General features: G+C 42.1%; 51 protein-coding genes and 1 tRNA gene (2 of these 52 only partly in view). 30 read left to right on the top strand and 22 right to left on the bottom strand.

Features of this window, described 5'->3' with window-relative positions:
• On the bottom strand, positions 1-754 hold the 5' portion of the coding sequence (ftsZ, locus tag BM008_RS04790) for a cell division protein FtsZ (RefSeq protein ID WP_091934270.1). Its footprint begins 443 nt before the window's first position; only the first 754 of its 1,197 coding nucleotides appear in the window; its start codon is at positions 752-754; its stop codon lies off the left edge, out of view.
• 514 nt (positions 755-1,268) lie between these two features.
• Between ftsZ and BM008_RS04795 the strand changes: the two genes are divergently transcribed.
• From BM008_RS04795 to BM008_RS04820, 6 genes are all read left to right on the top strand, one after another.
• Entirely contained in the window at positions 1,269-3,008 is a 1,740-nt protein-coding gene (locus tag BM008_RS04795) for a site-2 protease family protein (RefSeq protein WP_245747883.1), read from the top strand.
• A 52-nt stretch (positions 3,009-3,060) separates the two neighbouring features.
• Positions 3,061-4,074 (top strand): potassium channel family protein, encoded by a 1,014-nt coding sequence (locus BM008_RS04800; protein WP_091933829.1) that lies wholly within the window; start codon positions 3,061-3,063, stop codon positions 4,072-4,074.
• A 6-nt stretch (positions 4,075-4,080) separates the two neighbouring features.
• On the top strand, positions 4,081-4,782 hold the full coding sequence (locus BM008_RS04805) for a potassium channel family protein (RefSeq protein ID WP_091933832.1): 702 nt from the start codon (positions 4,081-4,083) through the stop codon (positions 4,780-4,782).
• A 29-nt stretch (positions 4,783-4,811) separates the two neighbouring features.
• The gene (locus BM008_RS04810) at positions 4,812-5,561 is read left to right on the top strand and encodes a sulfite exporter TauE/SafE family protein (protein ID WP_091933835.1); all 750 of its coding nucleotides are present in this window, start codon (positions 4,812-4,814) and stop codon (positions 5,559-5,561) included.
• Between the two features lie 66 nt (positions 5,562-5,627).
• Positions 5,628-5,724: transfer RNA gene (locus BM008_RS04815), tRNA-Arg, on the top strand.
• Positions 5,725-5,974: 250 nt separating this feature from the next.
• Entirely contained in the window at positions 5,975-6,487 is a 513-nt protein-coding gene (locus BM008_RS04820; RefSeq protein WP_143072278.1) for a hypothetical protein, read from the top strand.
• A gap of 127 nt (positions 6,488-6,614) precedes the next feature.
• On the opposite strand, the gene pheT is transcribed toward BM008_RS04820, so the two are convergent.
• Both pheT and BM008_RS04830 read right to left on the bottom strand, forming a co-directional pair.
• The gene (gene pheT / locus BM008_RS04825; RefSeq protein WP_091934276.1) at positions 6,615-8,231 is read right to left on the bottom strand and encodes a phenylalanine--tRNA ligase subunit beta; all 1,617 of its coding nucleotides are present in this window, start codon (positions 8,229-8,231) and stop codon (positions 6,615-6,617) included.
• Positions 8,232-8,357: 126 nt separating this feature from the next.
• Positions 8,358-9,266 (bottom strand): UbiA family prenyltransferase, encoded by a 909-nt coding sequence (locus tag BM008_RS04830; RefSeq protein ID WP_091933841.1) that lies wholly within the window; start codon positions 9,264-9,266, stop codon positions 8,358-8,360.
• Between the two features lie 292 nt (positions 9,267-9,558).
• On the opposite strand from BM008_RS04830, the gene BM008_RS04835 reads away from it, so the two are divergent.
• The 3 genes from BM008_RS04835 (at position 9,559) to rnhB (ending at position 14,686) form a co-directional block, all read left to right on the top strand.
• Positions 9,559-11,754 (top strand): type II/IV secretion system ATPase subunit, encoded by a 2,196-nt coding sequence (locus BM008_RS04835; protein ID WP_245747884.1) that lies wholly within the window; start codon positions 9,559-9,561, stop codon positions 11,752-11,754.
• A 14-nt stretch (positions 11,755-11,768) separates the two neighbouring features.
• Positions 11,769-13,952, top strand: a complete 2,184-nt coding sequence (locus BM008_RS04840; RefSeq protein ID WP_091934282.1) for a type II secretion system F family protein — start codon at positions 11,769-11,771, stop codon at positions 13,950-13,952.
• Positions 13,953-14,023: 71 nt separating this feature from the next.
• A complete protein-coding gene (gene rnhB / locus BM008_RS04845) occupies positions 14,024-14,686 on the top strand; it encodes a ribonuclease HII (protein WP_091933843.1) in 663 nt (220 codons plus the stop codon).
• A gap of 329 nt (positions 14,687-15,015) precedes the next feature.
• Here the strand turns inward: rnhB and purQ are convergent, their stop codons facing one another.
• The 3 genes from purQ to BM008_RS04860 form a co-directional block, all read right to left on the bottom strand.
• Positions 15,016-15,711, bottom strand: a complete 696-nt coding sequence (purQ, locus tag BM008_RS04850; protein ID WP_091933846.1) for a phosphoribosylformylglycinamidine synthase subunit PurQ — start codon at positions 15,709-15,711, stop codon at positions 15,016-15,018.
• Positions 15,708-15,959: a phosphoribosylformylglycinamidine synthase subunit PurS gene (gene purS / locus BM008_RS04855; RefSeq protein WP_091933850.1), complete on the bottom strand. Its 252-nt coding sequence runs from the start codon at positions 15,957-15,959 to the stop codon at positions 15,708-15,710. Before purS ends, purQ begins: the two co-directional genes overlap by 4 nt.
• A 144-nt stretch (positions 15,960-16,103) precedes the next feature.
• Positions 16,104-16,691 (bottom strand): CDP-alcohol phosphatidyltransferase family protein, encoded by a 588-nt coding sequence (locus BM008_RS04860; RefSeq protein WP_091933853.1) that lies wholly within the window; start codon positions 16,689-16,691, stop codon positions 16,104-16,106.
• A 271-nt stretch (positions 16,692-16,962) separates the two neighbouring features.
• Between BM008_RS04860 and BM008_RS04865 the strand changes: the two genes are divergently transcribed.
• On the top strand, positions 16,963-17,349 hold the full coding sequence (locus BM008_RS04865) for a hypothetical protein (protein WP_091933856.1): 387 nt from the start codon (positions 16,963-16,965) through the stop codon (positions 17,347-17,349).
• Positions 17,350-17,510: 161 nt separating this feature from the next.
• A complete protein-coding gene (locus BM008_RS04870) occupies positions 17,511-19,694 on the top strand; it encodes a diphthine--ammonia ligase (RefSeq protein WP_091933858.1) in 2,184 nt (727 codons plus the stop codon).
• An 88-nt stretch (positions 19,695-19,782) separates the two neighbouring features.
• Here the strand turns inward: BM008_RS04870 and BM008_RS04875 are convergent, their stop codons facing one another.
• The 4 genes from BM008_RS04875 to iorA all read right to left on the bottom strand — a co-directional run bounded on the left by BM008_RS04875 (position 19,783) and on the right by iorA (position 24,574).
• On the bottom strand, positions 19,783-20,481 hold the full coding sequence (locus tag BM008_RS04875; protein ID WP_091933861.1) for a hypothetical protein: 699 nt from the start codon (positions 20,479-20,481) through the stop codon (positions 19,783-19,785).
• 247 nt (positions 20,482-20,728) lie between these two features.
• Positions 20,729-22,060, bottom strand: a complete 1,332-nt coding sequence (locus tag BM008_RS04880) for a phenylacetate--CoA ligase family protein (protein ID WP_245747886.1) — start codon at positions 22,058-22,060, stop codon at positions 20,729-20,731.
• A gap of 16 nt (positions 22,061-22,076) precedes the next feature.
• Positions 22,077-22,688: an indolepyruvate oxidoreductase subunit beta gene (locus BM008_RS04885; RefSeq protein WP_091933864.1), complete on the bottom strand. Its 612-nt coding sequence runs from the start codon at positions 22,686-22,688 to the stop codon at positions 22,077-22,079.
• Positions 22,685-24,574, bottom strand: coding sequence for an indolepyruvate ferredoxin oxidoreductase subunit alpha (gene iorA, locus BM008_RS04890; protein WP_245747888.1), 1,890 nt, complete (start codon positions 24,572-24,574; stop codon positions 22,685-22,687). The genes BM008_RS04885 and iorA overlap by 4 nt, the downstream gene beginning before the upstream one ends.
• A 444-nt stretch (positions 24,575-25,018) precedes the next feature.
• Here iorA and BM008_RS04895 point away from each other — a divergent pair, with 444 nt between their 5' ends.
• Positions 25,019-26,431 (top strand): sodium:solute symporter family protein, encoded by a 1,413-nt coding sequence (locus tag BM008_RS04895; RefSeq protein ID WP_091933869.1) that lies wholly within the window; start codon positions 25,019-25,021, stop codon positions 26,429-26,431.
• Positions 26,432-26,566: 135 nt separating this feature from the next.
• The gene (locus BM008_RS04900; protein WP_091933872.1) at positions 26,567-26,923 is read left to right on the top strand and encodes a hypothetical protein; all 357 of its coding nucleotides are present in this window, start codon (positions 26,567-26,569) and stop codon (positions 26,921-26,923) included.
• Between the two features lie 440 nt (positions 26,924-27,363).
• On the opposite strand, the gene BM008_RS04905 is transcribed toward BM008_RS04900, so the two are convergent.
• The 4 genes from BM008_RS04905 to BM008_RS04920 form a co-directional block, all read right to left on the bottom strand.
• Positions 27,364-30,975 (bottom strand): PKD domain-containing protein, encoded by a 3,612-nt coding sequence (locus tag BM008_RS04905; protein WP_091933875.1) that lies wholly within the window; start codon positions 30,973-30,975, stop codon positions 27,364-27,366.
• Between the two features lie 292 nt (positions 30,976-31,267).
• Positions 31,268-32,371, bottom strand: coding sequence for a (Fe-S)-binding protein (locus tag BM008_RS04910; protein WP_091933878.1), 1,104 nt, complete (start codon positions 32,369-32,371; stop codon positions 31,268-31,270).
• 29 nt (positions 32,372-32,400) lie between these two features.
• Positions 32,401-33,369, bottom strand: a complete 969-nt coding sequence (locus BM008_RS04915; RefSeq protein ID WP_091933881.1) for a YbgA family protein — start codon at positions 33,367-33,369, stop codon at positions 32,401-32,403.
• 30 nt (positions 33,370-33,399) lie between these two features.
• Positions 33,400-34,926 carry an aminoacyl-histidine dipeptidase gene (locus BM008_RS04920; RefSeq protein WP_091933885.1) on the bottom strand — a complete coding sequence of 509 codons (1,527 nt, stop codon included), beginning with the start codon at positions 34,924-34,926 and terminating at the stop codon, positions 33,400-33,402.
• A 141-nt stretch (positions 34,927-35,067) separates the two neighbouring features.
• On the opposite strand from BM008_RS04920, the gene BM008_RS04925 reads away from it, so the two are divergent.
• The 7 genes from BM008_RS04925 to BM008_RS04955 all read left to right on the top strand — a co-directional run bounded on the left by BM008_RS04925 (position 35,068) and on the right by BM008_RS04955 (position 42,068).
• The gene (locus BM008_RS04925) at positions 35,068-35,607 is read left to right on the top strand and encodes an O-acetyl-ADP-ribose deacetylase (protein WP_091933888.1); all 540 of its coding nucleotides are present in this window, start codon (positions 35,068-35,070) and stop codon (positions 35,605-35,607) included.
• A gap of 395 nt (positions 35,608-36,002) precedes the next feature.
• Complete coding sequence (locus tag BM008_RS04930; protein WP_091933891.1) at positions 36,003-36,710, top strand: type 1 glutamine amidotransferase; 708 nt, start codon at positions 36,003-36,005, stop codon at positions 36,708-36,710.
• Positions 36,711-36,769: 59 nt separating this feature from the next.
• Complete coding sequence (locus tag BM008_RS04935; RefSeq protein WP_091933894.1) at positions 36,770-37,303, top strand: GNAT family N-acetyltransferase; 534 nt, start codon at positions 36,770-36,772, stop codon at positions 37,301-37,303.
• A gap of 124 nt (positions 37,304-37,427) precedes the next feature.
• Positions 37,428-39,569, top strand: coding sequence for a hypothetical protein (locus BM008_RS04940; protein WP_177187967.1), 2,142 nt, complete (start codon positions 37,428-37,430; stop codon positions 39,567-39,569).
• On the top strand, positions 39,566-40,018 hold the full coding sequence (locus BM008_RS04945; RefSeq protein ID WP_091933900.1) for a hypothetical protein: 453 nt from the start codon (positions 39,566-39,568) through the stop codon (positions 40,016-40,018). Before BM008_RS04940 ends, BM008_RS04945 begins: the two co-directional genes overlap by 4 nt.
• A 253-nt stretch (positions 40,019-40,271) precedes the next feature.
• Positions 40,272-41,498, top strand: coding sequence for a PGF-pre-PGF domain-containing protein (locus tag BM008_RS04950; protein WP_177187968.1), 1,227 nt, complete (start codon positions 40,272-40,274; stop codon positions 41,496-41,498).
• Positions 41,499-41,579: 81 nt separating this feature from the next.
• Positions 41,580-42,068 carry a metallophosphoesterase gene (locus tag BM008_RS04955; protein WP_091933905.1) on the top strand — a complete coding sequence of 163 codons (489 nt, stop codon included), beginning with the start codon at positions 41,580-41,582 and terminating at the stop codon, positions 42,066-42,068.
• Positions 42,069-42,092: 24 nt separating this feature from the next.
• Here BM008_RS04955 and BM008_RS15055 read toward each other — a convergent pair whose 3' ends face one another.
• Positions 42,093-42,203: a putative zinc-binding protein gene (locus tag BM008_RS15055; RefSeq protein ID WP_218146688.1), complete on the bottom strand. Its 111-nt coding sequence runs from the start codon at positions 42,201-42,203 to the stop codon at positions 42,093-42,095.
• A 408-nt stretch (positions 42,204-42,611) separates the two neighbouring features.
• Between BM008_RS15055 and BM008_RS04960 the strand changes: the two genes are divergently transcribed.
• From BM008_RS04960 to BM008_RS04975, 4 genes are all read left to right on the top strand, one after another.
• Positions 42,612-42,818, top strand: a complete 207-nt coding sequence (locus BM008_RS04960; RefSeq protein WP_091933907.1) for a hypothetical protein — start codon at positions 42,612-42,614, stop codon at positions 42,816-42,818.
• A 159-nt stretch (positions 42,819-42,977) separates the two neighbouring features.
• Entirely contained in the window at positions 42,978-44,693 is a 1,716-nt protein-coding gene (locus BM008_RS04965; RefSeq protein WP_091933910.1) for a PEGA domain-containing protein, read from the top strand.
• A gap of 187 nt (positions 44,694-44,880) precedes the next feature.
• Complete coding sequence (locus tag BM008_RS04970; protein ID WP_143072279.1) at positions 44,881-46,056, top strand: Asp23/Gls24 family envelope stress response protein; 1,176 nt, start codon at positions 44,881-44,883, stop codon at positions 46,054-46,056.
• Positions 46,057-46,080: 24 nt separating this feature from the next.
• Positions 46,081-46,578 (top strand): GIY-YIG nuclease family protein, encoded by a 498-nt coding sequence (locus BM008_RS04975; RefSeq protein ID WP_091933916.1) that lies wholly within the window; start codon positions 46,081-46,083, stop codon positions 46,576-46,578.
• Between the two features lie 65 nt (positions 46,579-46,643).
• On the opposite strand, the gene BM008_RS04980 is transcribed toward BM008_RS04975, so the two are convergent.
• The 5 genes from BM008_RS04980 to BM008_RS05000 are packed head-to-tail and all read right to left on the bottom strand — an operon-like array spanning position 46,644 to position 49,270.
• Positions 46,644-47,039, bottom strand: a complete 396-nt coding sequence (locus tag BM008_RS04980) for a putative zinc-binding protein (protein WP_245747890.1) — start codon at positions 47,037-47,039, stop codon at positions 46,644-46,646.
• Positions 47,024-47,257, bottom strand: a complete 234-nt coding sequence (locus tag BM008_RS04985) for a thioredoxin family protein (RefSeq protein ID WP_091933919.1) — start codon at positions 47,255-47,257, stop codon at positions 47,024-47,026. Before BM008_RS04985 ends, BM008_RS04980 begins: the two co-directional genes overlap by 16 nt.
• A gap of 27 nt (positions 47,258-47,284) precedes the next feature.
• Positions 47,285-47,467, bottom strand: coding sequence for a 4Fe-4S binding protein (locus BM008_RS04990; RefSeq protein ID WP_091933922.1), 183 nt, complete (start codon positions 47,465-47,467; stop codon positions 47,285-47,287).
• 43 nt (positions 47,468-47,510) lie between these two features.
• A complete protein-coding gene (locus BM008_RS04995) occupies positions 47,511-48,200 on the bottom strand; it encodes a metallophosphoesterase family protein (protein WP_091933925.1) in 690 nt (229 codons plus the stop codon).
• 32 nt (positions 48,201-48,232) lie between these two features.
• On the bottom strand, positions 48,233-49,270 hold the full coding sequence (locus BM008_RS05000) for a permease (RefSeq protein WP_091933928.1): 1,038 nt from the start codon (positions 49,268-49,270) through the stop codon (positions 48,233-48,235).
• 132 nt (positions 49,271-49,402) lie between these two features.
• On the opposite strand from BM008_RS05000, the gene BM008_RS05005 reads away from it, so the two are divergent.
• From BM008_RS05005 to BM008_RS05015, 5 genes are all read left to right on the top strand, one after another.
• Positions 49,403-50,266 (top strand): class I SAM-dependent methyltransferase, encoded by an 864-nt coding sequence (locus BM008_RS05005; RefSeq protein ID WP_091933931.1) that lies wholly within the window; start codon positions 49,403-49,405, stop codon positions 50,264-50,266.
• A 279-nt stretch (positions 50,267-50,545) separates the two neighbouring features.
• Positions 50,546-50,665 carry a symporter small accessory protein gene (locus tag BM008_RS15270; protein ID WP_342707561.1) on the top strand — a complete coding sequence of 40 codons (120 nt, stop codon included), beginning with the start codon at positions 50,546-50,548 and terminating at the stop codon, positions 50,663-50,665.
• The gene (locus BM008_RS05010) at positions 50,665-52,254 is read left to right on the top strand and encodes a sodium:solute symporter family protein (RefSeq protein WP_091933934.1); all 1,590 of its coding nucleotides are present in this window, start codon (positions 50,665-50,667) and stop codon (positions 52,252-52,254) included. The genes BM008_RS15270 and BM008_RS05010 overlap by 1 nt, the downstream gene beginning before the upstream one ends.
• Before the next feature lie 226 nt (positions 52,255-52,480).
• The gene (locus BM008_RS15275; RefSeq protein ID WP_342707562.1) at positions 52,481-52,606 is read left to right on the top strand and encodes a symporter small accessory protein; all 126 of its coding nucleotides are present in this window, start codon (positions 52,481-52,483) and stop codon (positions 52,604-52,606) included.
• Complete coding sequence (locus tag BM008_RS05015) at positions 52,606-54,192, top strand: sodium:solute symporter family protein (protein WP_091933937.1); 1,587 nt, start codon at positions 52,606-52,608, stop codon at positions 54,190-54,192. The genes BM008_RS15275 and BM008_RS05015 overlap by 1 nt, the downstream gene beginning before the upstream one ends.
• Positions 54,193-54,257: 65 nt before the next feature.
• Here the strand turns inward: BM008_RS05015 and BM008_RS05020 are convergent, their stop codons facing one another.
• Positions 54,258-55,556 carry an ATP-binding protein gene (locus BM008_RS05020; protein ID WP_177187969.1) on the bottom strand — a complete coding sequence of 433 codons (1,299 nt, stop codon included), beginning with the start codon at positions 55,554-55,556 and terminating at the stop codon, positions 54,258-54,260.
• 400 nt (positions 55,557-55,956) lie between these two features.
• Positions 55,957-56,652 (bottom strand): metal-dependent hydrolase, encoded by a 696-nt coding sequence (locus BM008_RS05025; protein WP_091933942.1) that lies wholly within the window; start codon positions 56,650-56,652, stop codon positions 55,957-55,959.
• A gap of 72 nt (positions 56,653-56,724) precedes the next feature.
• On the opposite strand from BM008_RS05025, the gene BM008_RS05030 reads away from it, so the two are divergent.
• On the top strand, positions 56,725-57,671 hold the 5' portion of the coding sequence (locus BM008_RS05030) for a DUF2117 family protein (protein WP_091933945.1). 208 nt of this gene lie beyond the right edge of the window; the window shows 947 of its 1,155 coding nt (coding positions 1-947); its start codon is at positions 56,725-56,727; its stop codon lies beyond the right edge, outside the window.

A 57,671-nucleotide genomic window follows, 5' to 3' on the forward strand; every position in this document is an offset into this window, starting at 1 on the left:
TGCTCTCACCTACAAGCATTACTGCAACGCCGCCACAGCCCATGATAGCTCTGATATCGGCATAGTCGATATTGATGAGTGATGGCTGTGTGATGGTCTCTGTGATGCCCTTTACGGTCTCAGAGATGATCTGGTCCATTACTGAGAATGCCTGGTCGATAGGAAGGTTAGGTACGTACTCAAGGAGTCTGTTGTTGTCAAGTACGATAACGGTATCTGCGGCACGGCGGAACTCTTCAAGTCCCTCTTCTGCCTTAACTGCCCTTGCTCTTTCAACTCTGAAAGGACTGGATACCATACCTACAACGATAGCTCCCTGTTCCTTTGCTACCTCAGCGACAACAGGTGCGACACCGGTACCGGTTCCTCCACCCATTCCAGCTGTAACGAAAACAAGGTCTGCATCCTTGAAGATCTCCTCAAGAGTGCCACGTGCAAGTTCTGCTGCCTTGGCACCTACCTCAGGATAACCACCTGCGCCAAGACCACGTGTAAGTGTCTTGCCCACAAGTATCTTCTTGTCTGCACGGATAAGGTCAAGGTGCTGCTTGTCAGTGTTTATTGCCACTGTCTCTGCGCCCTCGATACCCATGTTGTAAAGTCTGTTAATAGTATTGTTACCTGCTCCACCACATCCGACGATCATGATCCGGGGTTGCCCAAGGATATCGAATTCGTCATTAACTGCGATCGAACGGCGGTACTCTTTCTCTTTCTCTGTGTGTTTTAATGCTTCCTGAACTATTGACTGCACTTTCATCCCCTCACGGATTTGTGTCATTTCGGTATAGTGTTCTGGTTTTTCAGTTGCTGCTCAATTTTACTGTAACCATTTATCAACGTTTATTAACGTTCTGGAATTCTGTAATTGCTATATTTCCTTTATTCTTTTTATACTTATCCTTTTATGCAAGTTATAATTGGCATCAGACCAGACCATGAAAATCACAGAACAACTTGCTTAATGAAGTTGATCCTGATCCACATGGGACAGATCCTGCCACATTAACATGCATTCGGTCCAAATAAAGGACCAGGGCGTATAACGGACCTTTGCCAGATATTACATTTAAATAAGTAACTATATAAATTTAACCTGACAAATTATTATATTAGTCCTTTGTATATAAACATGCGCCCCCAGTATTTACCCATATAGTCCCGCATGAAAATATATATGGCATTTAATACATTACTGTAACAAACATATATACCCGATTAAAAGAATTAGAACCTTATTCGATCAACACTAACGCCGGAGAGTTTTTTTGGACGGAACAAATATTGCATTAACACTCTTTTTCCTTTACTGGCTGGCTGTAATAATGCTGGAAAGAAAGGGAATATTGAAAAAGTATAATATAAGCACATACGGGCCTGTCCTTATGATAAGGACAACACATGGCCTGAAACTTCTGGATAAGCTCGCCATCCCAAAGAAAGCCTGGCGTGTCTACGCGGACATAGGTATCAGACTGATGTTCATAGGAATGATAGCAATGTTCCTGGTCATCATCTTATCAGATCTTGCCATGCTGGCATCGATCGGTGATAATTCGATGCCTGAACCCGGGAAGTTCAATGAAGCAAGGAACATCTTCCTGATACCTGGTGTCAACGAGTTCATACCATTGACATGGGGTATTATCGCACTTGTTGTCACTCTTGTAGTACATGAGTTCTCACATGCCATATTATGCCGTGTAGAGAACATCAGGGTGAAGTCCATGGGAATATTGCTTGCAGTGGTCCCTATTGGAGGATTTGCAGAACCTGATGAAGAGGAACTTTTTGGAAAGAAGGAAGAAGAGATAACTTATGAGAACGACCCCTACGGCGACCGACGTCTTGGAATAACGATCAATGATGATGAACCTGAAAAGAAGGTCGTAAAGACAGATGAGAAGATAGCCACCCGCACACAGAGAGCCAGGATCCTGGCCGCAGGAGTAATGGCTAACTTCGTGGTCGCACTTATCGCATTCACTTTACTCTTCGGCCCTGTCCTGGGTGCAATGTCACCCCTCGGAGACACAATGATCGTAGATGTTGCTGAGGACAGTCCGGCCTATGCAGCAGGTATTCGCGAGAATATGGTCATCACGCAGATAGATGATACACAAATAGGCAATGTCAATGATATGCTAGAATACCTTGAAGGACTGGACACAGGAACCATGGTCACGCTCCATGCGGCATCTGACCGGATAATATCTACATATGATGTCGAGGTCATAGACCCGGATATAGAACCATCAGGAATATCGATCCAAAGTATAGTTGAAGATTCACCGGCATCTGCTGCCGGACTTGAAGCTGGCACCAGTATCATGTACATAGATGGCAGTCCCATACGCTCTTACACAGATTTCCAGTCCATAATGAACACCAGCGTACCTGGCCAGGAAGTCACTGTTGAGATAGGTAGAGAGGACACAGAAGGTACCACCAGCTACAATGTCACTCTGGCACAACATCCGGATGTTGAGACAAAGGGATTCCTCGGTGTTGTCACAAGTTATGACGGACAGGTAGCTACATCCCTTGGAATATCAGTTGGAGAATTCCCTGCAACAGCATATCTTGAGCTCTTCAAGAGCATACCACAGATGCTAAAGGGACTTGCAGGATGGATCATCCTTCTCGGATTACCGATCATTGGCTTTGCAGGAGAAGGATTCCCAGGATTCAGCGGCACCCTGGCACAGTTCTATGAACCTGTAGGATGGGCAGAACCTTTCGGAATAGGCGTATTCTGGCTTGCTAACGCACTCTTGTGGATCGGATGGCTCAACTTCTATGTAGGGCTTTTCAACTGTCTGCCTGCAGTGCCACTTGACGGAGGACACGTATTCAGAGATTACATGAACGCATTCCTATTCAGGGTCACAGGAAATGAGGAAAAAGCAGAACATCTTTCAGCACTTGTGGCAGCGACCTTTGCAATGCTGATACTAATGTCATTCCTGTTCATGATATTCGGACCGTACATCGTGCACGGGTTCTAATGAGCAGCACACAATAGAATTAAGAACAGGCTACAATGTGAAGGTGAGCTGAATGAGAGTAAAGCACCTATGGCATATGACAGTACTGAAATCAGTAGCTGGAGCTCTTGCTCTCATATTGTTCTATATGCTGCTGTTCATAAAGATAATGACCTACGAAGGTCAGACCGAGTATGCAAACCTTTATGATGCATTCTACTGGGTGATCACCACCCTTACAACTGTAGGCTATGGCGATATCATAGTTACCTCTCATATAGGGAAAATATATTCGGTCTTTGTTCAGCTATCCGGGATACCACTGGTATTTGGAGTTCTCTTCACCCTGGTCATAATACCGTGGATGGAGAAGATGATCCATTCCAACATACCCACCAAAGCTTCAAAGAAACTAAAGGACCATATCATCATATGCGGATATAACAAACTCATAGAGACACTTATCGAGGAGCTAAAAGAGAATGATGTACCTTACATCCTTATAGAAGAGGATACCGGACTTGTAAAGGACCTGCTTAAAAGGAACATCCAGACCATATTTGGTGCAGTGTATGAAGAAGAGACCCTCAAAAATGCAAACATCAGAGATGCACGTTTCCTGATCGCTAACCGTTCTGACGAGATGAATGCGAATATAGTACTGACAGCACGTAACATCAGTGAACTTAACATAATAGCCATTGTCGAGGACAGGTCCAATAAGAAATACCTGAAATATGCCGGTGCAACAAGCGTTGTATCACCAAAGGAGATGTTTGGCAGGTTCATTGGAAGAAAAGCCGCAGATCCTTTTGTTAACAGGCTTACAGGAGCCACCGAGTTCTTTGAAGGTGTCAGTATTGTGGAATTACCGATCTACCCGAAAAGTCCCCTTATAGGAAAGACCATGAAAAATGCAGCTATCCGGGAAAAGACAGGTGCTAATATAGTAGGTATGTGGAAAGGAGGAAGCCTGACCTTTATCATCAGATCTGATGAAGTGATCAAAGACAACTCAGTGCTACTTGCAATAGGTTCTACTGAGCAACTGTCCCGTCTGAAGAAACTGACACAACATATGGAGTGAAACTCAATGGAAGATACGACCAAAAGAGATGAACTGGTAGTGCTCGGATGCGGTGATGTTGGCAGACGTGTGGTGGAAACTCTCAAATATGCAGATATAAAGTTCACAGTTGTAGATTCCAATGAACAGAACTTCGAGAATGCAGATTATAATTATGTTGTTGGGAATGCAACAGAGGAAGATGTGCTCATACAGGCAGAAGTTCCAACTGCTTCCACTGTTATCGTATCCCTCAATGATGATACAGATGTCATGTTCGCTACACTCATTACAAGAGGATTGAATCCAAGTTCAACCATAATAGCACGGGCAAACTCATACAGATCGATCGATAAGATATACAAGGCCGGTGCTGACTACGTTGCGGCATTGCCCATAGTTGCCGGCCAGATGCTTGCAAAAATGACATCATCCTGTCTTGCTGTCTCATGCAATAAAATGGATGAGGATATCATGCTCTATGAAGGCATAGATATTGAAAAGCACACCGTTATAGGTGACAGAGGTCTTGCTAACAAAACCGTATTGGACATCGATCTGCGAAACAGATTCGGATGTACCATAATAGGCATAGAAAGGAATGGAACAGTTATCACTGATATCCTCCCTTCAACAGTGATCAGGGAAGGAGATATTGTGGCTGTGGTTGGTGGCAAGGAAGAAATAGCGAAATTCAAGGAAAAGTATGTAAAGGTCAAGTTATACTAAGGGAAGACCACCTTTACGGATCGTGACAAATGGAAATAATAATTCTCGCTCTTATTGTATTCTGTACATCTACGCTTTTCTCAATGATCGGACTGGGAGGAGCCATATTCTATGTGCCCTTCTTCTACTGGCTCACGGGAGATTTCATCTCATCGGTTACGATCGCACTTCTTTTGAACACGGTGACATCAGGCTCTGCAGCCATCACTTACATAAGAAAGGGCATGGTCGATTTCAAGGTAGCCATCCCTTTTATCATTGCATCCATGACAGGTGCCCAGATAGGAGCATATTTCACACAGGTGATACCAGTTAGCTTGCTTCTTTTTGCACTGACCATCCTGATGATATTTGTCGGAGAGGAAATGATATTCTCAAAGGCACAGTTACTGTACAAGGGTAAGCATTTCAGTGACCATAGAAGATATCCGGCCATAATTGTTGCAGGTTTTGTGATAGGGACCATAGCAGGAATGATCGGAGTGGGCGGAGGAACCTTTGTAGTACCATTGCTATTAGTATTGGGATTCACGATCAAGCGGGCTGCAGCAAGTTCAGGCTTCATTGTGCTCTTCACATCCCTCTCAGCCTTTGTCGCACATGCAAGCTCATGGGATCCTGAGATCCATATGCTGGCAGCTGTGGCGATCGCCTCGTTCTTTGGTGCACAGCTGGGTTCACATATAATGCACAGCAGGATCAGACCGGAGACACTGCAAAAGATGTTTGGGGTCATACTCTGGATAATGGCACTCAAAATGCTGTCAGGAATGATATGAGAAGCATTTTTATCGCAAATGATAGAAACCTTTAATACAAGATGCAGCAATCAGTAGTTGCTTTGCGGGCCTGTAGGGTAGCCAGGATATCCTGATGGGCTTCGATGTGACCATAATGGTCCGGAGATACCCATCGACTCGTGTTCGAATCGCGGCGGGCCCGTTCTTTTGTTATATTTGTTTTCAAATTCTTTTTAAAGTTATATTTATCACTGGAGTTGATACTATCGCTCCTTTAGCATCCAGCAAACGTAAAAAATTAAAGTGCTGCTTTTTAACACTGATACCAACATCTTAATTAAATTTCAGTAAATAGTGATATTTGAGAGGTATTACTAAAAATGATCCGAATATCAAACACTTTGAAATGGCAGATACTGTTGATCTTATTGTTTGTATTATTATCCAGTTTGGTGGTAGCGAGTGAAAATAATGAGGAGAATTTTTCATATATAAATGACAGTATTTTTTCTGACTATGGAACTGTTATTTTTGAAGATCTAGAAAATGATCCTGATATGATTGCTATCCGAGGAACGATACCTGAAATAAAGAATTCAGAAGAACTAAAAGAATGGGATGCGGAGCTTCGTGGTCATAGAGAAAATATAGGGTCTTTGATCGAACCATATATGACCTCAAATGATGGTCCGGTAGTGGCACTTGCATATAATAGTGATGGATACATGCGTGTATACCTGGATAAATATCTAGAAACGGAAATTAATGATACAACAATTGACATGCTTTATCAAATAATTGAAGAAGAGTATGAGCAAGAAGGAATTGATAATGTCCCTGTAGCTTTTATTTTTAGATATAGAGCCATTGAAACAATCGAAAAAGAAACATATTTATCTGGATTTAGTTCACTTTTATGTTTATTAGTTATTATGTGTTTGATAGCATTAAAAAAGTATAATTAGTTGTTATTCAGTTAGAACGAGTTATTTTATGAGTTCCTAACATGAACTTGCAAAGTTATGGCTCTCTACAGAGCCATTTTAAGCCTATAATTTAAAAAAGTATTATTAAAAAAGTAATTATGACCGATCAGAGAAGATCGATCTCAAATCCTACAACAGGTTGTCCAAGTCCGAAATTAACTATGACCTGTGGGAACAGTTCTCCCATGACACCTATCTTTTTACCGTCAACGATAATGTCAGCTCTCCTGCCTTCCATGAAAGCCGGATCCTCTGACTCAACGATCTCGTACTCGATAAGTCTTTCACGCATAAGAGCTTCCACGAGCTCCCTTACTTCAGTAAAGTTAGCCTGAGCATTGATGGAAACACCTGCAAGGTGAAGGCCGTTCTTGCCACTAATGACAACATCCCCGGCTTCGAATATACGCTGTGGGAGTTCCCTGTGCTGGTTCATGGAAAGGATCTCCATGAGATTTGGCAATATGGTTGTCCTGACCATTGTCTGGTCCTCACTGATAGGATGCATGACATAGGTCACATCATCGGTCTTTTCCCTGCACATCCAGTCAAAGTGAACCCTTTCGCTTGTAAGAGTGAATGGCATGACCTGTGAATAACCAAGACCTGTCATTATCTCACGCATATCTGAACTGATGTCGGAGAGCATGTGGGACTTACCTACAGTAGCATTCATAGGGAATACCGCAGGGATCTTATCAAAACCGTATCCTACTGCAATGTCCTCAATGATATCCGAGTTGTCAAGAATATCCGCTCTGTAGCGTGGGATCTGTACCTCGATACGTCCGTCATCGAGTTCCTTTGCACCAAAGCCCATCCTGTTGAGCTGCTTAACGATCTCATCCACAGGAAGGTCCATGCCAATAAGACCATCTATCTCAGCTCTTTCGAGGATCTTTGTCCTTGCGCTGAGGTCAAGAGGAATATTCTCCGTGCCATCCGCACCAATGACCTTCACATACTCGATCTGTCCACCACGTTCTGCAAGAGCAGTTGTGACGATGTTAAGAGCTGTGTACACCTCATTGCTAAGTCCGGTAACATCCACCAGAAGGTCAGTGGTATCCTCAGTTACCATTGTAAGAGTACCGTTGATTATTGGCGGGAATGAAAGCACATTGTCATTTGCATCAAGAATAAGCGGATACTTGTCGAACCCATCAAGGATATGAGCAAAGCGTGTTCCCTTAGGATGTTTCTCAAGGATCTCCTTCATGGTCATAGGTTCTGTGAAGTCAAGAGGAACAAAGCTGAAATCAGGGTCTGCTGCGATATAGCGGAAAGGAGCCTGTACCTTTGACAGGTCGTGCACACCTATTGATACCTTCTTACGGTCACGTCCAAGTCCCCAGTGAAGGGATTCCTGAAGGTCCATAAGTGTCTTGATGGCACTGGAACTAAATTTGACACCACGGACGACCGCACATCCGAAAACAGGACGTACAGAATCAATGGAATCATCCTTTGTGATCTCTATTGTGTAAGGTTTTACCTCATATTCGCAGAAACCTGGCTCTATGTCAAGGAAACCACGAATTGCACGTGCAACACCCTCCACACTGTAAAGGTCCGGACGGTCCGGGAAGAATTCGATATCTATGGATTCCTCTTCAATACGCTCTATATCTGCCCCGATCATGGGTATGCGTTCTATAATAGTATCTTTATCTGTTCCGGTTAATTGTTCAAGGTCATCGTATGGTAGGGTAATGATCGGCATCGGTATCTCCTCTTTCCTTCCCTGTTCTCTTCTAGCAAGATCAACCAGAACATATCTAACTTTCCATTTAATGTTTTTGTTCAGATACCGAGCTCTGATAAATGAAAATAGGAAGGTTGACAGCACTCACATTACATTAAGAGCAGTAATGTAGCGTCCTGCGAAGATGAGCATCATCCACATAATAGGTTCGCATGCTGCATATACATAGGATGTATAGTTCTTCTTTGAGGTCAGTACTTTGTTGATATAATTTACCCCATAATAGAATACCGGAATTATCGCCATGGCAATAACAGGAAGAAAACCCTGAATAACACATGCAGCAACGAACAGGATAGATACGAGATTGATCAGTTTCAGGATGAACGGATACTTCTTCTCACCGAATATTGCAGGTATGGTCAAGAGTCCGTCTGCCCTGTCACCTTCTACATCCCTTACATCAAAGAGTATCTGGATGTTCATCATCCTTATAAAAATGAAAAGAGCAAGCATCAAAGCTCCATAAGTGATCGGAAGTGAATAATAGACGAATACGAAAAGAGCCATGAAGGACCAGACGATCGAAACAAAGATGTTCTTGAAAGCAGGTATCTTCTTTGTGAGTTTCTTGAAATGGCTTCCGTACAGAAGTCCCAGTATCAAAATTCCGATCGAAACAATAGTTGTAAGGACCGTTGTAAATGTAAAAAGAGAGATGATCAGAAGTGCTGAAGCTGCAATAACTATACACGTGCTCTTATTCTTACACTGAAGATATTTAGCTCGCGTTCCATTGGTCAGCTCATCTGATGATGCACCTTTCGAGTAATCATAAAGATAGATCGCATAGAACATCATATAGGATGTAAAAAGAATATCCCAACTCAGAGGGACCATGAACAATGTGGCACATGCTACTACTACAGCCATTGAACCAGTAGCAAAGAGGTGGCCACCAAATATGACCTCTTTCCATAGATGCTCAACAAGCTTTACAATATCATTTTTAAATCCAAACCCTGAACCGACTGCATGTACATTGGAATCCATAAAAATAGGTACTTTTGAACATGCATGTTAAAATAATGAATATATATGTAGTTTTATAATAAGTTTTATGTACATTGCGTATATACCATTGAACATACACTATGCAGCAAGACATCTAAAATAGAAAACGGTGAGCGATGATCATATGCATTTTATGGTAAAAACGCACATCCGGACAATAACTTTAATAACCATTATAATTATAATATGTTCATGATATTTATATCGGGTCTTAAGTTCCCATGAACCCTCAGACCCATATATCGGACCTATTGTGTCAGACGGTGAAACAATGGACGATACTCAATCAAGCACTCCAGGAAAAGAGCATTCCAAAAATAGAGTTCAAGGCGATGATCCGGAGTTATCAGATCACAAATTATCAAAGGGTGAGGACCCATCGTTAGAAGTAAACGGGGAAAAGGATGATGGTATGCAGGGTGATGAATTAGTAGACAATGAAACATCTGAGGATGAAACTTCAAGTATTCTGGAAGAGATCTCTAAAATAAAGGAAGAAGAGGAGAAATTCGAAAAGGATTTCGCACATATTCTGGAAAAGGCTGAAAAAGGACCTGCAGATGACGAAACCTCTGAAGAGAACGAAGACGATAGCTCAGAGAGTGATACCGAGGAAGAGGATACAGAAGAAGAGGAAGAGATCGGTATACTGCTTCCAAGGTCGCCTAACTTCGGCCCACCCAAAAAACCACTTATCGATATTGAAGATAAAGAGGAAGAGGTCACCCCTGAAGAAGAAATAGAGAAGACCATCTTACCTGATGAAGAAAAAGAAGGACCGATCCTCACTGAAGAAGAAGTACCAGTAACAGATGAAGAGGAAAAAGAACTTCTTTCTGATACTATCGAAGAAGCTGAGGCTGAGAAGGTAGAACTAGAAGAGAAAGAAGAGAAATTAGGTCCTATTGAAAAGATCAAACAGCTCTTCAAACATAAAGAGATGGTGATCGAGCCTTATGACCCTGAAGAACATGGACCTATAACAGAGTTCAATGGCCTTGAAGGATATGAAGAGATCGAGCGTTATTGGGTCAATGAACCATATGCATTCATTGTCATTTTGTACAATGAGGACAAGAACAATCATCTTTACTATATAGTCGAACCGGAACTCACTGATTTTGAGAATACCTTCCTCCATGAAATAAAGGACAGGCTCAGGGATGTACTTCTTGTGGAAGAGATCGATGAGGAAGAGGACGATAAAGAAGCAGTCCTTGAATCAAAGATCCGGTCGATCATTCAGGATTATACTATTGAGATCACACCACCAATGCTTGAGAAGATCTCATATTATATCAAAAGGGATTTTGTCAGGTTCGGAAAGATAGATGCGCTTATGATGGACGATTCCATTGAAGATGTATCAGGCAATGGTCATGATGTAGCGATATTCCTGTATCACAGGGTACATCAGAACATTGCGACAAACGTTATCTACCATGAGGATGAGCTCAACTCGTTCATTATCCAGATGGCACAGAGAAGTGGAAAACACATCTCAGTAGCAGAACCAATGGTAGATGCTACCATGCCTGACGGTTCAAGGATACAGATGACACTTGGTACAAGTGTGACCGCACACGGAAGTACCTTCACCATCCGTAAGTTCAGTGACACACCTATTACACCGGTGGACCTGATCAGATGGGGAACTTTCTCGTCAGAATCCATGGCATATCTCTGGTTATGTATCGAGAACAACAAGAGTCTTATCTATGCAGGAGGTACCGCTTCCGGTAAGACATCCTCACTTAACGCTGTATCTTTGTTCATTCCTGAAAAAGCAAAGGTCATCTCCCTTGAAGATACAAGGGAACTCAAGCTGCCTCATCCTAACTGGATCCCAAGTATCACCAGGGATTCATTCACAGCAGATGAGAGAGGTGCAGTCGATATGTATGACCTCCTGAAGGCAGCGCTCAGACAAAGACCAGAGTTCCTGCTTGTGGGTGAGGTAAGAGGTAAAGAAGCACTCACACTCTTCCAGGCAATGTCCACAGGTCACACCACATTCTCAACCATGCACGCTGATTCAGTAGCATCTGCAATTCACAGACTTGAGAACCCACCTATCAGCGTACCACGTACTATGATCCAGGCACTTGATATCATGAGCATCCAGTCCCAGACATACACCAAGGGTAAACGTGTCAGAAGGAACATCAAGCTGGTAGAGATCATCGATATCGACCCTAACACAAGAAACATCAGGACTAATGATATCTTCGTGTGGGATTCGGAATCAGATATGTTCATCCGTACAGGAGAATCAAAGGCATTGTTCGACATCAAGATGAGACGTGGATGGGGACAGGGCAGGGTGGATCAGGAACTGTACTATCGCCAGAAGATACTGGAACACATGGTGAACAACAATATCAACGATTTCCAGGAGATATCGGATATTATCAACGCTTACCAGTCTACACCTGAGAAGGTCCTGAGGAAACTTAAACTGGAATGATACCTGGTGATGATATGACCGAGATCGAAGAAACTCCGGAGGAACTGGTAATGAATGACCAGGAAGATGATGTTTCAGTTGAGACTCCGGACATCCAGGAGACCATGACCGAAGATGTTGGAAATGGCAAGAAGAAAAAGTCAAAGAGACCTAAGAAGAAGTTCGACGTTGATGATTATACTAAAAAAGCACTTATTTACATCAATATTCTGAAGAGGATCCCATTCGTCCTTATAGGCGACAGGATAAAAGCTAAAAAAGAAAGCTATGAGAATCTTCAGAAACAACTGAACCAGGCAAGGATACCGATCTCACACGAGATGTATATCTCAAATGCGATATTCTATTCACTGGTATCCGGCATTGTAGGAGCACTCATCGGACTTTTCCTTACATATACAGTGATCGTTCTGATAGGATTACCTGAGCAGATAACCAACCTGACATTCGGACCGAGGCTGGCACCACTTCTTGCATTCAAGGAAATATTCCTTGGGTTCTTCATGACCATTGTATTCACAATAGGAATGGGCGGTGTGGTATATGCTCTCTTCATGCTATTCCCGGGATTCCAGGCAAGTGAGAGGAAAGCCAAGATAGATATGCAGCTTCCATATGCTGTCACTTTCATGTACGCTTTGAGCAAGGGTGGTATGAATATCATCGATGTGTTCAGGGCTATTGCAGATTCTGAGGACACCTATGGAGAGGTTTCCAAAGAGATAGATTCTATTGTCAGGGACATGGACTATTTTGGACATGACCTGAGAAATGCACTTACCAATGCGTCTGAGATCACACCATCCGACAGGTTCCAGGACCTTATGTACAACCTTCTGACCGTCATTGACAGCGGAGGTAATATCCCAAATTATTTCCGTGACAAGTCAGAACAATATCTTATCAAATCAGAAGTAGACCAGAAAGGATTCCTGGAGACACTGGGACTTCTTGCAGAATCATATGTGACTGCTTTTGTTGCAGGTCCTTTGTTCATTATCATCATGGGTGTCATGATGGCCGTAATGGGATCTGGAACCTCTACAATGGTATATGCCATTATCTACGCGGTCCTTCCTGTAGGCTCGATCATGTTCGTTGTCATGATCAGTATCATAACACCTACTGAAATGGGCGAGCCAAGATTACTTCCAACCACCGAAACACTTGATCATGGGATACCAGATGTACCGAAGTACCTCGAACCGGTCTACGATGAAGATGGAGAGCTCATAGACGAGACTGAGGACAAAGTACGTAACAGAGGTTACTTTGAAGATTTTATCAAGTCAAAGAAGTCACTTGCACTCAAGAACATAATCAAGAACCCTCTTGCACCGATGTTCAAGAACCCACTTGCAACTCTTGTGATAACAGTACCTCTTGCAATACTGGTAATAATGATCCCATTGCTCATGAACATTGACAGACTTCGCAATCCTGTATTACTTGTGGATTTTGTTGATGATCTGATCGTTTTCGCATTGTTCATAGTAATCATCCCACTTTCTATATTCCACGAGATAAAGGCAAGGAAGAAGAGAAAGCTGGAAAATAACTTCCCTGATTTCCTCAAGAAGCTTGCCAGTACCAATGAGACCGGTATGACATTAAGGGATGCCATCAGGCTTATGGCAAAGTCAAAGACAGACAGCCTGAGCAGTGAGATCAGAAAGATATGGCATGATATCTACTGGGGACTTGAGATCAATGACGGACTGATAAGATTTGCGAACCGCCTGAGGACCCAGGTCGTTACAAGGTCACTTTCACTGATAACCAAAGCTAACGAATCCAGTGGTGACATTGGAGAAGTGCTTATGGTAGCTGCAAGGGATGCAGCCTCCGAACAGGGAATGAAAAGAGAACGTGCCATGAGCATGATGATCTACATTGTCATTATCTACATATCTTTCATGGTATTCGTTGGTGTTATCTTTGTTATATCAACAACTTTCCTTTCCGAGATGGCAGAAGCAGGTCAGCAGATGGCGGCTTCAGGTTCATCAGCAGGAGGATTCCTTGGTAACTTCGACCTTGAGGCATACACACGTCTCTTCAAACATGCAGCCATCATCCAGGGACTCAGTTCAGGGCTTATGGCAGGTGCAATGGGTGAAGGCAGTGTTATGTCAGGACTCAAACATTCAACAATAATGATAGCCATTGGTTATACGATATTCACATTGTTCATCTAAAACCTCTGGCAATTACTTTTTTTAGGATCAACTGCATCTGATAATGATAGTTGATACCAGGGAACGATAAGATGAAGATAGCCGGAATAGATGAAGCAGGGAAAGGACCGGTAATAGGGCCTATGTGTGTTGGAGGCGTGCTGCTGGATAATACGAGGAACAGTACACTGAAGAACCTTGGTGTGGCAGACTCGAAGAAGATCAGCCCCAAGAAAAGAACACACCTTGCAAGCCAGATAGAGAAATACTCTGAAAAGGTCTTCGTTCTGGAAATATCGGCCGGTCAGGTAGATGAACTGAGAAAGCTCATGAGCATGAACGACATCATGGTAGTCGCTTTTTCAAAGGTGCTTGCTGAGCTTCATCCTGAGACCGCTTATGTTGACGCTGCTGATGTGAACGAGGAAAGGTTCGGTATGCGACTTCTGGATGAATACAGAAAGACATATCCCAAACAGGCCGATGAACTGACAATTGTTTCAAAACACCGTGCTGATGCCACGTATCCTGTCGTCTCTGCTGCTTCTATAGTAGCCAAGGTAAAAAGGGACCAGTTGATAGAGGAACTAAAAGTAGAACATGGTGTTGACTTTGGAAGTGGTTATCCTTCCGACCCAAAAACAAAGCAGTTCCTTGCAGACTGGTACAGGGAACATGGTGACCTGCCTGATTTTGTGAGACATTCCTGGAAAACTGCGGAGAATGTTGTGAAAAATTATGAAGCTGAGGATTAGCAGGAATGATAAGTTCTCAGCAGAAATAAAAACTACAAGAACGAAATGACCATCCGCCGAAGGCGGCACATTCCGATGCAGCTATACAGAAGAAATTACTGACTATTTTTAGATTTTTCCCTGATAAATAATATCAGTTTGCGAAGAAAATCTTTTATGATATTCCATAAAGTCTTATATTTGATCTTGTAGAAAAGCGCCGGCTTCGCCGGACCCTTCGGGATAAAATAAGTTAATCACAAGCCTACTATAAAGAACCAGAACCTTAAGAAAGAACAACTAAAAATTGAGTTGAATTAAATTAAAAATTAAATTAAAAAAGAAAAGGATCATTTGTTGGAGATGAACTCCACCATTGATTCGAATATCCTGAGACCGTCCTTTGAACCAAGGATCTCCTCGGATGCTCTTTCAGGATGAGGCATCATACCAAGTACATTCTTTTTTGCACTTACAATACCTGCGATATTCTCCTGTGAGCCGTTAGGATTTGCCTCATCTGTTGCTTTTCCATCTTTGTCAACGTATCTGAAAGCTACCTGTCCGTTGTCCTCAAGGCTTGAAAGTGTGGATTCGTCCGCATAGAAGTTACCTTCCATGTGAGCTATAGGAATGCTGACAACTTCTCCCTTTTTGAATTTAGAAGTGAAAGGTGTGTCTGTGGTCTCTACCCTCAGATATTTTGGTTCACATCTGAATTTAGGGTATTCATTGGTTGTCAATGCACCTTCAAGGAGACCTGATTCTGTGAGAACCTGGAAACCATTACAGATACCTACAACAGGTTTACCTTCTTCAGCAAGCTTCTTGACAGATGTCATGATAGGCGTACGTGCTGCGATGGCACCTGCTCTGAGGTAGTCACCGTATGAGAATCCTCCGGGGATGACGATACCTTCGAAGCGTTCCAGACTTTCTTCCTTGTACCATACAAGTTCAGCGTCAACTCCGAGAACGTCCTTCAGGACATGTAACACGTCGAGGTCACAATTGCTGCCACCGAATTGTACAATACCTATACTCATTGTAATTCCCTCAGGGATATGGAATAATTGTGAATGATCGGGTTAGCGATAAGTTTCTGGCACATCTCTTCTACTGTTTCTCTTGCAGCATGGATGTTCTCTGCCTGAAGATCGATCGTGTATTTCTTTGCTGTCTTGACACTGTTGGTCTCGTATCCCAGGTGTTCAAGTGCCCTTTCGATGGTGGTACCTTCAGGGTCAAGCATACCGGTCTTAAGTTCAATGGTTACATCTGCTTGATATTGCATTTGGAATCCTCATCTCTCATTTGATGATGTTTATATGATGTCTATAATTATAAGATATTATAAGATAAACTAAGCCATAGATAATAACGCCTGATATTATAACCTTTGCATTGAAAACATTATCCTCTCATCTTTTCATACATCTCATGCAAGTGCCTTCTTTGCATGGAGCACACGTTGTACTATCGTAATGTGTGTAAGGACCACTATAATGACCACGGACTCACCAAGATAGCCTGTAAGTGCACCTGCTACAAGAAGGATCATCCTCTCAGGTCTTTCAGCAATACCTATATTCATGGAACTGACACCTGCAGCCTCTGCCCTTGACCGTATGTAGCTCACAAGGTAAGAGCCGATCATGGCGAATATTACCCAGACCCACAGATCAACTTCCATAAGTGTTGTCTGCATGATGGAACCTGTGATGGACCCGTAGATGATACCAATGAAGATGATAGCATCTGCATATCGGTCACATACGGAATCAAGTACTGCACCAAAAGGTGTCATACAGTCCTTTGCTCTGGCAACTGCACCATCGATCATATCGAAGAACCCGCTGAAGAGTATCAAAAGAGCGCCACCGAAAAGATCACCTTTAGCAAATTGATATGCGGCCCAGATACTTACCAACAGACCAATGATCGTCAATGAATTCGGAGATAATGGTATCCAGCTTACAAGTGGTAATATCGATGCCCTTATGTTATTCTTAAGATCATTGAACATATATTCCCGGTCCTTCTTATTCTACAGGCTTTTAGAAGTTCTTTCTATTTCAGATATTGCCCCTGAATTTAAAAGCATTCACATTGCAAACATGATATATCATTATAATGATACTCATTGGATAGTAAAGTGAAGATAACTTTATATAGTAGATTGAGAAAACCATCAATTGTAGATACAAACACGATAGATCGTAACTAAACTACGATCCATGATTTGCATAATTTATCTGTGTATTTGGTTTCTGCAAAAAACATACAGAGGCAATCAAATGAAGACTGAGCGCAAGATACTGGTTTGTGAGAACGGAAAACTGGTACTTAAGAAGATATCAATGGCATACAAGGGTTCAAATGGAGAGACTGCCTACCTGTTCGAGCCTGAAAAGAAGGTAGAAAGTAAAATAGATAATGTTTATCAGCAAATTGAGAACAATTTCCTGCTAATAGGCCTTCTTAAAAAAGCAGATATGTCATCACTCACCAATGAAGAGGTTGAGGCTCTGATGCTCAGAAAGCACGAAAAGGAAGAGCGTTTCCTTAAGGCCGGAAGGGCAAAAGGATACAAGCTCGATGTAGATATCAACCCGGATGACATCCTTAAATTCTACATATCCCTCAATCCGGAAGAACGTGTTGCTCTTGAATGTAAGCCCTGAGCATATCCTTCTTCCTTTTTAGTTCTCCTATTTTTATTGATGTTCAGTATATGCAGGTTATTTAAATTCCTGTCACTCAGCTATTTATTATATATGTATTCAAAGCCTTTATCAGGCTGGAATACCCTTCTGAACTAAAAATACATCCATTAGCTGAAAATATGTGCTCTATTACAGGTTTTTTTGATAACGATAATGCAATTGGATATACCCTTGATGCCCTCGAGATAACAAAGAACAGAGGACTGGACGGTATAGGTATACGAACCAGAAATGATATCTGCCTTGGGAAGAACGTCGAGTCTCTGAATATTGAAAGTGATGTTCAGGAAATGAATGTCCTTGGACATCGGCTGCATTCCATGGTTAACTTCGTACTCCAGCCAATTGCCTATAAAGGAACGATCGTGGCCAACTGCGAGATATATAACTGGAAGGAACTTGGGATCAAATATGGTATCGAGGCACAGAACGATACCGATCTCCTGATACAACTTATTGAGAAACAACTCGCTGACAAGGTAACCGATACAGTTTCCATTAATGATACGCTCCGAACAATTGATGAAGTTCTGCTCGAGGTCATCGGGGTCTATGCTTTTGCTTACTGGCTCGATGATACGGTCTATATAGCAAGGGATATCGTTGGTATCAAGCCGCTGTGGTATAGCAGTTCAACAGGCTTTGCATTCGCATCCGAGAAAAAAGCACTTGCAAAGAACGGCTATACAGACATCAAGGAACTAAACCCCAGAGAGATCCTTGCATATAGAATAGGGGATGGCAGCATTGAGAAATTCAACCGCGAGTTCTTCTCGATCACACCGGAACATGAAGGCAGCATAAGTGAAGTTGAGGCTAAAATGCATGAACTTCTGGAAGATGCAGTGTCCATACGAATGCCTGAAGAGAAGTTCGGGATCCTGTTCTCCGGTGGTCTTGACTCAACTATAATCGCACACATGTGCAAACTCATGGGAAAAAGACCAGGAATTGATTTTACATGTTATACAGCAGGTCTGTCTGAAGTACAACTGCCACCTGATGTCGAATACGCTAAGAGGATGGCAGAAGAGCTTGGACTTGACCTGAAGATTAAAAGTATCGGCCTGGAAGAGGTTGAAACATACCTGAAGGACGTGGTCCCTCTTGTTGAGGACAGCAATGTGCCAAAGGTCGGGGTTGCACTTACAATGTATGCAGCCTGTGTAGCTGCAAAGGAAGATGGTATCAGGGTCATGTTCTCTGGTTCCGGTGCTGACGAGATATTCGCAGGTTATGACCGTCATAAACGTTCCACTGATATCAGTCGTGACTGCTATGCCGATGTATTGAAGATCTACGAGAAAAATACCTATCGTGACGATGTTGTTTCAATGAACAATAACATCGAACTACGTGTTCCATATCTTGACAAGAGGTTCGTGGACTTTTGTCTGAAGATCCCGCCTGAATACAAGATCAGCGAAGAGCAGAACAAGCTCATACTCCGCATGCTCGGTGAAAAGATAGGGATCCCGGAAGAGGTCAGCCAGCGTAGAAAACAGGCAGCACAATATGGAAGCAGATTCGATAAGGCCATCGGTAAACTTGCAAAGAAGGCAGGGTGCAAGACAAAAACAGAATACCTGAAGCAGTTCTACGACCAGCCAAATCTGAAACTGGGCGTGCTTTTCAGCTCAGGAAAGGACAGTAACTATGCTATGCACGTGATGCAACAGCAGAACTATTCCATTGAATGTCTTATCACGATCAAGAGCCAGAACCTTGACTCATATATGTTCCATACTCCTAACATCGACCTTGCACGCTTACAGGCAGAAGCGATGGAACTGCCGCTCATTGAAGAACTGACCAAGGGAGAGAAAGAGAAGGAACTTGATGACATGAAGAATGCCATCATCCGTGCTAAGGATGAGTTCGGCATTGAAGGTGTCATCACTGGTGCCCTTTACTCTAACTACCAGCGTGAGAGGATCGAGAGAGTATGTGATGAACTGGGACTAAAAGCATTCTCACCCCTCTGGCACATCGACCAGGAAAAAGAGATGTACCAGCTCCTTGACCTTGGATTCGAGTTCATTTTCAGCAGTGTTGCTGCATATGGCCTTAACAAGGATTGGGTCGGACGGATAATCAGTGAAAAGGACATTGAGAAACTTGTCAAGCTTAACGAGAAGATAGGCCTTAATGTAGCAGGCGAGGGTGGCGAGTTCGAAAGCTTTGTAACTGACGGACCGATGTATCACAAAAAGATAGAGATCAGGGAAATGGAAGTCATCGAGAGGGATGAATACACTGCTAAGGTAGTTATCACCAATGCTGTGCTTGTGGATAAAGAGTGATGTGATCACTCTATTGTTTTATTTTTTTTGTTTCTCACCAATTATATCCATCAGCTAACCCGGATCATTCAGTCAACCTTATGAATTGTTATTGTGATCGGGATAATATTGCAAAGCACAATATTAACGCTAATGATGTGAATCCAGGTGTTGTTTTTGAAGAAATATCATCGATTTCTGTTTCATTTGTTGTATTCTCATCTCCACCTAACAAATTAGTATTGTTAGTTTGATTGATCTCTTCTTCTACCATCATTCCAGAATCAGCAGGGTTTAATTCAATACTATCATCTATTGCATCATCATTTTTTGTAATACTCCACCTAAAAACAACAGGAACATTAGATACACTTTGATTTATCCAATTAGTATTAACCATCATATACAAATCATTGATAACATCATCATCAACTCTTTCTTTTTGATCACTATCTATATCTATGACAATATATCCATAGATATGATATCCATAACCAAGAAGTAGACCACCATTTTCTTTCATTTGAAGATGGAGTTTATTTGATGACTGATTTATACATCTATCAAGTTGCTGTAACCATTCTTCTTTTTTCTCATCTTGTTTAATCTCAGGAATTTCTCCCATTACAGCAATAACAGAGGAATCATTCTCCAGATCATTCAAAATATATTGACCATAATCAGGAATTTGAAGTTGTTCAGGAGGATTATCTGAAGTAGAATTCATAGTATATCCACTGCTAAAACCAGATAGCTGTACTAATAAAAATAGAATCATGGCCAAAATAATAGTTATTCTTTTTTTCATATTACATACTCCATATTTTCTAATTCTTAATCATTTTTTTATTAATTAATTTGAAATTGTAGTATATAAATTTAAGTTACTAATTAATTATTCAAGACTGTGTATAAAACCGAACCCAAGGAATTTATTGAAAGATATTAAAAATAGAAGAAAGTGGAATAACTACTAAACCTTTCTTTTTTTAGTGAATAACTGAGAATCAATTACTGATAAGATTTAAGATGTGTGGATAAAGAGTGATGTATCCTCACATCTCTCTGTTATCTATAACTCTCTTACTCTTCTTTTCACTGCGTGGCAATGCCCCTACAGGAACACATTCCACATCAACACTGACACCAATGAAATCATGGAATGCCTTGTTCATCTGTCTTGATCTCAGCTTATTGTTTTCAGGATCATCGGCATTCTCGATCTCGACCCTGAAGAGCATGCTGTCCCTTCCGGATTCCCTTTCAAGGATGATCTGATATTCACTGCTGACACCTTCAACCCTCAGGATGACATCTTCGATCTGTCCCGGATAGACATTCACACCTTTTATCTTGATACGGTCATCTGTACGACCAAGAAGACGGTCTATTCTTGGGAAAGGACATCCACACTTACATGGTTCTGGAAATATACGTGTCAGATCCCTTGTCCTGTAACGTATGAGAGGAGCACCTTCCTTTGTAAGCGTGGTTATGACCAGCTCCCCGAGAGTTCCGTCAGGTAATATCTCACCGGTCACCGGGTCTATGATCTCAAATAACAGGTGATCAGACCAGTAATGAAGACCGTCATGAAGTGAACAGTCAAGGGCAATTCCCGGTCCGTATATCTCTGTCAGGCCGAAGATATCATAGGTATCTATTCCCAGCTCATTCTCGATGCGTGCCCGCATCTTCGGGCTCCAGCGCTCGGAACCGATTATACCGACCTTCAGGTGTATCTTATCCTTCAATTCCCTTTTTGTAATTTCCTCTGCGAGCAACAGGGCATAGGATGACGTACTTGCAAGTGCCGTGGACTTGAGATCGAGCATCATCTGAAGCTGTTTCTCAGTATTTCCAGGTCCCATTGGAACAGCCATTGCACCCAGAAGTTCTGTACCCGCCTGGAATCCTATTCCTGCAGTCCAGAGACCATAACCCGGAGTGATCTGTATCCTGTCAGTGTTGGTGAGCCCTGCCATCTTATAGCAGCGCATCATCATATCAGCCCAGACCTCCACATCTCCCTTTGTATATGGTATGATCACCGGACTTCCGGTGGTCCCTGAAGAAGAATGTATCCTCACTACCTCTTCATCCGGTACAGCCTGAAGACCCAGAGGATAGGCATCCCTGAGTTCCTCTTTATTGGTGAAGGGAAGCTTGCAGATATCATCAAGTGTCCTTATCTCACTTATATCAACACCAGCTTCAGCGAACTTCTTCTGGTAGAACGGACTCCCTTCTGTCACCCTTTTCAGGAGGTCCATGAAACTGGCTGTTCTCGATTCCACAGATATATCATAATCACAGAGCTGAGTTCCTGATGCATCGTTTCCTTTTCCTGCAAGCTTCTGGTCGTTGTTATCATGACAGTTACACATTCATCTCACCCTGTGATCATTCATCCTTATTTGACTCAGTGACGGATATGCCTGAAACGCTTTCTATAGCTCTGTCAAAGACCCTGCGGTTGACTTCCCTGTACTTCTCCGGGATCATCTTCTCAAGCACACCCCACAGGTATTCGTCTGAGAATGGCAAAAGACCGGCACCTGCAGATGCTGCTATCATGGCAACGTTAGCTGCCTTGTATGTTCCTGCATCCCTCGCCAGTCCGGTGAAATCGGCTGTAATGGTCTGCGGACAACTCTCTTTAAGGAATGACAGTATCTTCTCCGGGTCGTATTCATCAGAACCCTGTGTTGAAGGCATAATCGCATGCTCATTTACAACCATATTGCCATCTTTGCTTAGGAAAAGTATGTTCCTTGCAGCTTCTGCTGGTTCAAGACCGATAAGCAGATCAGCTTTTCCCTGTGGTATCAGTGAACCGCATACATCATCGCCGATCCTCACATGACTGGTAACCGAGCCTTCCCTCTGGGCCATTCCTATTGTCTCGGCTGTAGCCACATGGAAACCTGCATCCATAGCAGCAGTAGCAAGTAATCTGGAAGCCAGTACCACGCCCTGACCACCTACACCTGCAATGAGAATATCGAACTTCATTGTGCGACCTCCTTCAGAACAATAGCATTAGCAGGACATATCTGAGCACACAGACCACAGCCACTGCATGTATCCTGAATTACCGGAGTGCCTGAAGATATTGAGAATATTGCAGGGCATCCAAGTTGCTTGATGCATAACTTGCAGTTAGTACATTTGTCCTCGTCCACAACATACTGACCTGTTCCCTTGCATATTGCAACACACTTTCCTTTGAAAACTACAGCGGACGGACCCTCAAATTCCATTGCCTCGGTAGCTATATCCATGCACTTGTCAAGTTCATCAGCTTCAATGGTCTTTACCATCCCTACTCCACAGCTTTTAAGGACCTCTGCAATATCGATGATCTTTGCAGGAGAGCCCATAGCCGTTAATCCTATACCAGGGTGAGGCTGATGTCCTGTCATAGCAGTTGTGCGGTTATCAAGAACAGCTATCGTTATGTCAGCATTATTGTAGACGGCACTCACAACAGCAGCGATACCCGAATGGAAGAATGTGGAATCACCTATGAACGCCACTTGTTTTGCCTTCTTACCCTGCATGTATTCAGGAGTACGGGAAAGACCTGCTGCCACGCTTATACCTGCACCCATACAAAGACAGGTGTCCACCATATTAAGCGGGCGGGCATTTCCAAGAGTATAACATCCGATATCACCGGAGAACACCGGATCGGTCCCTGTCTTCTTTTTCATTTTAGCAGCAGCTTTCTTGAAAGCATAGAACACTGTTCTGTGCATACAACCTGCACACAATGTAGGAGCACGAACAGGCAGAGGAGGAATATCCTCTGGACCTACGGCTCCAATTGAATGAGAAAGCCGAATGTTCTCAGTGATTATATTGTCAAGGGCACGGTTGATGCCATCTATAACAACATCAACATCATATTCGCCACTTACAGGGAAAGATCCATTCTTCTTACCGTGGATATTAATATCAAGATGATATTTGCCTGCTATTTGCAGGAACTGTTCTTCCATGTAAGGATCAAGTTCCTCCACAACGATCAGGTCAGTTAACCCCTTCATGAAGTCAAGGGCTGCTTTTTCAGGGAAAGGATAAGCTGTGCCAGCTTTGAAAAATGAGAAAACATCTGAACTATCCTTTATTGCTTCTTTTACATAAAGAGCGGAAACACTGGAAGCTGCAATACCTATTTTGCTACTTCCTTTTGTAATATAATTAAAAGAACTATCTTTGAAGTACTCTGAAAAACGGTCAGACATTCTGACCTGAAGCTCTTCAAGAAGAGGATGACGCTGGGCTGTCAATTTAGGGAATATTGCCCATCTGGCGTCCTTTACAAACCCTTCGATATCTCTGGAAACCGGTCCTATATCCTCGATAAGAACATCCTCACAGCCGTGAGAAACACGTGTGGTCGTTCTCAGTATGACCGGAGTTTCAAGCTCATGTGAAAGCTCAAATGCCAGTTTTGTCATATCATAAGCTTCCTGAGGAGTTGCAGGATCGAGAACAGGGATGTTAGAAAAATTACCGAATGCCCTGGTATCCTGCTCGGTCTGGGATGAATGAGGTCCGGGGTCGTCAGAGACCAGAATTACAAGTGAACCCTTGATACCCATGTAAGAAAGACTCATAAGAGGATCTGAAGCTACATTCAGACCGACCTGTTTCATTGTTACAATAGTGTTCGCACCGGAATAAGCAGCACCAACTGCAGTTTCAAGTGCTACTTTCTCATTGGTTGCCCATTCGGCATAGATACCATATTTCTCTGCGTGTGAGATGATAGTTTCCATGACCTCACTGGATGGTGTGCCAGGATAGCCACTTGCGATCTGGAGACCAGCCTTCATGGCTCCAAAGGCAATGGCTTCGTTGCCCATTAGTATACGTTTACCGGTCAATGTCATTCCTCTCGGATGAATATAATTGGAAGATAGGAAAATAGATCTACGAATGCCCATATCAGGAACAAAGAGCATTGCATATATCGATACATAAATGATGACCTATGCACTTGTTTGATGAAATATAAATGTTTTGACAATTGTTTCTGATTCATATAACATACGTATCCAGACCTGGCTACAAAGAGTCAATTCCATTGAATGCTTTTTGAAAGCAAGATAAACAAAACATTTTTAAGTGTACATGATCACTCTGGACGCCAGAGTACATAATAGTTCATTGAAGGAGGAGAATTACCCGTGAAAATACACAACATCCCCATGATAATCATTGTTCCATCAGCAGATGAAAGGAGGAATAACTGATGCCATTACCATATCTATATCTGATCGCTGCTGTTCTTGTAATGCTTGGAACCACTTTCTATTTCATACTGAGGCGTGATAATGCTTAATCAAATACTTCTGGTACTATATGTTATCGGGATCCTGCTGTTGTCATTGAAACTCAAGCAGGGAACGTTCTCAGGGTTCGTTATCTCTGACCGTAATATCACACACCCTGCTGTGATCGGTATAGCATACATGGCAGCATATTTCAGTGCAGCCTCATTCCTTGGTGGCGGAGGATATGGTTTACTTGCCGGACTTCCATGGGTCATCTGGGCAGTGTTCTTCCACGTTGCTTTTGCATGTATTGCTTTTCTCGTTGCACCAAGGATATGGGCAAGTGCACAGAAATACGATGCAAAAACAGTACCACAACTTCTGGAACGTCGCTATGATTCACAGAAAGGAAAGGTACTTCTTGCAGCTATAATGCTCCTGATGTACACAGTATATCTGGTTGCGATCTTTAAAGGATGTGCAAATCTATTCCAGGGACTTCTCGGAGTGACATATGTCCAGGGTCTTATGATAGCTGTCATTATTGTAGCTCTTTATTATGTAATAGGCGGACTGCCAGCCATTCTCTGGATCAGTTTTCTCCAGGGGCTCATCATGATAGTTGGTGCTGTATTCCTGTACGGAGGACTTATTTCAAGTGGTAACGGAATGACTGCTATATGGGACGCGATCCCGGCCAACATGCTGAGCATGAGCGGAGCTATGGTCCCGTGGCAGAAGACTTTTGGAACTGCCTTTGCCATAAGTCTCGGACTACTGGCATTACCTGACCTGCTTATCATGCTTTTCTCAGCAAAGGACAAGAGAGTTGTTCGCTTTGCAGGTATATACGGCCCTATTTCCATCACCATTTATGCTCTGTGTATCTTCTCACTCGGAGTACTGGCATATGGTGCATTCAGTCAGGAACAGCTTGCACCCTATATCGCAAACCCTGACGGACTGGTGCCATTCCTTGCAACATCATTGCTTCCAACAGGATTTGACAGCATCGTGCTGCTTGCAGCCATTTCAGCTGCAATGTCCACAATGAGTGCTATTGTACTCGTTACCACGACATCCCTTACTTCAGATATTCTGAAGTACTTCAAACCTGAAACAACAGACGATAAGATACTCAAGATAACAAGGATAGTCGGAGTTGTGATCATCATTGTCTCTGCTTTCTTTGCAATCGATGTACCACAACTTATCGTGCCGTTGGTTTCTGTTAGTATGGGAGTTATCGCATGCTGTGTTTTCGTACCACTTTTCTTCGGACTTTACTGGAAACGCGGTACATCAACAGGATTTATCGCCAGCCTTGTTGCAAGCTTTGGATCCATTGTCCTGTGGCAGCTCTTCGGCAACCCACTTATCCACCCGGTCTTCATCGGACTTTTATGCGGAACCGTGGCTTATCTGGGCGGTAGTCTTGCAAGCTCTTCACCTGCAACCGGAACAGATAATTAATAGAAAAATTCATTTGAAACACTGCGGAGAATTACTCCGCAACGTCCTTTTTTATACATTATTGTAGCTACATGGAATGGTATCATAAAAACTGTTTTAACTCTTTAGATCTATGAAAATATCAGGTGTTCTGATTTGAAGAATGTAATAAGCAAAAGTTTCGAGATCAAAGACTATATGCTTGATGATACAGTGATGAATGGTTTCTGGATGAATCTCATCGATAGGGAAAAACTGACAACGGAAGTTGTTTATTCTCCTGCTGAATCTGCATCTTTTAATTCAGATGAAACTAAAAGGCTTGTCACTGAGATCACAGGAAAATGCAATTATTTCAAAACTCAGCTTCCTGAGAATGTAAAATGTGAAGTTGTCTTCAAGGACTTTGAAGATATGAAGTATTCAGCAAATGATAACGAGATTCAGTTCGATGCAAAAGAACTGGACGAGATCAGGGTTGTTTATCGTTTCTGTGTCGGATACCATATTTGATATTTGAAGCTATTCTCGGCTCTGTAGAGATCATGTTTATGTGATCGATACAGCCTTTACACTATTTTTTCACAAAAACAATTGGCAATCTAAAACCAAAGCAACCATCCGCCGAAGGCGGCACATTCCGATGATCCTATGCAGAATATTTTTCAAAACTGTATTGCAGCCATACTGATGATCCTATGAATGTACTGCACGAAATATTCAATGGTATCACGCAAAACATTATATTTTGTCATTTGGCAAAACGCCGGCTTCGCCGGACCCTTCGGGACAATTTCAGTTATTCATGAACGATGATAGACCATACCGACCTGACAAAAAAGACATGCTTACCTTAAAGTTTGCATAGCAGGATCCTACAGAAAATAAAATGTAAATTGAAGTCAAATAAAACGAAAAAGAAAAGAGAGCTTCTGCCCTCTTTCAACCTCATCTTATTTTCTTCTTACAAGAACTGCAAGTGAGACAAACACGATTCCTGCAATAACAGTGAAGCCAGGAGTGTCAGGTGTTTCCTCTTCTACTGGTCCTACTTCCTCTTCATCTAGAGATGATGGGACAGGAACCTGTTCTGTTGCTTCAGATATCTCATCCCCTACGATCTCAAAAATGGAGAATCCTGGAGTTTCAGCGTAGAAGTAGATGTACCCATTCTCTTCCCTTTCCTGATAGGTTGGCAGATCGTTCCACTGTTCACCATGATACCTTGTCATACGGATAGTTGATACATCGATGTTGTTCTCTTCTATCCATTCACGACTTACCTTGAACCTGATCCTGAGATTGTCGGCATTGTCCTCTGAGATAGTACCAACTGCTCCAACGTCTATGCTCATTAGTGAATATGAGCTACCCTGAGGAACAGGTACATCAGATGGCCTTTCCTTGAGCACCTGGACCTTTGTGACAACAAGACCTTCATTGTCCTTTGAATCAAAACTAATAGCTATGACAGGACCGTTACCATCAGACAGATCGAACTCGACTGCTGTGCCTCCCATTACATATTTTACGGATGTATCGGAACTGCTGACAGTATCAGGTTCCATGCTTGGACCTACAGATGTACGGTGGCTTGACCCATCGTCACTGCCTGAACTGGAACTTGCAGCGCTTACATTTATATAGGCTGTTCGTGTGCTGGCATTGCTGCCTGCTGCATTTGTAGCATTCAATGTAACATTATAGCTTCCTGCAACGGTATAGCTGTGTGTCGGATTCTGTGAAGTGGAGTTGCTACCGTCACCAAATTCCCAGAGCCAGGATGTTGGTGTATTAGATGAAAGGTCAGTGAAAGTCACTGATAACGGAGCAGTTCCTGAAGTTACAGATGCACTGAAGTTTGCAACGGGAGTAATGTAAACACTGATGTAAGCTATTTGGATCGTAACATCACTACCGGCAATGTTGGTTGCATTCAGGCTGACATTATAGGTTCCTGCTGTTACGTATGTATGTATCGGATCCTGTGAAGTTGAATTGTTACCGTCACCGAAGTCCCAGTACCAGGATGTTGGTGTATTGGTTGAGAGGTCAGTGAAACCCACGGTCAATGGAACTGCACCTTCGGTCACATTAGCACTGAAATTGGAACCAGGAACTGAGTAGGCAGTGATGTAAGAGAGCTGAGTGCTGACATTGCTGCCTGCAAGATTTGATGCATTCAGACTGACATTATAGGTTCCGCCTGTTGTATAGATATGTGTTGGGTTCTGGTCGGTTGATGTATTGCCGTCACCAAAGTCCCATAACCATCCGGTCGAATGATTCGATGACAGATCGGTGAAGTTCACAGTTATAGGAACAATACCTGAAGTCACATCAGCCGTAAAGTTTGTAACCGGGACAAAGGATGTGAGATCAAATGTCACATTGTTCTCTGAAGAATTGTCAACAGAATCATTGGCATACACTTTGAACATGGCTCCACTGACATCATCAATAGGTATAGTGAAGTTAAAACTTGCTACATTCAACATATCTGCGATCTGTGTCCATGTTCCATTGAAATACCAGAGATCATACACAAGAGAATCGTTCTCTACATCTGTGGACTCTCCCCAGCTTACATTTATCGTGCTTCCCCTTTCAACGGAGTCACCTTCAAGAGGACTTGTGAAATTGCCTGGCATGCTGGGTGCATCATTAATTGAATTTATACTCACGGTGATAGTAGCGGTGAGCTGCGGAGCGGTCTCGTTTGGCATTCCTCCATATTCTACAAGATAATAGGAGACACCACCCACATCAGGAAGATCGTTCCACATCTTATTACCAGCTCCCAGGATCTGAGCATACTCTTCTGTCCCTCCTGAGTCATTAGGTTCTCCGGTGTTCCAATTTGTATAGAATCCAGGCAAAGTGGTACTATTACCCTGATAATAGAACAAGGTTCCTTCCCCTGTTACGTTTTCAGGACCAGTGACCCACCTCCATTCTCCTTCTACTGCAGCATCGTTTGCACCTATCCATGCATTGTCCGGGGCCTTTGATTCAAGGAATGCACTTTCATCTTCTGTAAGGATAGTTGCAAGATATCCCTGCATACCGGAAAGACTTCTGGCTTCGGCTGCATCTTTTGCATCGGTCCAGGAAATAGATGAAACATTATAAACGCTTTCATAATAGTGTCCGGTAGACTCAAGGTATAACGTATTCGATCCCATCACAAAAGTGATATTCCTATCAGATGTGTCAGGAGTGTCGTTGATGTTCTCGTACCTGACATTCCTGAAAGCTTCCTGATAATCTGCTGCATTTCCACTACCTGAAAGGGAAAGGATACCGGTTAGCGAGCTAAAGCTTCCATTGATGCTGCTTGTATTAGTGAAACGAAGGAAGTCTTCATTCTCCACATAACCGTCACCGATGTAGACTCTGGCTGATGTAAAGGTCGAGCTGCCGTTAACCACAATTCCCTGGTCAATGGTCATATTATCGTTTTCATCATAAGTTACTGATGTGTAGGAAGCATTTACAGAAGTAGCTAGAAAATAAGCAACTGCAACTTTGAGATCCTGATTAGTACCACTATCATAGTAACTTATAACAGGATAATCAGAAGAATTCAAGGCAAGAGAACCATACATACCAACTGATCCTATGCTATCCACAATTTCTATAATCCATCCACTACCATCATAATAGGCACATTTGAGATCATTGTTAGGACTACCATCTTGATAGCTTATAACAGGATAATCTGAGGAATCAAAATCAATAGAAGTGTGCAAGCCAACCTGTCCTGTGCTGTCAACTGTTTCTATTTCCCAGCCACTACCATTATAGGATGCATATTTGAGATCTCCAGCGTTATTATAATAATAGCTTATTGAAGGATAATCAGAAGAATTCAAAGCGAGAGAATTATATTCACCAACCTGTCCTGTACTATCGACCGTTTCAATTTCCCAGCCACTGCCATTATATGATGCATATTTGAGATCACCATTAGTCCAATCATAATAACTTATGGCAGGATGATCAGAGGAATTCATGACAAGAGAAAGGAAATAACCAACATTACCTGTGCTGTCAACCGTCTCGATCTCCCAGCCACTTCCATTATAAAAAGCATATTTGACATCAGTATTATTAACATCGTAATAACTTATGGCGGGATGATCAGAGGAATTAAAAACAAGAGAGGTAGCATACTGACCAACATTACCTGCGCTGTCAACCGTTTCAATATTCCAGCTAGCACCATTATAAATAGCATATTTGAGATCACCATTTGACTGATCATAATAACTGATACCAGGATGATCTGATGAATTAAAGGCAAGAGAGGTATATTGACCAACAACTCCATCGCTGTCTACAGTTTCAATTTCCCAGCTAACGCCATTATAAGCGGCGTATTTAAGATCAAAAGCCGGACTGGTCTGATAGCTTATTGCAGGATAGTCTGAAGAATTAAAGGCAACAGAAGTATACAATCCGGCTTGGTTTGTGCTTTCAACTGTTTCAATATCCCATAAGAATGCACTTGCAGGTGTTGCAAATATCGCAAGCAGAATGATCGCAAGAATTGCGTGCCTCATGTTAGACCACCCCTACAGATCGTATTTGTTGATGTGGTCGATGGCTGCAGTGTGATACAAAAATGGAAAATGTTATGATTTGCTGGACTGTAGAACAAATGTTCACGATAATTCTCTCCTCAGGTATGAATCGTAATAAGATTAATGAGTGGATATAATATTACTCATATATAATTGATGTATTATAAACATAGCAGCTGATATTATTTTATTTAAAAAAAGTGAATAAGAGCAAAAAATAGTAAGGAATAAAAAAGCATCTGTAAGAAGAGTACCCTGTCCAGATACTCCATCAGACAAAACTATCGCCAAGCACACTCTCAGCCAGTAAAACCGAAACATCCTTGATATTCATTTCCTCGCCCTTTGATTCGCAGGCTCCTGACATATGATGAACACAGAAAGGACAGTATGAAGCAAGCATGTCAGCCTTATCCTTGTAACTCTGCACCGTCAGCATGGCGATGTCATTTGCAATATCCGGGAAGTTAGGTTTAAGACCGGCAGGTCCTCCGCAGCATACCTGTTTACCATCAAAGAGTTCCTTAATTTCCACACCCATACTTGTAAGGATACTTCGTGGAACATCCTTTGTTCCTCTCAGTGGACATGCATCCCTGACAGCGACCGTAAGGTCAAGCTTCTCTGGTTTTAGGATGCCTTTATCGATCATATCCTTAAAGATATTCAGGGAATGCTCTACCTCAAAGTTCAGTTCACGATAAAGCTCAGGATAATCATGACTGAGAACAAGATAACAACCCGGACATGAGGCTATGACCTTCTTCACTCCCAGTGACTCAATATAATCCACGAACTTCTTTGCATGCTCAGCAGCCTGCTCAAAATGACCACTATCAATAAGGAAAAGTCCGCAGCATTTCTCTTCTTTAAGTATCATGGGTCTTATTCCTGCATGATTGAGCAGGCGGATCGTGGCTCTGGCAACATCCTGCTGGCTATATGATACCCAGCAGCCTGCCATGTAAGCGACCTCTGAACTTTCGGCAAGGTCAAGATCATCAGTGATCCAGTCAAACCTCTTTGAAGGGTCTTTAGCACCAGGACTGTTGTGCTCAACGATATTATTTGAGATCACTGTGGTCTTTGCAGGCTCTCTGCCCTGTTTTGCCAGCAGTTCCCGTTCGTACTGGATGATACCTGTTATGGAAATATTAACAGGGCACACATCATCACATGCACCACATCGTGAGGAAAGGTAGATATTATCCATCTCATCCTGTGTAAGCTCCTCACCTGCGATCACCTTACTAAGGCTCTCTATCTTTCCCTGCGGAGTGAAACGGTTACCCTCCGTGACCATATTCACCGGACAGACATCCCAGCATTTCTTGCAGTCGATACAATAACTTGCCTCAAGTTCGAACTGGTTCATATTATCACCATATTAACAGAATTGAATGTTCACTTATCCCAATATTCCTTATCCCTTATCTCATCGACCTTTCCCCTGAGTTGTTCAGGATATGGATACAGGAATGAATTATAATACGAGCCCTCACCCTGAGAACGGAATGCCAGCATCCTCAATACCTCGAACACTGCATCCTCACTTATGATATTATTAACATAACGTCCGACCATATCCTCAAAAAAGGAACTCTCTTCCTGAGTGATGTCTGCAAGCATTGAGAACATATCTCTTGCAGCATTCACTTTCTGATCGACCGACCCTGGTCTTCTCATCAATGAACTTAACAAAGAACCATATTCATCAAGTATCAAGGATATATCCTTACCAGAACCCGGTAATAAGGACATTTCTGTGGCTATGACGGGATCATAGGATATGAAAAGAAAACGATTGTTCCTGTGGAACTCCACTAGAGCTTCCATAGAACCTTCGGCCTTTACCTGTCTGAAGGCTGTGAATGTGTATAATTGTGTCAGAAAGTGATGACGTATACGACTGTTGCGTAACCTGTCATTCTCTTCTATCGGATAGCCGGGGTATCTGTCAATTACCTGGCCTGCAAAGAGCCCGGACATCCTTTTGACCACTGGAGACATGCTTTCCTTTGCATAGACCTTTGCATCATCAATCCCCATACTGGGAGAATGACCCTTAAAAATGCAACCATCGATGTCCCCGAGACCATCAAGGAAATCAGTTGTAAAATCAAGCATCCTGTCAGTAAGGTCCTCTCCGGTAGAGGGCATAATGAGCCTGTCCTCACCATCGACCCTTACAAGCCTTAAAGGGTCACGTGGAACACCCAGACCTATTTCAATCTCCGGACATACCGGTATAATATCCGCTAACGGCATCATGTCCCTAACTATATCGGACCGGACACCATGCCCATCATGACGGACATTACCGAATTCCAGACATCTGCTTACAAGAACTGTTGGCCTTGGGAACTGTCTCATGGAAGTAATATTGAACCTGATAGATTATAATCATGCCTTCCTGCTTTTTCTACCCTTTTTTCCAGAGACATTGGTTCTATCCTTTTCATCCATTCCATCGAACTTCCTCTTATTATCATAAGAAGCAAGTAAAGCCACCATAAAGTCCCAGACCTTCTTCACAGATGGTATGTGCAATCTCTCATCAGGAGAATGAGGGTTCTTTATTGTCGGACCGAAGGATATCATATCCATATCATCATACTTCGAGCCGATAACTGCACATTCCAGACCTGCATGGATGACCTCTATCTTAGCATATTCCGCGAACACACTGGAATATACATCATTGCACTGTTGCAGTAGGGAAGAGGCCATATCAGGTTGCCATGGAGGGTAGCCTGAACCATGAGAGCAGGTAGCACCATACTGCACGGAAACTGAAACTATCTTTGCAGTGAGGTCATCCAGACCCTTCTCAAAAGAACTGCGCTGACTTGATACTATCACCAGCTCGCGATTCTCGATCTTCACTGTAGCAAGGTTGTTCGAGGTCTCAACAAGTCCAGGAGTTGCAGGTGACATTGAAGATACGCCATGTGGTAATGCCTGTAAAAGACCAATGACCTTGAGCAGAGATGCAGTGTCGATAGCCTCAGTATCTGAACTAGATTCGACCTCATCCATCCTGACAGAAACGGAACTTTCATGTTCAGAATACCCTTCCCTCATAAGTTCCTCAAATTCGGATACAAGTGAAACAGCTTTCTCCTTGTTCCCTGAAGGGATCGCTATGGAAGCTTCCGCATGTCTTGGAATTGCATTATGTGCAGAACCTCCTTTGATATCCAGAAGCATGACATCCAGCTCGTCTGTCAGAGCTTTAAGGGCACCTGCAAGTAGCTTATTGGCATTTGCCCTGTTCTCATGGATATCTACACCGGAATGTCCACCTGAAAGACCATCTACAACTATTTTGAAGAACTGATGATCAGCGGGTATTGATGATCTTTCCACTGGTAGCTTTATTGTCGTGTTCAGACCACCTGCACATCCAACAGTGAAGATACCCTCATCCTCAGAATCCACGTTCAGGAGTATCTTGCCTGTTATAAAATCAGGCATCAGAGCATTGGCACCCGTAAGCCCGGTCTCTTCATCAACGGTAAAAAGAAGCTCTAGTGGCGGATGTGCCAGTTCTTTGTCCTCAGCAATGGCAAGAGCAAAAGCAATGGCTATGCCGTTATCTGCACCAAGTGTCGTCCCCTGTGCCTTAAGCCACTCACCTTCGATAACAGGTATTATAGGATCCGTACTGAAATCGTGTTCACAATCCCGGTCCTTCTCACCCACCATATCCATATGCCCCTGAATAACGATCGCAGGCAGTTTCTTGTATCCTCTGGAACCGGGTACCCCTATCACAATGTTGTTAACATTATCGAACTTTACACTGAACCCATGTGACAAAGCCCACTGTTTAAGCCACATGGCTATCTTTTCCTCATTGCCGGAGCATCTGGGTACGCTGCTTATCTCCCTGAAAAGGGTAAGGATCTTCTCTGTGGTCTCGTCCATGGTATGCCTGCCAATATCTGCTGTTATCAGTAAATTTCAGTATATGTATTGTTACTGTTTCTCTATAAATTATCTCACACAACAAAGATAAGAATGATCCAGATAATCATAATTTAAAGGCAATTGACCGGAGGGGACCATATGGATATCTCAGACATACTCAGCGTGACCATGGGAGACATCGTGGAACAGGAAGTAGATGCAATAGTTAATGCAGCAAATAACTCACTCCTTGGAGGTGGAGGTGTTGACGGAGCTATCCACTACGCAGCAGGTCCGCAGCTTCTGGAGGAATGTCGCACACTTGGCGGATGTCCCACCGGAGAGGCAAGGATTACAAAAGGTTACCTGCTTCCGGCAACGTGGGTGATCCATACTGTAGGTCCAATTTGGAAAGGCGGGAACTTCATGGAAGAGAAGCTCCTGACAGATGCCTATAGGAACTCCCTCTACCTGGCAGAGGAACATGGGATAAGAAGCATTGCATTCCCCGGGATAAGTATTGGAGCCTATGGTTTTCCAGTTGACAGAGCCTCGGGACTTGCGGTGGGAACTGTGATCGAACACCTTCGGTCAGGGAGCGAACTTGAGGATGTCCGGCTTATATGCTTCAATGAGAACGCATATGATTCCTATTCAAAGGCATTGTATGAGATCCTCGAACATATCCCTGACATGTAAGTACTATAACCAGCCTGTGAACCCTTATTTTAACTACTCATTATTATGAGAATTAGCATACTGATATATTAGAAATACATATATACAATAAGTGAGTGGAAGTAATTGGCAAATAGAACCATGCACAGAGAATATCAAGACATGTTCTTATATTCAATTCTGTGACACACGGTGGTGTGGTTGTTGATACGGTAAATGGTTGGTGGTACCGTAATTGCCCGAAAAGAGCCTATTGGCAGGGATTCCCATTCATCTCTAGAGCGGGAGAAAGTATGTTCCTCATAAAACGTATAAGGGAATCCTGCCCTTTGGGACAATTCTTTTGTTGAGAATTATCGCTGTACCAGTGTATCTGCTCGCAGATCATTTATTCTGTAGATAAGATATAAGCAGCTATGACCTTGCTTATCGTTAAGAACATATCAAGGGAAGGACCTGGAATACTTCAAAAAATACTTGATGAAAATAGGATCCCTCACGATATAGTTGACCTTGATGCCGGTGATGAACTTCCTGAACCGGAAAACCATTCTGCACTTATTGTCTTTGGTGGACCGGACAGTGCCAACGATACTACAGAGAAGATGACAAAAGAACTTGAGATGATAGGCAGAGCTCTGGATTCAGGGATCCCATATCTTGGTATATGTCTTGGAATGCAGGCACTTGTCAAAGCATGTGGCGGTTCCGTACATGCCAACGATGTGAAAGAGATAGGATTCAGAGGAGAGGACGGAGAACCTTATTCCATAGATATTGATAAAGGGTACATTGATGACCCTCTGTTCAATGGTCTTGAAAGTCCTTTGAAGATATTCCATCTTCACGGTGAGACCGTGGCGATCACCGAAGAGATGCAACTACTGGCCACTGGAAAATACTGCAGGCACCAGATAGTGAAGATCGGAGACAGGGCCTATGGGATACAGGGACATTTCGAACTGACACCGGAGATGTTCACTACCTGGCTGGATAACGACCCTGAGCTCATGGAAATGATCAGGGAAGAACTGTTAAAGGACTTCAAGCTTCTTGAAGATGAATACACAGGAACCGGCAGAAAGTTGTTCACAAATTTCCTGAAAATAAGCGGATCCCTCTGACATCATAAACATTGTGAAAATTCAATACTTTTTTGTATAAGTCTGATAGATACAATTCCATGAGAATTCCTCAGGCACTGGAAACGGAAAGGCTTAGCATCAGAAGGTATACTGTAGATGATCTGCAGGACCTTTATCTTTTCTTCAATAATGAGGAGGTGACAAGCTCCACAGACATGCCGCTGCACAGAACTTTTGAGGAGACAGAGGAATTCCTTGAGATGATTGTCAGGTCTTATGACGGCGAAGAACCACTGTTTGCAATGGCGATCAGCAGGAAAGATACAGGGAAAGTGATAGGTTCATGTGGTTTCTCGAAACTGGAGTTCTCTCCTGATACGCAAATATATTATGCACTTGAACCCGAGTATCAGGGTAACGGATACGCGACCGAAGCTGTCATGAAGATGCTTGAATACATGATACTGGTGCTTGATATCGAGAGGATATCCATTTATTGTTCACAGGAAAATACCGCCTCCATTAACCTGGCAAAACGGGTCGGTATGGAACATCATGGTACTTTTGAGATGAATGGCAAGGATGCTGAATATTTCCTGTTGACACGGGAAATGTATCTTCATGGAAATTAATAGAATACCCTTTTTCACCCGATCAACATCCAGAATAACACTCCAGCTGATGTGCATATTTGCACAGGAAGTGCCGCAGCATATCAAAAACATATTTATGTTATAAAATATACTCTCATAATATATGAGGATGGATATATTATTATTAGGTATACTAAGTGTTGTCCTGATGTCTGCGCCCATAGCAGCAGCAGAGTACAACCATGATGAAGTAAAAAACATAATTTATGAAGCCGGGAAAGAGAGAGATCCCGGTTTTACTGAAGATCTTACGTGGTATGTTGGAGATGAGGATCACTCGGGAGTAGTGGGCTTCTGGGAAAATGGTCATCTGACACCTGAAATGAAGATCATTGATCACTGGGATGTTGATGATCCGATGATCATGATGACCGGGGAAATGACTGATCAGTTTGGTATCACGACAGGTTATGCTTCATTCACAGCACCAACTCCAGGAGGGGAACAGGTCTATGTGGACATTCAAGGCTATGATCTTCCTTTGTCTGAGATCGAACCAGTAGCTGATAACATCTTTATCAGACTTGTAGAAAGATCAGCAGCAAGTGGTGCTATATCAGGATCGATGAACACGATATATACTGGATCAGATATCTATAATGAAGTTGTTGAAGCTATAAGAGATATCAGGCCCGGCTTCACCGATGACGGATACTGGTATGTTGGTGACGATGAACATGCAGGTCTTGTAGACTATTCCGAACTAGCCCTGAAACCTGAAATGAAAGATCCGGGTTACTGGGATATCAATGAACGAATGATCATGTCTGAAGATCCGGACATGATAATCTCCAGTGATATTGTTTTTGATGCCCCGACACCCTATGGGACCAGAGTCTATGTCACTGTCGATGGCTACAATGTCCCTCTCTCAGAGATACAGCCAGTAGCAGTGGTCATTTATAATACACTTGTAGAGCGATCCTTTGAAAGTGGTGCCATTGGTGAAGACGTAACAGAGGATGCAGTCACACAGGATGATCCTACAGGAACTTCATTAGGAGATATCGAAAGCGATTCCCAGCAAGACACTGTTTCTGATGACATTCCTACAGTTACGGATGATGAAACAGAATCTACCGGATTGGATGATGATTCTACTGACAATGATCTTGAAGATGAACTTGCTGAGATCGATGAACTCTTCGCAAAGTATGATCTACTCTTTGAAGAAGGTCTTATAGAATATGAAGGAGAACTCGATGTAGAGGACATCGACAAACAGGATATTGAAGATATCCAGAACATACAGATGAACTATATCCTTCCCGAGGATTTCGTAGAATCGATGGAACAGGAAGCTGTGATCCTAGATATGTTAAGAGATGAAAGCTCCGAAGACATAGACAAACTTGATGAAATAGATACAAGCGAAGAGCAGGACGTCGAAGCTAATAAAGCTATTATCAAAGAGGTCTTCAGAGATGGTTTTAACTTTGAGGACGGCGGTGCAGTAACCGTAGGTGGCGGACCTGATTATGAAGGTAAGGAAAAGGTCGCTGAAAAACTCAGTGAAACACCATATCTCGATGCATTTGACAAGACCAGAAAAGAAACCATGGAGAAATATAAAACAGGACACGAAGCAGCTTCTTTCTTTTCAGACACTTATGGGGACTCAAAGATATCAAAGTACTTTGAGAAAGCAGACAAGGTCAACAGTATAAAAGAAGAAGTGGACAAGTACGTTGGTGCCTACAAAGATACAAAGAAGCTCAGTGAAATGAAAGGGTCATCGGGTACTGCTGCAAAAGCTTTGTATGGAACTGTAAAGGTTGGTCAGGAAGTTGCAGACAAAATACCTGTGGTTGGCAGCCTTATAAAAACCGGATTGGAAGTAGCTGAAAAGACAGTTATGATCATGCCGGAACTTGATGATGCTATAAAGAACAGCGATGCAAGACAGGGAGTTATAACGAACGGTCCGATCGGAACTTCCACACCTAACGCATTCCTGGATTCTTATGGAAAAATGACACAAACCCAGGATGGACCATCTTATTCTTTGCCTTATACCGATGAGAACGGAGAAGAACATGAGATCAGCCCGGACCAGTGGGTGAAGGTCACAACAAAGACCGGAACTTATTATGTACCCACAGATGAATGGGAGAATCCGATCGGTGATATTGCCCTGAAAGACTCCGGAAGCAGCTGGAAACCATGGAAATGGGATAACTGCCAGGTGGTCAAGCGCAGCAATCCTAAAATAGCCTACAATAACGGGGAGGAATACGACCTATGAAGAAAAGAACAATCGCAATAATAGGAATAGTATTGTTGTTCCTCCTGTTCTCAGGCGGGGACGATGACAGCTCATCTACTGATGAATGGGATTCAATGGTATCAGATAGTTATGATGTTGACAGAGCTGCAAGTATGTCCATTTACGAATCCCTTGCATTCCAGGGAATAGATGATGCTTTTGTGGAAGTAACTGAAGAACATGTGCTTGTCAAATATGACCAGCCACCAGTGAGATCAGATACCGATGCACTCTTTATATGGTTCTACATCATGGGAGTTGCAGCCGAGACAGCACCTGATACTGATGAGGTTATCATCGAGATGTACGATGGAACCGAAGAGCTGTATGAGCTTACTGTGCAGACATCTGACATTCAGGACTATCTGGATGAAACTACCACTCTTGATGAGTTCAAAGCAAAAGTAGAAGTCAGAGCTGTAATGTAAGTTCGGGAAATACCTGAACATCAGGGTATTAGGAACAGAGGACCAGAGCATAGTGCTTGTATCTGAAACAGCATTGGTCTTAGTTCCTTATCTCCTGTTTTGCTTTTTATATTCTATTTTATACGAATTCTGCATTCCACACTCAAAAACCTCGATTAAAATAACAAAATTTAAATATATATTCTAGTATACTAATTTTGAGTATTTATAGGGTGTGTGGATGAACAGAGTGAGATGTTCTTTAGAGAGATACATGGAATATATGGTACTTTTAATGCTTTTCATAGTGACCTGTTCCTGTATCCCGGTAGTCACGGCAGATTCGGTCGTAAGCATATTACCATCAAGTCAGGAGGTATACCCGGGAGACGGTTTTGATGTATATGTATACATAGAACCGGAAACTCCTGTTGCTGGTGCTCAACTTGATATCTCGTATGATAATACAATGCTCCGGGCTGACAGCGTTGATGGGAGCGATTTCTTCGAACAGGATGGCACCACTTCGATATTCATCGGAGGAACAGTTGATAATTCACAGGGAAGCATCAACGGTCTTTTTGCCGTCACACTTGGAAAAGCTGAGATAAGCACTGCAGAGAACTTCGCACAGATAACATTTACAGCTCTTGAAAGGACAGGGGATTGCAGCATCACCCTTTCTAATGTGATACTGAGCGATCCTTCAGGAAATCAACTTCCTGTTACGCTCAGAGATTCACATGTCACAATTCCCGGATCAGCTTCCACCTTTACTGAGGAAACAACTACAAGCACAGGTGGCGGTGGTGGAGGGGGCGGCGGTGATACCGGTGAGAAAGCCGAGAACATAGACCGCAAAGAAGTGTCAAAACTATACGTTACCGCAGATACCATGACAGTGTATCGTTTTACCGATAGCTCTAACCCCATTACATCCATCAGCTACATGTCACTGAAGAATTCCGGCTTTATATCCAGCACCATAGAGGTGCTAAAGGATGTATCCACCACGGTTCCGGAAAAACCTGACGGACTCATCTATCGCAACATCAATATCTGGGTCGGTAAAGCAGGATATGCCACCGAGAGCAATATCAAGGACACACAGATATCGTTCAAAGTGCTCAAACAATGGATGCAGGTCAACAATATAGGAACAGGAAGCATCCACCTCAAAAGATACAATGATGGACAATGGACCGATCTTGAGACCGAACTTACCGGACAGGACGAGGACTTCTTCATATTCGAGGCAAAAACCCCGGGCTTCTCACCTTTTGCTATAACAGCAGATGCACAAGCTATTGAAGAAATGGAATTAGCTCCTGTTACCAATGAAGGTGCAATTTTGGAAGAAGAGATATATGCAGATGAAGTGGGAGAAACAGAAATAACTTCAACTAAAATAGCAGATCCGGGCCTTGGACAGAATAGTTCACTACTTCTTCTTGCTTCTATGTCCGTTGTTCTACTTTGCAGACGAAAGAACATAGTCTGATAATTATTATCACGTTGGACAGGACCTTCTGAAAAAGAATAAATCCTGTCCCCTCCTTCTTTAAACAGGAGAGATGGAACAATGATAGGAATTATGTCAGATTCACACGATAATATGGAAGCAATAAAGGCTGCTGTCGAGCTTTTCAATAAGAAGAAGGTCAAAACTGTCCTTCATGCAGGCGATATAATTTCCCCTTTTACTGCAACAGCTTTCAGCAAACTTGAGGCTGACATGTATTTTGTGTTCGGGAACAATGACGGGGACAGACTGCTATTGAAACAGAAATTCGATGAGATAAATGCTGAATGTTGTGGTGACTTCGGCGACCTGGAAATTGACGGAAAAAGAATTGCACTTATTCACGGAATCTATGAGCCACCTGTTATCGCCATGGCAGAATCAGGAGACTTTGACATAGTTGTCAGAGGACATACGCATCATGCCGGCGTCACAAAGATCAATGATACTCTGTTAATAAATCCGGGCGAGACTGCAGGAGTACTCACGGGCAAACGCACGGTTGCACTCCTTGATCTCGAACTTGGTGTAGAGATAATAGAAATATAAATAACATCAAAAATGATAGCTGCTTTAGAGCAGCTCCGTTACCTTAGAAAGGACTTCCTTAACCTGTGCAGGGTCAAGGTCAAGGTCCTTGTTCTTTTTGATGTCCATATCAGTTAGAAGTATGTGTTTTTGCAATATTCATACCAAATATTCTATCTTAGTATTCTTATCCTGAGAAATCAACAGCAATTCAGTAATGTATATATCTATTCAATTGTGACCTTAGAATAAAACTAAAAAATTGAATTCATAGTTAACAAAGAAGTGATATTTACAGCAAGCAGTGGCAATGAGGTTACAAAAGTGACCTGTTCAGATGATAGCATACACTATACTTCAACGTCACTTGGTGTACTAGGATGTTCTGTAGGCACTATCTTTATGAAACAATAGATGGAGATGTCACGGACGAGAATAATCTGATTATTGACACAAACGATGAACGTTTCTATTGTTGGATGGGCAATTTAGCACTGGAAAAAGAAATTAAACCTTGATGATTCAAAGATTGGTATTTTTGCAAGGAATATTTCTTCAACATTATTGAAAGAAGGTCTCTACAGGAAGGCTACACCAGATGAAATCAAAGAAGCAGGATTTTACTTGGAGAAGAAGTGTGAAGTCAGGATAATTTCAAAGAAATATTCAATCAACAAAATTGTGCTCAAACAATCTGAGATTCCAAATAATTCAGCATCTTCCAAGAATATGCCACAGGTCAAAATTAAAAACGATAACAATCGTCGATGATACAACAATTCTCTACAAATCTATCCATATATGCAATCCTGATAAGTCACATACCTGAATATCTTTCAATCGTTGATTTGTATTACCGGACTACAAAAATATATTTATACATTCAAACTAATCATAGTTCTAATAAATAATCTATCAAAGTGGTTGGATATGTATAAAAAAACTCAACAATTAGCTTTATTTTTACTACTTTTTGCAATGATGACTTCTATCACTATGGTGCAAGCAGAAGAAGAAAGTACTTACTTTGCAACCTTTGATGTAAAATCCGACCCCTCTGGTGCAGAGGTCTGGATTGATGGGGCATTAAGAGGAAGAACTCCTGTTGAAATCACTGTTATTGAAGGATTGCATGTTGTTGAAATAAAAATGGATGGGTATACAACGGTATCTAAAGAATTAACGTTCAAAGCTGATTCTACAAACCACCAAACATTCACTTTATCTGAAGCAAAAAAGACAACTGAAGTAAAATACGGTAATTTAGCAGTAATATCTAAACCAAATGGGGCTGAAGTTTATATTGCTGGTACGTATAAAGGTGTTACGCCATTGACCTTGAATGATATACCAGTAGGTCGTTATCGTGTAACCTTGAAGAAAGAAGGTTATGAAACTGATTCAGAATCCATTTTAGTTTATACTGGTACTACAGAAACTCTCTCAATGAATTTGTCAAGAGACGGTTTTACTCCGTTTGTACTAGTTGTACCCTGTTTTTTTTTATTTTTAGGAATAGTAGTAAAAAGAAAGTCTTTGAGGAAAAAAGCAAAAGCAAAAAAGCAAAATACCGAAAAAGCTCCTAGTGTGAAAGAAAAACAATTAGGTACTACATTATCAAAACCTGTTCATAAAATAGAAGCTATTGAGTCAAAACAATCAGCAATCAAAAAACAGGCACCTAAATCATTAACTAAATCAATCTCTAAAACTACAGGTGAGTCCAATATTTTAAAAAAGGAAAAAACTTTTTCACCACATATAGAAGATAGTGGTATTTATGTAAAAAGTGCCTTCGCATACAAAGGTGCTATTATTCACTATAAAGTCAAACTGGAAAACCCAACATCTGAGCCAATTGCTGATGTAAAAGTAAACTTATACGTTCCTGATGTATTTGTATTATCTGAATCTACAAAATCTATTCCTATTATAAAGCCTTCAGAAAGTAAGACTGTAACCTTTGACATCAGACCAACAGGCGAATGTGGTGACTGTGAGGTATCAGGTAAGGTAGTCTACTATGACTATAAGACCAAGGGAACAACTGAAACTTCAATCCCTGCAAAGAATATCAGCATTGTATGTCCTATGCTAAAATCAAAGGAAATTACTGAAAGTGGTTGGCGAAATACTCTTTCGGGTTTAACTAAAGCAGAAGAAACAACGAAGGAAATTGATATACCTGCATCTACTCTCTTTGAAATAACAACTGATGTTCTACAAGACATGAATCTATTCATGCTTGATCCTAAGGTTAATGATTCTGGTAATCTGTATCGTGCAGTATCCAAGTTCTATGGAGAAGGAGTTAAATCCTTGGAGTATGCTGCACAGATTGAAGTTGTCGGTGGTTCTTCAAAAGCAAAACTCATACTCAAAGCATGGGCTGAATCTGAAGATGCACTGACTGGTTTCTATCATGGTATTCTGGATGAAATAGAGAAGCGTGTTCATGTAAAAGACCTAATCGATAACAATGTCGTTAATAACTATCACTACGGAGACAACATAGGCACTCAGATTACCGATTCTGTTATCCAGAGGTCAAACATTGGCACAAGCAATGACAAGTGTACAGGATGTGGGAAGGACATTGTGAAGGATGAAAAGTTCTGTATGTCCTGTGGAACTGCTGTTGTCTGAGATATGAAGGCGACATTGGAGTGAATCATTCACCAATTGGATTCACTCATATTTTTCCTTTTTTGAGATTTATTAATCATTTACACAATCCTCATATAATATTCAGGGGTCATAGTACTATAAAAATTCCATATTATCTCAGTTATTTCATAGTTCTTAGTTTGATAGAAACAAAATCGGTGTTGATGTGAATAAGAAAAACTTGTTTATTTTATTTATTTTGCTATTTTCCACAGTAGTACTTCCAATTGCCATCTCACAAGCAGCTTCTGACCCATACGGAACTAGGACGGATAAAGGCATTGATTTTTCAAATACTAATGTTGATGAAAACATTATAGAAGTATTGTCGAGCATCAAAAACTCATTTTTGCCAATAGTATTTTTTTTAATCTTACTCGTTGGAATAGTGATAGCTAAAAGAAAACGTAATCAAGGAGTAAAAGAACAGGTTGAGCATGTTGAAACAGCATCTACTTCTAGTGATGCTACTCCAAGGACATCTGTTGTCAATAACTATTACTACGGAGATAATATCAACACACATGTCGCTGATTCTGTAATACAGCATTCATTTAATCAGAACCATGAAAGTCAAAGTGAATCTGCTCAGTTAAGTAATTCGTCTGTTAAGGCAGATGAACAAATTGAAACCAACAATAGAACAAAAACCGATGATAAATTAGATTATTCTAAAGTTTATCGCTATCTTGTTGATATCGCATCACATGCATGCACTAACAAATGGATTGAGTTCGAAAATATTGATTACAAAAATTATAGAAAACAACTTTGTGAAAAGAAAATCATTGTCACATATGGAGATGTACTGGAGAGATTTGGAAAGCCTAGAAATGATATCAAGAACCTTCAGGAATTATCAGAGATATTAGATGAGATAAATAACAACACACATCCCTTATTATTATCAGCACTTGTCGTCAATGGCAATGATTTCATTCCAAGCAAACCATTTTTCGAAAAATGGATGGGCCTTTTTGACTCCACAATGGAAGAGTGTGTGGAGGCATTCAAGAAAGAATTGCAGAGTATTTGGAACCATTATTGTACTGAAGAACATGATAACATCAATGACAAGGTGGAATCGCCTAATTCCAATGATTTTGCAAGTGAATTACATTCAGAATTGGAAAGTGCTGAAAGTGAGGGCAAAGCATACCTTGATGTAAAGTCAGGTGACTTGCATAGGACAGTTGGCAGTTATCCAAGTCCACATCACAGGATGCATACATGTTGCAATGTCATGCGGCAAATGATGAACGAAGATGATGAAATACTAGAGCAGCCTCCAAAAGGCAATGGTGCAAATTTAGTAATCAGGTATCATCTTCCAAGAAAATAGAGAGTATTTTGGCAGGGTGGTATTATGATAAATGAATGGAGTGACTGGTTTGATGTTGATTTAACTGATAAAGCAAGTTATAATGAATCAACAAAAGATTTTCCAAGAAAACCAGCAACTTATGTGTTTAGGATAGTAGACAATGATGGTAAACCACTTCCTATTCAAACAGCTAACGGTCTTGATGAACAAGGCATTGTCTATGTAGGACAAGCATCTGACCTGCGAAAGAGGTATTATAACAAGTATCTTGCTTATGACACAGGAGAAAGAAAGTGTTCAAGCTTAAAAGCCATGGCTCGCAAGGTTAAGAGTAATGATGCTTTCAAAAGTAAATATCCAGATGCCAAATTCCAGATAGCGTATACTATAGTAGCTAATGAAAAAGCATCAAAAGACCTTGAACGGAATATACTACATTGCTATGTGCAAAAATATATCCATGGTCCTTTGCTAAATTCAAAACTTCCATATGAAAATGGAGATTATGTCAAGGGTTTATTGGATGAGTTAAATCGATAGTCATACATTTGTTCTTTGATTCATCCATCATCATTTATAACTATACATCAAAAATGATAGCTGCTTTAGAGCAGCTCCGTAACCTTAGACAGGACTTCCTTAACCTGTGCTGGGTCAAGGTCAAGGTCCTTGTTCTTTTTGATATCCATATCAGTGAGCAGTATATGCTTACCTATTGGGATACCTGCTTCTTCCATTGTTGCCTGTGCACAATTAAGAGGACAACCATCGATAACAATGATAGAGCCACAGCCTTCTGCGGACTTGAGAAGACCATTGATTTTACCACCGATACCAACGGTACACATCATGTTGCCAACGCCCTGCTTGTGCAACTCGACTGCAACGGCATTGCTCAGCTGGCCGACATTAGATGCACCTGCACATGGAAATATTCCGACAACGGAAGCTCCACATGAGCATTTTGCACCCTCGGACATTGGTATTACTGTGTTATCCATTCGATAACCTCATCGACCTTAGGTACTCTTCCCACTATCTTTACATCGCCGTCTACGACAACAGCCGGAGTGATAAGAACACCATATGCAAGTATACCGTCCATATCCTCGACCTTAACGATCTCAGCATCGACACCTGTTTGCTCAACTGCCTGTTCAACGAATTTCTTTGTCTTGTTGCACTTTGCACAACCGGAACCTAATATTTCTATTTTCATAATATTCATCTCTTTAACTCAATAAATTCAAGGGAATACCTTTATAGCGCCGTAGTCACAGGCTTTAACGCAGGTCAGACAATACTGGCATGCGTCCATCTTTTCAGGGAAGCATACTCCATCTTTAAGCTCAAGTATATCATTCGGGCATGCCTCTACACATGAACCGCAACCAGTACAATTATTTTCATAGACTGCAACAAATACCATTTTATAAAACTCCTTATTTTAGAACCTATAACAGAGAATGATATCAATACCCTCTCTTTAATATTGCTGTCAGTTCATCGGCATTTGGCATCCTGTCCTCTATCTTCCTGCAGGTGCTGTCCATATCATAATCAAGACGTATGAGCTCTGTTTCCCTGGAAGATGTATCGAACACGGCACAGCTTGCATGCCAGTCCTCATCCCTGGGCTGACCCGTAGAACCGGGATTCACTATGAGCATATCCCCGTGTGTCCTTACAAAAGGAACATGTGAATGACCTATGAACACTACATCCGCATCGATACCGGACAACATTTCTTCAAGTTCTTCTTCCGGCGTCTCAGGTCTTATGTACTCATAATTGGAACGCGGACTTCCGTGAGTGAAGTATAACTTCAGACCATCTGCCTCCTTTTCGATACTGAAAGGAAGCTGGCGGAGGAAAGCCATCTGCTCTTCTGTTGTATTCTTCCACGTGTAGTCCCTGGTAGCTTCTGACAGATGTTTATACTTGTAACCACATCCACAATCAATACCAGAACCTACTGCAGCATCATGGTTGCCAAGAATCGTCTCGATCCCCTGCTGCATGATGAGGTCTATGCATTCAGATGGGGATGGACCATAGTCCGCAAGGTCACCAAGACAGATGACCATATCATGCGGGACTTCCAGTACCGCATCAAGTGCTTCCTTATTGCCGTGAATATCGGATATCAACAGTATTCTCATATTATCACTGAACTATTTTGATCATATAAGTCTCATATGATATACATACCAAAGGCATATCCTGATATCGCAGCTATCACAACGACCAGTGAAATGTATGTCAGACCTTTCTTCACACCCATGATCCTGCTTATGACTATCATATTAGGCAGACTCAGAGCAGGACCTGCCAGGAGCATGGACAATGCCGGACCTTTTCCCATACCAAGAAGTGTGAGCGCACTTATGATAGGAACCTCTGTCAGTGTGGAGAAGTACATAAGGGCTGCTGCAACAGATGCTATCACATATGAGCCTGCTGTGGCACCGCCAACATATTCCACAACGTATTCTGCCGGAAGGAGCTCTACAATGATGCCTGCAAAGAACACACCTATCAGAAGCAGAGGTGTGATCTGCTTTACAAGGAACCAGGTCTCTCCCATCCAGCTCTCAAGCTCATCCCTGTCGAACCATTTGAGGGAAACATATACTGTAATAGCTATCAATGGTATCTCAACGAAGAGCATTGGATTCCATGTTGGAAGTATCTCAGGTGTCACAAGGATCGCAAGGAGCAGCAGGAACAACCAGACAGTGTGTGCATGCTTCTCTTCACCGAAGGTTTTGAGAGCCTTTCTTTCACCATTGTTCCTTTCGTATATGAAAGACATACAAATGCCTATAACAACTGAAAGAAGAATGGCAATGACCGCTCTTGCAACACCAAGATCATAACCAAGTATCTTGGCGGTGTAAACTATGGCAAGTATATTGATCGCCGGGGCCGAGAACAGGAACGTTGTCGCAGGACCGATACCTGCACCTCTCTTGTAGATACCTGCAAAAAGGGGCAGTACGGTACAACTGCATACGGCAAGAAGACAGCCGGAAACAGCTGCGACTGAATAGGAAACATATTTTGGTGCGTCGGCCCCGAAGAACTTCAGAACGGACTCTTTGGAAAAGAGCGATGCTATGGCACCTGCCAGGAAAAAGGCAGGGATCAGACACAGGATCACATGCAAAGCAAGATACTCCTGAACTGATGCAATACCTATGTAAGCCAGATCTACAAGATACGATGTCATTGTTTCAAAATATGTTGAAATGCTATATATAGATTATGGTTTCAAATGTTTTTGAAATACACAGCCTCAAAAATATTCCAAATAACAGCAGTAAACCAGTAGAGGTATATTTGAAAAATACAATTTCATCGTATGTCGTTCAAACCCATAGGAAATGTATCCAACTTTGCAGACAAAGAAACAATGCAGCTTCTAGCACTCTGGAAAGAGAGTGTCAGCATCGTTGAGCTAGAGAAAGCGGTTTCTGAGGAACTTATCTTTGAAGACTATACACATTATATCGTTGTCCATGACCCTCTTAAAATGGAATTCCCTGAGAAAAGAGATGAGTGGAATAAAAGATTCTGCAGACATGCCGGAGTCTCAGTTGTGGAACTTATAAAAGTAGACAAGAACAAGATCTACTTCAAGGGTCTCTTTGCAGAGAATGAAGCTTCCATCTATAGTATACTTCCATACACATCATTTGATAGTCCAGAAGCTGATTTCCCTCCTGCCGGAATGGAGATCCTCAAAAAGCAGACAATGGACGTTGCACTCCCACAGGTCAATGGTAAGACCATACTTGATGTTGGCTGTGGTGTGGGAAGCCTGACATTGCAGATGGCAAGGATGAATTCAGAAGCAAAGGTGACAGGTATCGACCTTCTTGAAGACACCATGAAACAGTGCCGTTTGAATGCTATTGCTTATGACATAGAGAACACGGCCTTCAAGGCTGCAAGTGTCTATGAGCTTCCTTTTGGCGAGAACAGCTATGATACAGTGACCTGCTTCTTCATGCTTCACCATCTGGACGATATACCAAAGGCACTCTCAGAGGTAAAGAGAGTTGTTTCCTGTGGTGGAAAGGTCCTGGCAGTGGAGCCTCTTGACCATAATCATGGAACAGAGAGAGGTATACAGGACTGGATAGAACACTTTGAAAAAGCCGGATTTTCAGTTGAGACACAACAGATAAGCAGAGCGGTATTTATAAGCGCTAAACCAAACTAACTAACAAAGGAGGAGCGGGTGTGTCCTGCACCCGCAATAAAAAACAGATTCATGCCCTCATTTCTAAAGAGGGGAACTGTTTGGATCATTCTCTTACCTTTTTCTTGTGGTACATAAGTGTTACAAACACATGTTGTTTTTAACACTAAATCTACTATGGACCTTTTTTATTTATAACTTATGCCAGATACGCAGGGTTCCAAAATTCTCAATAATATCGAAAAGTTAATCTATGTACCATGCTAACAGGTGACGTTATCAGTAATTGGAGATGCAGAAATGTTAGGTATAACAGACCCGCAGATATGGGTCGCTTATGTGTTATGTTTTGTAAGTGCCATAGGATGTGTGATCTATGGTATTTTACACTGGAACGATGATAAAGAGGATGATATCTGATGGGAGTCAGCACCCCTCTTCTTGGAATATCCGTATTGGCCTACATGATGGTGGTCTTCTACTTCGGATGGCTAGGATATAAACAAACAAAAGACAATGATGATTACATGCTGGCCGGAAGGAAGGTCAATCCTTTCGTTCTCGCATTCTCTTACGGAGCAGCATTCATCAGTACATCGGCCATAATCGGCTTCGGAGGATATGCCGGTGCATTCGGACTTGGAATACTGTGGCTTGTGGCCATGAACATCATTGTGGGCATCTTCATTGCTTTTGTCATATTTGGATCAAGGACAAGACGTATGGGTGCAAACCTCAAGGCTGTGACCTTCCCCGAACTCATAGGAAAAAGATTCCAGTCAAGGTTCATACAGGGATTCTCCGGTGCATTGATCACTGTTTTCATGCCACTTTATGCAGGAAGTGTACTGATAGGAGGAGCACGTTTCATGGAAACTGCCCTGAACATCGATTACAACATTGCGATCCTTATACTTGCCATAATAGTTGCAGCCTATGTGATAACAGGCGGACTCATCGCTGTCATGTACACTGATGCATTACAGGGAGTTCTTATGTTCGTCGGAATGGGCATACTACTGGTACTTACATACTCAAAGCTCGGTGGTGTCACAGAAGCTCACCAGGCACTCACAAATATGGCTTACCTTGTTCCTGATAACTTAGCAGCGGTCGGTCATACCGGATGGACAACAATGCCAGCCTTTGGTTCACCGACCTGGTGGACGCTTGTATCTACTATTATACTGGGAGTAGGTATCGGAGTACTTGCACAGCCACAGCTTGCAGTCCGTTTTATGACCGTGGAAAGCACCCGTTCACTGAAAAGAGCAGTTCTCTCAGGCGGTCCTTTCATTTTCATGATGGCGGGTGTGGCATACATTGTCGGCGCATTATCAAATGTCTACTTCTTCAATACCCAGGGAATGATATCCCTTGAGGTTGCCGGAGGTAACATCGATAAGATCATGCCGGAGTACATCAACAGTGCGATGCCCGATTACTTCGTCATATTTTTCCTGCTAACCCTGCTTGCAGCAGCAATGTCAACACTGAGCTCACAGTTCCATGCAATGGGTACTGCATTCGGACATGACCTCTACCGCGAAGGTATCATGAAAGGCAAGATCGGAAAGACGATAAATGTCACAAGAGCAGGTATCGCAACAACCATCATGATAAGTGTGGTCCTGGCATACATACTCCCACCGGGAATTATCGCAAGGGCAACAGCTATCTTCTTTGGACTTTGTGCAGCAGCATTCCTGCCAATGTACTCTGGAGCTATCTTCTGGAAACGCATGACAAGACAGGGAGCAACTGCAAGCCTGCTTGTAGGTACCTTTGCAAGTCTGTTCTGGCTGACATTTATACATGCAAAGGAAGCAACTGCACTTGGGATCAGCCAGGCACTTTTTGGTGTGGATACTATCCTGACAGGTACATGGACCCTTGTAGACCCGATACTTGTAGCTACACCACTGGCATTCCTGGTTGCTATTGTCGTGAGCCTCATGACAGAGCCAGCTTCAAAAGAACATATAGAACAGTGTTTTAAGAAAAATTGATATCTTTCTCTTTTATAGAAGCGGGCAATTAACTCGTATGGTTAATTGACCTGTTCTTTACTTTTATTATTACTACAAACAGCATTATTTCTTTTTTATACCAGCTATTTTAATCAGCCACAGGCATGCAATTCCATTTACTAACCTTTAAATAGAGTGTAATGCTAACAAATGACATGTTAGCAATTATCATGATGGATTCTACTAATTAAATGGAAGGAGAAAAATGCTTGGAATAGATGACCCACAGATATGGCTGGCTTACATACTGTGCTTTATAAGCGCCATTGGCTGCATAATCTATGGAGCCCTAAAATGGAACGATGACTCGGACGACGGAGAGGCGGAATAATGGTACTTAGTACACCCGTACTTGGAGTTATCATACTTGTATACCTCATGGTGATATTTTACCTTGGGTGGCTTGGATACAAGAAAACAAAGCAAACTGAAGACTACATGGTGGCAGGAAGACAGATCCACCCATACATCCTTGCACTTTCCTATGGTGCAACATTCATAAGCACTTCAGCGATCATTGGTTTTGGTGGAGCTGCAGGTGCCCTGGGTATGGGACTGTTATGGCTTGCATTCATGAACATCTTTGTAGGTATCTTTATCGCATTCGTGTTCTTTGGCTCAAGAACACGTCGTATGGGACTGAACCTTAATGCAGTAACATTCCCTGAACTAATTGGAAGACGTTTCCAGTCAAGGTTCATACAGGGATTCTCAGGAGCACTTATAGGCATATTCATGCCACTTTATGCAGGTATTGTACTTATTGGAGGAGCAAGGTTCCTTGAATCTACCCTCAATATAAACTATGATGTTGCAGTTCTTATTCTCACAGTAATCGTAGCCGCTTACGTTATCACAGGCGGACTTATCGCTGTTATGTATACCGATGCCCTGCAGGGAACACTCATGTTCATAGGAATGATCTTCCTGCTTGTATTCACATACATCAAGATGGGAGGAGTTGTAGCTGCTCACTCTGCACTCACAGCAATGAACGACCTCGTGCCTGATAGTCTCGTTGCAGGAGGACATATGGGATGGACATCCATGCCTGCGTTCGGCTCGCCAATATGGTGGACACTGATCTCAACACTTGTACTGGGTGTGGGAATTGGTGTAGTAGCACAGCCACAGCTCGCGGTCAGGTTCATGACAGTGAAGAACGACACAGCACTCAACAGAGCTGTACTTGTCGGTGGACCATTCATCCTTATGATGACAGGTGTAGCCTTTACAGTTGGTGCACTCTCCAATGCATACTTCTATGAGACACTTGGACAGATATCAGTAGTAGTTGCAGGAGGTAACACCGACCTGATCATGCCTGAGTTCATCAACAGTGCAATGCCGGAGACCTTTGTAGTATTGTTCATGCTGACCCTGCTCGCAGCAGCAATGTCAACACTGAGCTCACAGTTCCATACAATGGGAACATCCATAGGACACGACTTCTATCGTGAGTTCATCAAAAAGGGAGAACTTGGACAGACGATCAACATAACCAAAGCAGCAATAGCATTCACGATCCTTGCAAGTGTTGTACTGGCATACATACTTCCTATCAGTATCATCGCACGTGCAACAGCGATCTTCTTCGGACTTTGTGCAGCAGCATTCCTGCCAATGTACTCTGGTGCATTGTTCTGGAAACGTATGACAAAGGAAGGTGCAATTGCAAGTCTGCTTGTCGGTACATTCAGCAGTCTGTTCTGGCTGGCATTCGTTCACAGATCAGAAGCTGTACCACTTGGGATCAGCAAGGCGATCTTTGGTGTTGACACGATCCTCACAGGAACATGGACAGTTGTAGACCCGATACTTGTAGCTACACCACTGGCATTTGCGGTTGCAATTATTGTAAGTCTTATGACAAAGCCAACACCACAGGAACACCTTGATACCTGTTTCAAGAAATAAGAAAAAACAGCTTTTCTAAACACCAGGTACCAGGTACCTGGAACTTATTTTATTTCATATATCCTTCAGGATGACATACAACCTGAGAACCGCTCTTTTATAGGAAGATCGATATGGAATGTCGAACCTTCGTTCACCTTGCTTTCCACGTGTAGCCTTCCCTCATGTTGTTCTATGATACTTTGACAGATACTAAGACCAAGACCAATGCCAGGATATTTCCTCGTCAGTGAACCATCTGCCTGATAGAAACTATCGAATATACAGGACAAACGCTCCTCTACAATACCAATTCCCCTGTCCTGAACACTTAAGATAAGACGATCATCGCTCTCAGTAACAGAGATCGTAATGGTACTTCCGGAAGGTGAGAACTTTATCGCATTGTCCAGTAGATGGATAAGTGCCTGGAACAGTTTTTTACTGTCACCACGGATAATAGATACCTTTTCAGGGATATTTGTCTGAACATTCATATTCTTTGCATTCAGGGAGCGTGTTACATCCATGGTCGCTGCTTCAATGACCTCAAGGATGTTCAAAGGAAGTTCATTATAATAGTGACCGGTGGAGTATTCCATTCCTATGTAAAGTAGGGAATCGATCATCCTTTCAAGTTTCTCGATGTTAAAGAGAGAAGTTTCAAGAGCATTTGTCTGGCTTTGATCCAGAGAACCCAGACATCCGTCATACAAAAGCTCATTATAACCCTTTATTATAGACAATGGTGTCTTTAGTTCATGGCTGAATGTTGATATCAGTTCGCTTTTCATCTTCTCAAGAGATAGCAGTTCCTCTCTGTTCGCAGCGAGTTCCTCTTCATACGCAGAAAAACTGGATTCATAGTTCTTCAGTTTCACACCCTGTAGTCCACTACAGATCAGCATGTCAGCGAATATACAGAAAATATCGATCTTTTTCCAGAGCTCATCCTTACTGAACAAAGGAACGATATTATCCGAGCCAGTATCACATCCCTGTCCACAATGAAGGTCAGCATTTTTTCCCGGGACAACTTTGTCACCATCATCAAGAAGGAACTGACCTGAAATAGCCGTTGCAAAAAGAGAGCCTTCAGCAATTATAGGAATCTCAAAGGAAATAAGACCATTATCCAGTCTATGTTCAAATATCTCCCTTTTTGCACCTGTAGGAGAGATCATACTTGTTCTACGCCTAAAGCAGTTGTTCCCATTGTTATTGTGATCGGCATGGAAATGAATGAAACCGGTCCATCCGGAAGCTGTCAGTATGTCCCCATCCACATCACGTATGAAAAAGGGCAGATCAGGTGAATTATCAAAACGGACCATAAGCTCCCGAAGTTCATCTATTTTCACGATATCAGCAAATCTATGGTCCATATATAACTCCTGCCGGATCAAGGTTTTCAGTAAAAAGAAGCCAGTTCCAGGCAGATACATTTTGCTGCCTACACTACTTAATGATATATATAATATAAAGAAACTAAGTTATTATTTTTGTTAAGAACATAATGTAATTAAAAATAATATTTCTAAAGTGGCATTGTTTGCAAAAAACATATATAGTGTAATTTTAGCCCAAAAATAAGCACATATAGAAAGAGGTCACTCAGCGGAGTCACATATTTAGAGCTGGCAAAAGCCGTATGACGAGAACTAGAGGGGATATATGTAATAAATAATTATAACTCGACTTTTGCCTATTATAGCTTCGACATAATCAAATATAAACCTATCCGTAGTATATATTGGAAGAGCAAATTATTTTATATACCCCTCATTATAAAATAATTGAGCCACCTATTTCCAGAATTTTGACATCGATGTCGGATGCTGATTTTATATTATTGACAAAAACATTTGGATCCTGGGCGATCAGGTCAAATGTATTGTAATGCATAGGAATGGCGATCTTGGGGCGCAACATCTGAACTGCAAGTGCAGCATCCTTTGGATCCATTGTATATCTTCCACCAATTGGAAGAATAGCAACATCCGGTCGATATAGCTTTGATATAAGTTCCATATCACCAAAAAGACTGGTATCACCTGCGTGATAGATAGATACGTCTCCGATCTCAATGATAAAGCCGGCTGCTTTTCCACCATCAAAGCTCCAGCCTGATTCATCGATAGAAGAAGAATGTCTGGCATCGGTCATAATGAAACGGATACCTTCAACTTCGATGTTGCCACCTATATTCATACCGGATGTCACTATTCCTTTTTGTTTGAGGTACTGTGATATCTCATGGATACAGACCACAGTGCAACTTGTTCTTTTTGCTATGCTGACAGTATCACCGAAATGATCACTGTGTCCATGTGTAACTGCAATTATATCCGGTTCAAGGTCATCAGCCTTGACCTCTGCTTTAGGATTATCCGTGATGAAGGGATCGATAAGTATAGTCTTTCCTAAAGCTTCTATTTTAAAACAAGAATGGCTCAGCCATGTTAATTCAACTTTTTCCATACAGCTCAATTGGATCTGCTCAATAATAGTTTATCGGCAAGTATAATTGTAAAAGACCCTTACAATTGGAATATGGAAATAGGTGTAGTTGTCCATGGTCCTGATGTAATTGATTCCCATATGGCAAAGGATATCCTTGAGATCCTTGAAGGATACGGGAATATAACTGCTATAATGGCAGGCACCATTGGCAAGACAGCTGTTCTGGATGCACATCTGGAGAATATCATTGATATAAAGAAAAGTCTGAAACCAAGTCTTTGTATAGAGGAATTTTTCAGAACAAAGGATGTGGTCATATTACTGAACCACGGGAAGACCACCGAGAATGGGATGCTCTTTGCTAATATAGTTATATCAAGGATCGTTAGCCGTACTGTAAAACCCCTTATCCTCATAGAAAGACCCGGTATGCCTGACGGGAAGGTAGTACCATGGAACTCAGATTCAGTTGAATTTGCACAGGTACTTGCAGATAGACTTGAACTTGAGATGACAGGTATACCTGAACTTGTGACCCCTATAAGCGTGGAGGATCACGGACACCGGATAATAAGGAATGTGTATGGTGTCCATCCCGGAGAGAAGATAATGATCAATGGGATCATTGTAGGTTTTGCACTCTCCGGAGATATTCAGATCATCAGCGAGAACGGTTTTATTACTGACATCAAAGGTGCACGTGTCAAAGAACATGGCCTGGAGAAACTGCATAGCTATGGCAAAAGAATACCTGTGGACCTTAGAACATGTTGGGTGAAGAGCGGACCTTTGAGAGGAAACAGTTTTTCTGTTCGAGATAAACAGAATAAATACAAATATATTAATAACTTGGAAAATAATGCTCCTGAAAATAAAGATGGTATCAGGGTAGCTATAATAGACCATGAGGCGGAAAAGACCTTTGAACTTGTGGAAGGAGCAGATGCAGCTGTAACAATAGGTGATGATACCACCGATATTGCAGGCGATATATTATACAGACTGAGGATACCTGTTATAGGGATAACGGATGGTGA

Source organism: Methanolobus profundi (assembly GCF_900114835.1).
Classification (GTDB): Archaea; Halobacteriota; Methanosarcinia; order Methanosarcinales; family Methanosarcinaceae; genus Methanolobus; species Methanolobus profundi.

Coding starts and splice junctions, on each gene's coding strand:
- BM008_RS04800 (WP_091933829.1), top strand. CDS start 3,061: ATGAGAGTAAAGCACCTATGGCATATGACAGTACTGAAATCAGTAGCT.
- BM008_RS04805 (WP_091933832.1), top strand. CDS start 4,081: ATGGAAGATACGACCAAAAGAGATGAACTGGTAGTGCTCGGATGCGGT.
- BM008_RS04810 (WP_091933835.1), top strand. CDS start 4,812: ATGGAAATAATAATTCTCGCTCTTATTGTATTCTGTACATCTACGCTT.
- pheT (WP_091934276.1), bottom strand. CDS start 8,231: ATGCCGATCATTACCCTACCATACGATGACCTTGAACAATTAACCGGA.
- BM008_RS04830 (WP_091933841.1), bottom strand. CDS start 9,266: ATGGATTCCAATGTACATGCAGTCGGTTCAGGGTTTGGATTTAAAAAT.
- BM008_RS04835 (WP_245747884.1), top strand. CDS start 9,559: ATGGACGATACTCAATCAAGCACTCCAGGAAAAGAGCATTCCAAAAAT.
- BM008_RS04840 (WP_091934282.1), top strand. CDS start 11,769: ATGACCGAGATCGAAGAAACTCCGGAGGAACTGGTAATGAATGACCAG.
- rnhB (WP_091933843.1), top strand. CDS start 14,024: ATGAAGATAGCCGGAATAGATGAAGCAGGGAAAGGACCGGTAATAGGG.
- purQ (WP_091933846.1), bottom strand. CDS start 15,711: ATGAGTATAGGTATTGTACAATTCGGTGGCAGCAATTGTGACCTCGAC.
- purS (WP_091933850.1), bottom strand. CDS start 15,959: ATGCAATATCAAGCAGATGTAACCATTGAACTTAAGACCGGTATGCTT.
- BM008_RS04860 (WP_091933853.1), bottom strand. CDS start 16,691: ATGTTCAATGATCTTAAGAATAACATAAGGGCATCGATATTACCACTT.
- BM008_RS04865 (WP_091933856.1), top strand. CDS start 16,963: ATGAAGACTGAGCGCAAGATACTGGTTTGTGAGAACGGAAAACTGGTA.
- BM008_RS04870 (WP_091933858.1), top strand. CDS start 17,511: ATGTGCTCTATTACAGGTTTTTTTGATAACGATAATGCAATTGGATAT.
- BM008_RS04875 (WP_091933861.1), bottom strand. CDS start 20,481: ATGAAAAAAAGAATAACTATTATTTTGGCCATGATTCTATTTTTATTA.
- BM008_RS04880 (WP_245747886.1), bottom strand. CDS start 22,060: ATGTGTAACTGTCATGATAACAACGACCAGAAGCTTGCAGGAAAAGGA.
- BM008_RS04885 (WP_091933864.1), bottom strand. CDS start 22,688: ATGAAGTTCGATATTCTCATTGCAGGTGTAGGTGGTCAGGGCGTGGTA.
- iorA (WP_245747888.1), bottom strand. CDS start 24,574: ATGACATTGACCGGTAAACGTATACTAATGGGCAACGAAGCCATTGCC.
- BM008_RS04895 (WP_091933869.1), top strand. CDS start 25,019: ATGCTTAATCAAATACTTCTGGTACTATATGTTATCGGGATCCTGCTG.
- BM008_RS04905 (WP_091933875.1), bottom strand. CDS start 30,975: ATGAGGCACGCAATTCTTGCGATCATTCTGCTTGCGATATTTGCAACA.
- BM008_RS04910 (WP_091933878.1), bottom strand. CDS start 32,371: ATGAACCAGTTCGAACTTGAGGCAAGTTATTGTATCGACTGCAAGAAA.
- BM008_RS04915 (WP_091933881.1), bottom strand. CDS start 33,369: ATGAGACAGTTCCCAAGGCCAACAGTTCTTGTAAGCAGATGTCTGGAA.
- BM008_RS04920 (WP_091933885.1), bottom strand. CDS start 34,926: ATGGACGAGACCACAGAGAAGATCCTTACCCTTTTCAGGGAGATAAGC.
- BM008_RS04925 (WP_091933888.1), top strand. CDS start 35,068: ATGGATATCTCAGACATACTCAGCGTGACCATGGGAGACATCGTGGAA.
- BM008_RS04930 (WP_091933891.1), top strand. CDS start 36,003: ATGACCTTGCTTATCGTTAAGAACATATCAAGGGAAGGACCTGGAATA.
- BM008_RS04935 (WP_091933894.1), top strand. CDS start 36,770: ATGAGAATTCCTCAGGCACTGGAAACGGAAAGGCTTAGCATCAGAAGG.
- BM008_RS04940 (WP_177187967.1), top strand. CDS start 37,428: ATGAGGATGGATATATTATTATTAGGTATACTAAGTGTTGTCCTGATG.
- BM008_RS04945 (WP_091933900.1), top strand. CDS start 39,566: ATGAAGAAAAGAACAATCGCAATAATAGGAATAGTATTGTTGTTCCTC.
- BM008_RS04950 (WP_177187968.1), top strand. CDS start 40,272: ATGGAATATATGGTACTTTTAATGCTTTTCATAGTGACCTGTTCCTGT.
- BM008_RS04955 (WP_091933905.1), top strand. CDS start 41,580: ATGATAGGAATTATGTCAGATTCACACGATAATATGGAAGCAATAAAG.
- BM008_RS04965 (WP_091933910.1), top strand. CDS start 42,978: ATGTATAAAAAAACTCAACAATTAGCTTTATTTTTACTACTTTTTGCA.
- BM008_RS04975 (WP_091933916.1), top strand. CDS start 46,081: ATGATAAATGAATGGAGTGACTGGTTTGATGTTGATTTAACTGATAAA.
- BM008_RS04980 (WP_245747890.1), bottom strand. CDS start 47,039: ATGGATAACACAGTAATACCAATGTCCGAGGGTGCAAAATGCTCATGT.
- BM008_RS04985 (WP_091933919.1), bottom strand. CDS start 47,257: ATGAAAATAGAAATATTAGGTTCCGGTTGTGCAAAGTGCAACAAGACA.
- BM008_RS04990 (WP_091933922.1), bottom strand. CDS start 47,467: ATGGTATTTGTTGCAGTCTATGAAAATAATTGTACTGGTTGCGGTTCA.
- BM008_RS04995 (WP_091933925.1), bottom strand. CDS start 48,200: ATGAGAATACTGTTGATATCCGATATTCACGGCAATAAGGAAGCACTT.
- BM008_RS05000 (WP_091933928.1), bottom strand. CDS start 49,270: ATGACATCGTATCTTGTAGATCTGGCTTACATAGGTATTGCATCAGTT.
- BM008_RS05005 (WP_091933931.1), top strand. CDS start 49,403: ATGTCGTTCAAACCCATAGGAAATGTATCCAACTTTGCAGACAAAGAA.
- BM008_RS15270 (WP_342707561.1), top strand. CDS start 50,546: ATGTTAGGTATAACAGACCCGCAGATATGGGTCGCTTATGTGTTATGT.
- BM008_RS05010 (WP_091933934.1), top strand. CDS start 50,665: ATGGGAGTCAGCACCCCTCTTCTTGGAATATCCGTATTGGCCTACATG.
- BM008_RS15275 (WP_342707562.1), top strand. CDS start 52,481: ATGCTTGGAATAGATGACCCACAGATATGGCTGGCTTACATACTGTGC.
- BM008_RS05015 (WP_091933937.1), top strand. CDS start 52,606: ATGGTACTTAGTACACCCGTACTTGGAGTTATCATACTTGTATACCTC.
- BM008_RS05020 (WP_177187969.1), bottom strand. CDS start 55,556: ATGGACCATAGATTTGCTGATATCGTGAAAATAGATGAACTTCGGGAG.
- BM008_RS05025 (WP_091933942.1), bottom strand. CDS start 56,652: ATGGAAAAAGTTGAATTAACATGGCTGAGCCATTCTTGTTTTAAAATA.